This is a genomic window from Granulicella sp. L56 (assembly GCF_009765835.1).
Taxonomy (GTDB): domain Bacteria; phylum Acidobacteriota; class Terriglobia; order Terriglobales; family Acidobacteriaceae; genus Edaphobacter.
The window spans coordinates 2,033,210-2,088,537 of the sequence record NZ_LMUS01000006.1; the positions used below are offsets into that span (position 1 = coordinate 2,033,210).

A 55,328-nucleotide genomic window follows, 5' to 3' on the forward strand; every position below is an offset into this window, starting at 1 on the left:
TGCGCGGGTGTGAAACCAGAAGAGCGGGTCCTGCGAATCGCCGGAGATGGATTTGTACAGCTCCTTGTAATCCTCGTCGGTGAGTTCATTTTTGGGGCGACGCCAGAGGGCGCTGGCAGCGTTGACCTGTTCGGTGGTGCGGACTTTATCGGACTTCTTTTCGGCTTCGTTCCACTCGCTCTTGTCGTAGGTCAGGAAGATGGGGAAGGCGATGTGGTTGGAGTACTTCTTCACGATCTCCCGCAGGCGCCAGCTATTGGCGTACGGCTTGCCTTCTTCGTTGAAGTGAAGAAGGATGGTGGTGCCGGCAACTGAGCGCTCTGCGGGCTCGATCTCGAAGCCAGTCTTGCCGTCGCTCACCCAGTGCCATGCCTGCTCTTTCCCGGCCTTGCGGGAGACGACCTCGATGCGATCAGCCACCATGAAGGCGCTGTAGAAACCTACTCCGAACTGGCCGATGAGATTTGAATCTTTCTTCGCGTCGCCGGAGAGCTGCGCGAGGAAGTTTTTCGTTCCAGAGCGGGCGATGGTGCCGAGGTGAGAGATGAGGTCCTCTTCATTCATGCCGATGCCGGTGTCGGCGATGGTGAGAGTGCCTTTTTCCTCGTCGAGCTCGAGATCGATGCGAGGGTTGAAGGGGAGCGCCTTGTAGATATCGTCGGTAAGGGTCAGGTGGCGCAGCTTATCGAGCGCATCGGAGGAGTTGGAGATGAGCTCTCGCAGGAAGATCTCTGGATGCGAATAGAGAGAGTGGATGATGAGCTGGAGTAGCTGACTGACTTCGGTTTGAAATTCACGCTTCGACATGACTTCATTATAAAAAAACTGAAGCGAGGAGGACGTGCGTGGCTGCTTATTGGCCGAGATCAGCCCATGTGGCGGACGGTCATCTGAGGAATGCGGACGTTGGGAGGCTGGAGGCAGGCGAAGACGATGGCCTCGGCAACTTCCTGCGGCTCCATCATGTGGGAGTTGCGGACGTAGTCTTCGGTGCGGCCGTTTCCAACGGCGAACTCCGTCTTCATGCCTCCGGGACAGATGGCTCCGACCTTGATGCCGTGTTTGCGCAGCTCGGCGTCCAGCGATTGCGCGAAGCCTACCTGTGCGAATTTGCTGGCAGAGTAGACGGCTTCTCCGGCGACTCCCTGTAACCCGGCGACGGATGAGATAAAGACGATCGTGCCATGTTTTTGCTCGATCATGTGCGGAGCCGCGTGGCGGGAGAAGAGGAAGCCCGACTTCACATTGGCGTTCATCAGGGCGTCGTACTCCTCGGCTGAGGTATCGACGAGATTTTTGTAGTTCCCGGCACCGGCGTTGTTGATGAGGATGTCGAGGTGGCCAAAGGTAGCGATGGCGAGCGCGATGGCCTGCTGGGCTGTGGCTTCTTTGGCGGCGTCTCCAGTAAAGAAGACGGCCTTTGTGCCTAGAGCTTCGATCTCGGCGCAGAGCTGGCGAAGGCGCTCTTCGCGGCGGGCGGTGACGACAATATTTGCTCCCTGTTGGGCGAGGGCCACCGCAGTCGCACAGCCCAGCCCGGAACTGGCTCCCGTAACGAGGGCGGTTTTTCCGGCAAGAGAGAGGGGGGATATCGTCATTGCGCTGAGCAAGCTCCTGAATTTCGATGCTACCATCCGGCTATGTCGATGGATGCGGCGGTGCTGGTGGAGGCGCGAGGGCTGGTGAAGGAATATTCACGCGATGGCGGTGCGTCGCGCGTGGTGGATGATGTATCCTTTGCGATTCGCCGGGGCGAGACGATGGGGCTGGTGGGAGAGTCCGGCTCTGGCAAGAGCACGGTGGCGCGAATATTGCTGCGCCTGATTGAGCCGACGGCGGGCTTGGTCTTGTATGACGGGGTGGATTTGCTTGCAGCGTCTGCGCGGGAGATGCGAGGTCTGCGGCGCCGGATGCAGATCGTCTTTCAGGATCCCTATGCTGCACTGAATCCGCGTATGAAAGTCAGCCAGATTTTGGCCGAGCCATTTGCGATTCATGGCGAGCAAGGGATTGCTTCCAGAGAGCATCTGGAAGGGATGTTGCAGGAGGTCGGGCTGGATGTGTCCGCGCTGGAGCGTTATCCGCACGAGTTCAGCGGCGGTCAGCGGCAGCGCATCAATATTGCGCGTGCCCTGGCGCTGCGGCCGGAGTTTCTGGTGCTGGACGAGCCGGTCAGTGCGCTGGATGTCTCGGTCGGGGCGCAGGTGGTGAACCTGCTGCGCGAGTTACAGCGAAAGTACGGGCTCACCTATCTGTTCATCTCGCATTCGATGCCGCTGGTGCGCTATCTTTGCGATCGCGTCGCCGTGATGCAGCGCGGGCGGCTGGTGGAGTATGGAGACTGCGAGCAGGTTTGCGAGGCTCCGCGGCACGAGTACACCCGTGGGCTGATTGCGGCTACGCCGGAGATGCCCGTCTTCGCGGAGTGAAGACACGGTTAGCAAATACAATTGAAGATGGATGCTCTTCGGTTTTAGCTCGCATTGGCACTATCTTTGGCTGGTCACGGCCTCGTCGTTCGCTGGCGTGATGAATGCTATGGCGGGCGGCGGCTCGTTTTTGTCGTTTCCGGCGATGCTGTCGATGGGAGTGCTACCGGTTCAGGCGAATGCGACGAATACAGTGGCTCTGTGGCCGGGGCAGTTGACCTCGCTGGCTACGTTGAAGTCGGATGTTCGCAAAGACCTGCTGCCGGTTATCGTGCTCGCTTCGATCCTTGGAGGATTGACCGGAGCTGAAGTTCTGCTGCGGACGAACCAGGTCACGTTTCTGTATCTCATTCCGTGGCTGTTGTTGATGGGAGCGGTGATCTTCGGGATCAGCGGACCAGTATCGCGCTGGCTGCGGGCTCGCTCTGCGGAGCCTCATGCGGAACGTACTCCACGATATCTTCCGCTGTTTTGCTCATTGTTTCCTATCTGCTTCTATATCGGATACTTTGGCGCGGGTGGTGGTTTTCTTGTCATGACGGTGCTTGCCTTGTTCGGCGTGGAGGAGATGCACTCGCTGAACGCCATGAAGATTGTCGCCGCCTGCCTTTCGAACTTTGTGGCCATCATCACCTTTATCGTGCGCGGAGCGGTCTTGTGGCATTATTGCCTGATCTCAATGATGTTTGCTGCAGCGGGAGGGTATATCGGCGCACGCTATGCGCGGCGCATGAACCCAGAGGTTCTGCGTATGATCGTGGTAATCACGGGATGTGTTATTTCGGCCTATTTCTTCTGGAGACAGCGCTAATGCGACAGGACACAATCGATTTTATCGGCTACGTTGCGGCCACCTGCACTACGGTATCTTTTCTTCCGCAGTTGATCCGCGTGCTGCGGCTGCGCTCGGCGAGAGAGATTTCGTTGGGGATGTTTTTGATCTTCTCGGTTGGAACGGCGCTATGGCTGACCTACGGTGTGCTACTGCGCTCTAAGCCCATCATCGCGGCCAATGCGGTGACATTTGTGCTGGCGATGAGCATCCTGGTGTTGAAGCTGCGCTTCGATCGCGACGCGCTGAAAGAGGTAAAAGGAGTATGAGCCACGAAGGAATTCGGATAGTGAGCGCGGACGATGCTCAGCGCGAGGCCGCCGAAGAAAAGCAATTGCACGCGGACGCCGTGACTCCGAAGAAGGTGCGCGTCATGAAGACCGAGGGGACCGGCGTCGAGATCGACTGGAAGGATGGTCATCACAGCTCCTGGAATTTCGCGTGGCTTCGCAATGCCTGCCCCTGCGCGACCTGCCATGAAGAGCGCGAAAAGAGCGGGCGCAAGCCGGGTGCGGCAAAGCCCAAGCCACAGGCGCTGCTGGCGATGTATGAGGCGCCAGCGCGGCCGGTCGAAGTAACTCCGGTGGGCAAGTATGCGTTGAAATTTAAATGGAACGACGGGCACGAGTCCGGGATTTACTCGTGGGATTATCTGCGGCGCGTTTGCCAGTGCGCGGAGTGCGCGGCGAAGGGCTGACCTCTCCCGGCTTGAGATAGACCAGCTTCTGCAGGCGCGGTGTGCGTGCGACTGCGGCGAGCGAATATTCGTCGAGCTTGTCGAGGAAGGCGGCGTAGGCGCTATCGAGCGCGCCTTTGAGGATGCATGCCCCGGCAAGCGGGCAGAGTTGGGAGTAGCAGTCAATGACAGAGTCTCCAGGTTCGACTACCCGCAGAATCTCACCAACGGAGATCGACTCGGCAGCGCGCGCCAGCCGCAACCCTCCGCCTGCTCCTTTGCTGGTGATGAGAAATCCCTGCTGCCCTAATTGGTGCGCCACCTTAACCAGATGAGCATAGGGAACGTTGAACATGCCAGCGGCGGCACGGACAGTGACCGTGGCCTGCATGGGCTCGGGGCGGCTGCCGAGATACATCAGCAGCCGCAGGGCCAGGTCCGAAAAGCGGTTGATACGCATGAAAGAACGGCTCCGATAATTTAGGCGTTCGCCAGTTCCGTCACGAAGGACGGATCAGGAGCGAATGCTTCACTATAACGGTCGGCGAGGAGAACGTTCAGTTCATCGAGAATCCTCTCGACGGCTGCCATGAATCCCACCGGTCCGCAGTAATAGAAATCGGTAGCCTGTTCAAAGAGATAAGGACGCAGGGAGTCGACTGTAAGGCGGCCCTCCACATCGAAGTCGCAGCCTTGCACGTCGGCTGGCGATACCTTCTCGTAGTAAACAAGAGCGCGGGTATGCGGGTGGGCAGCGGCAAGCGCGCGAACCTCGTCGCGGAAGGCATGGTGTCTTCGCTGCGTTGTGGCATGAACAAACAGCACAGGGCGCGAGTTGGAGTTGCGTGCGAGGTGCTCGAACATGCAGATGGCCGGAGTGATGCCGACGCCTCCGCTCAGAAGCACCACGGGCTTGCTGTTGTCACGCAGAACGAAGTCGCCCTGTGGCACATGCGCCAGGATGGTGTCGCCCTCGTGCACCGACTCGTGAAGGTGATTGGAGATGAGGCCGTTTTCCGCTGCTGCGATGTGCGCTGGTGCAGTTTCACGTTTGACGCTGATACGGTAGGTGCGGCCATCGGCAATCTTCGAGAGGCTGTACTGGCGGATCTGCGTGAAGGCAGAGTCGGGAACGTGCGCTTTGACGCCGAGATACTGTCCCGGCTGGAACGGCGGCAACGATGCGCCCGTGGGAGATACGAGGTGGAACGATGTAATGGTCTCACTTTCCACCACCTTGCGCTCGACCTTGAGCGGAGCATAACCGGCCCATCCGCCGGGCTGCTGCTGACCTTCGGTGTAAAGTTTCTGTTCTTCTCCGATCATGATCTTCGCAAGCTGACCGTACGCTGCTCCCCAGGCATCGATCACCGCGGGTGTAGCGGCCTCGCCAAGCACGGTGCGAATGGCGCGCAGCAGATGATCGCCGACAATGGGATAGTGCTCGGGCTGAACTTCGAGGCTGGCGTGTTTGTGCGTGATGCGGTTGACCATGCCGCCAAGCTTGTCGAGCTTGTCGATGTGGGCCGCATAGGCAAGGATGGAGGCCGCGAGGCTGCGCGCCTGTCCACCGTTCTGCTGGTTTGCAGGATTGAAGATGTCGAACAGGGATGGATTTTCATCGAAGAGCGTGCGGTAGAACTCGGTCGTGATGGTTTCGCCGTGCTGCTGAAGAACGGGGACGGTAGCCTGAACGATTTCCTTTTGTTGTTGGAGCATAAATTTTCTCCCTTTTTAAATATGTATTTCGTATACATATTTATTTTCGAGATAGAGCTCATTAAACGCAAGGAATAGGCGATAACCGCGCGCATCGAGGAAATTGATAGGGTCTATTACCCGATGCTCAGGACAGCGAGTGCTTCTTCGACGCTGTTGGCGACGAGGAGGATCTCGCAGCTCTTCTGCTTCAGCATTCCCTCGGCCACAGCATGGTTGAGGAAGTTCAGCAGCTGGTTGTAGAAGCCGTTGATGTTCAAGAGCACGATTGGTTTGTTGTGCAGCTTGAGTGTCTGCCAGGCGAGCACTTCAAACATCTCTTCGAGCGTTCCAAAACCGCCGGGCATGATGATGAATGCATCGGACTTCTCGCCCATCAGGGCTTTGCGCGTGTGCATGGTGTCGACGACGTGCAGTTCGGTGATGCCGTGGTGTGCTACTTCAAGATCGACGAGGACCTCGGGAATGACGCCAACGACGCGCCCTCCGTGTGTCAATGCAGATTCCGCGACGGCGCACATGAGACCTACTTTGGCTCCGCCGTAGATAACGCCGATATCATGTGCGGCAAGAGCTTTGCCCAGATCGTCGGCAGCTTTTTGATAGGCAGGATCGGCGCCACTGGCGGATGCGCAAAAGACGGCAATATTGTGAATGGACATGCCTCTAGAATATCGTCCGCCCGTCGGTGGACGATAAATTACCACAGATATTTTGCGGGGTTTTATGGTGGAGCAGGGCAGGCATAGGATGCCTGCCCTGGGGATGCGAAGAGAATTAGTTGAGCGTAACCGTGGATCCGCTGAATCCGGCTGAGACTTCAAGAACAATCGTCCCCGCTGGGTGAGCGTCGGTGGCCGAGTTAGTGACGATGCGCGTGCCGGGGGCCAGTTCGAGGTGGATGGTCTCACCGGCCTTCAACGTTACGACTGTATCGCCGGCTTTGAGATCCATCGCTGCGGCAGAAGCATTATGGAGTTGGAACTTCACCGTCTTCGATCGAGCGAACATGGCGTTGGTGGGAGCGCCCATGTTAATGGGTGAAGCATACAGGGCCTGCGATGCAAACAAGCAGGCTACGGCAATCGGCGTGACAAAAAGAGAATGGCGAATCATAAGGACACTCCTGTCGATGCGGCAATGTTTTGGGGTACGGGGCCGCCCATCCACGCAAAGAGCGCGGTATGGCATAAGCCACGCATAGAATTTCTTGCAGGCCGGGTGTTTAAGGCAAAGTACGCGTAGCACCCATCTGGATTGGGTTTTTTAGGGACGCGGAGCTACGCGGAAAGATAGTTAGTCGACGTTGATGGTTTGGTTCGGTTTGCTCGCATCCACCACTACAAGAACGTCCCCGGGATTGTGTGTCTTCATGCTGCTGTAGACGGTGACGGAGGTTCCGGCAGGGATCGTGATGTGCGTGACCTTGTGCGAGGCCAATGTTTTGACCTTCGAACCAACTTTGATCTGGCGCGGATACTCGGCGGTGTTGTTGAAATCGACATTGACACCCGCAGAGCTGCTGCTGGTGGTTGCGGTGCTCTTGTCTTTGTGGAAGATGCTGGCGAATGGCGCAGCGTAAAGCATGGTCGAAGAGCAAGCGGCGGCGAGAACGAGGACAAGTGTTTTCTGGCGGAGCATGAGTTTCTCCCTTGATGCTGGATGACGACGGGATCTCTCTGCCATGGATCAGGAAGCTCGTCGTTGTGTATGGTTACGCAGTTTCGATGTGAGTTGTTCCGCATTCGATGAAAAATATTTGTGCGCTGTATCAGAAAAACTCGTCAGTATTTGCTGGAATTATTCCGATCAATAGATGCACATCATGTGTTGTCAATGATACCCATCACATGTCGTCAATCTCAATGTACAGACGGTTAAAAAACTGTTGCGGCGCCTACACGTAAAATTGAGATTGGAGCTTTAGCAATGCCATCGGAGTTAGTAGCAAATATGAACCCGCAGCAGCGGGAGGGCGTCGAAGCTGTCGATGGCCCGGTGCTGCTGCTGGCCGGAGCGGGCAGCGGCAAGACCCGCGTGATTACGCATCGCATCGCCTATCTTATTAAGGAGAGAGGCGTTCCGGCGGACTCGATTCTGGCGGTAACCTTCACGAACAAGGCTGCCAAAGAGATGGCCGAGCGAGTCGACAAGATTCTCGGGCATACTTCGCTGGCGAAGCCCATGCTGGCCACCTTCCACTCTTTCTGCGTGCGTGTCCTGCGCCGCGATATCGAAGCCATGCGTGTCAACGGCGTCGGGTTGACGCGAACCTTCGCCATCTACGACGAGACCGACCAGCAGGCAGTTGTTAAGCAAGCGTTAAAACGTTTGGCCATCGATGACAAATCATTGAAGCCGCGTGTCGCGCTGGGGCGCATCTCGTGGGCGAAGAACCACATGATCGACCCGCAGGAGTATTTCCTGGCGAGCGCCAACCCGATGGAGGAGAAGATCGCGCACATCTTCGAGATCTATCGCAAGGAATTGTTCAAGGCGAATGCGCTGGACTTTGACGATCTGCTGCTGGAGACGGTGCGCCTGCTGAAATCTTCAAGCGAGGTAAGAGAGAGGTACAATCGCCGTTATCGCTATCTGATGATCGACGAGTATCAGGACACGAACCGTCCGCAGTACGAGTTGATGAAGCTGTTGACCGGGCCGGAGGGAAATGTCTGCGTCGTCGGTGATGAGGACCAGTCTATCTATAGCTGGCGCGGCGCCGACATCCGCAACATTTTGGAATTCGAAAAAGATTTTCCCAAGGTTCGAACGATTCGGCTGGAGCAGAACTATCGCTCGACGCAGGTGATCCTCGAAGGAGCGTCGGCGGTCGTTGCGCAGAATACGCAGCGCAAGGGGAAGAACCTTTGGACCTCGCGTGAAGGCGGCTCCCTGATTGGCTTCTATGAAGCGCCGGACGGCGAGAATGAAGCGCTGTTCATTGCGGACCGCATCCAGAAGTATCTTCGTGCGGCGGGAGAGCAGGAAGACGCGCCGCGCTGCGCCGTACTGTACCGGACTAATTCGCAGTCGCGATTAGTGGAAGAGGCGTTGCGCCGATATCAGATTCAGTACCACATGGTCGGCGGATTCAGCTTCTACGACCGCGCCGAGGTGAAAGACATCATCAGCTATATGAAGCTGGTGCAGAATGTGCACGACTCCATCGCGCTGAGCCGCGTGGTCAATTCTCCTCCGCGAGGCATCGGCAAGACGACGATGGAGACGCTGGAGCGGATGGCGCTCTCTTCCGGCATGAGTACATGGGACGCTATCGGCATCGCGATCGAAGATAAGCTGCTGCCGCAGCGAGCGCTGATTGCGCTGAGTGGCTTTCGCCGTCTGATCGAAGATGCGCGCGCGATGCTCGGCCCCGGATTTGCCGAGAAGCTCACCGAAGATTTGGCAGGGGATGTGGATCAAGGAGCGGACAGCGAAGATGCCTCCTTTGATGTTGCAGAGCTGGAGGCCGCTCCTGCGGTGGACGACGAGGCCGATACTTCATTCGACACCAGCTTCAACTTCGGTTTTGACTTCGGCCCCAGTGAAGAGATTTCTACGATCGCCCCAGAGAACGCTGTCGATTCCGATGCCGCTCACGAGATTGGCGCTGTTTCGTTCAATCCTTTTGCGCCAGTGGTGTTGAAGAAATCGGCTGCGGGGTCTCGCGGCAGAACCGCTTCGGCGGCTAAGAGTGAAGATGTTGTATCCGGCGCGGCGCAGGAGAAGCCTGCTTTCCGCAAGCCCGGTGATGCGGCCACCTTGCCTGAGTTGATTAAATTTTTGAATGATCGCAGTGGTTACATCCGGGTGCTGGAAGATGAGGCCACACCGGAGTCATTTTCGCGGATCGAAAATCTTAAGGAACTCGCCAACGCTGCGCAGGACGCGCAGGAGCGCGGCGAGACGCTGCACGAGTTTCTCGATCACGCGGCGCTGGTGAGCGATGCTGACTCTTATTCCTCTGACGCTCGCGTAACGCTGATGACGCTGCATGCAGCAAAGGGGTTGGAGTTTCCGCTGGTCTTTCTGGCGGGTATGGAGGAGGGACTCTTTCCTCACTCGCGCACATTTACTGACCCCACGGGACTCGAAGAAGAGCGTCGCCTCTGCTATGTCGGCATGACCCGGGCGATGGATACGCTGGTGATGACGCGCGCCCGTTATCGTCGCCGCTACGGCAGCGACATGCCGGAGTCGAGCGTCCCTTCGCGCTTTCTTGAGGAGGTGCCATCGCGTCTGGTCGAAGACCTGGGCAGTCCACCGGCCCGGCCTCAGTTCTCAGGCTTGGATTATGGAAATTCCTACTCCACTCCATACCCCAAGGCGAACCGGTTTGGCGGCGGCAACGCCGAGGCAGGCGAGCGCCATTACAGCTACGAAGACGAAGACCAGAGCGCCTCAAGGTCGGGATCAGGCAGCTCGGCAACGAGCGCTGGCCGCTCGAAGTTCAGCAAAACTGCTGCTCCGGGGCAGTCTATCGACAACATTGCGAGCTTCTTTGCTGGCCGCGGACAGAAGATCTCGCGGCCAAAGCTGGGCATTCCCGAGGCCACCGGCAAGACCGGACTGCAGCAGGGAGCCCGCGTCCGCCACCCCAAGTATGGCGAAGGAACCGTCTTTCGCCGCGAAGGCGATGGGGATGACGCGAAGATTACAGTACAATTTCAACAGCACGGCGTGAAGAAGCTGGTGGAGAAGTTCGCCCAGCTGGAACGCCTCTAAAGTTCTGAAAAATCGCACTTATAGAAAGATTGGCACCGAATCATGGCAAATACCAAGAGCATCACCGATACCGAAGAGCGCAAGAAGGTAAAGCGCGCAGCACGCAAGAAGGCCGCCCCCAAGGCAAAGCGCACCGGCGCTCGCGGCGAGAACAAGGCCAAGATCAAGAAGGCTTCACGCGGTCAGAGCAAGCGGTAACGGCACGATGCTCTGAGCGGAACCGATAGCGCGGCCTTTGCCGCCGAGGGCTCCGCTCAGGGCAAGTTGCTTCGGACGAGTGTCAAAGCTGCTCCAGATAATTCTGTTTGAGGAGCAATCCCGCTGGCCAGACAGATATTTCGTACCAAATCGATCGACAAGCTGATCTCTGAATCGGAGAGGCCGGAGCACGCGTTGAAGAAGACGCTTGGCCCGGTCTCTTTGACTGCGCTCGGCATCGGCGCTGTGATCGGGTCGGGAATCTTCACTGTCATCGGCGTGGCGATTGGCGGCAACCCCGCTGCACTGGCCTCGTGGTCGGATTCGCCCGTCATCGATCTGCTGCTGCACCACGGAGCCATCGCCGGACGTCCCGGCGCTGGGCCAGCGCTGGCAATTTCGCTGGTGCTGGTGGCAATCGTCTGCGCGCTGACTGGCCTCTGTTACGCCGAACTCGCATCGATGATCCCCATTGCGGGCTCGGCCTACACCTATACCTATGCGACGCTCGGCGAATTGGTGGCGTGGATCATTGGCTGGGACCTGATCCTCGAATATGCCTTCAGCAATATGAGTGTCAGCGTCGGTTTCGCGGCGCATGTGGTCGCGCTGCTGGACTGGATGGGGCTGCGCATCTCGCCCAAATGGCTGTCTCCGGCTTATCTGCCGCTTGGCTTGCAAGATCTTCAGGGTCACGACATCTACACCCCAGGGTGGCATGCAGGCTTCAACATCCCCGCATTTTTGATCGTGCTGCTGCTGACCGTGGTGCTGGTGCGCGGCATCCGCGAGTCGGCCCGGACCAACAACATTATGGTGCTGGTTAAGATCGCGGCGATTCTGCTGTTCGTCTTCTTCGGTCTCAGCTTCATTCACCCGGCCAACTACACGCCGTTCTCGCCCAATGGCTGGAGCGGCATCCTCGCGGGCGGCTCGATCATCTTCTTCACCTATATCGGCTTCGATTCCATCTCCACGGCGAGCGAGGAGTGCAAGAATCCGCGCCGCGACGTTCCCATAGGAATCATCGCAACGCTGATTGTGTGCACCATCCTGTACATCGGCGTGGCCGTAGTGCTGACCGGCCTGGTTCCCTGGCAGTCTGTCGCCGGAGACGGTGCTCCAGTCGTCAACGCGCTGAAGCGGGTCGCCATGACCGCGCCCGGCGGCCACAGGTTGCACTGGGTACGGCTCGCCGTCCTGATTGGCGCACTGGTGGGAATGGTCTCATCCATTCTGGTCTTCCAACTGGGACAGGCTCGGGTCTGGTTTGCGATGTCGCGCGACCGCCTTCTGCCCGACGTCTTCAGCCGGGTTCATCCGAAGTTCCGCACGCCTGCCTTTGCTACCTGGGTCGCGGGAATTCTCGTGGCCATTCCGGCGGGTCTCTTCGACGTAGGCACCTTCGCCGAGATGTCGAACATCGGGACGCTCTTCGCCTTTGTGCTGGTCTCGATCGGCGTGATCGTGTTGCGCGTCCGGCAGCCGGAGCGGCCACGCGGATTTCGTGTGCCCTTTGGGCCGGTCATTCCGGTGTTGTCGGTGTTCTTTTGCATCTTGCTGATGGCGGGGCTGCCGGCGAAGACGTGGATTCGCTTCTTCGTCTGGCTGATTATTGGCTTGGTGGTCTATATCTTTTACAGCCGCAAGCGCAGCGAGTTTTACAAGGGTTAGCGCACGCTGGGCCTTTTCAAAAGCTGTCTTAAGACCGTCGAATCCAAATGTACCGTTGAGCTTTCAGAAAGAAAAGGCAAATACAGGGGTCTCTCCACTACGCTTCGCTTTGGTCGAGATGACGTGCTTTTTATGCACTCCGTAACCAAGGCGAACTTACGTCATCTCGACCGAAGGCGGCGTTTTTGCCGCCGTAGTGGAGAGACCCCTGTATTTCATTTGATCCATCAGGCAGCAGGGCACGCCATCTGTGCATCCGCTCTAAACTAATACGAATGGCTAAACGAACTACAAAGCGAGACGCGGAGATCGATGTGGTCGACTGGCTCCGCAAACTTCCCAAGGCAGAGCTGCATCTGCATCTCGAAGGCACCATCCTGCCGGAGACGCTGGTTGAGTTGAGCCGTCGTCATGACGCCGGGCCTCTCACTCTCGAATCCGCTCGTGAGCTTTATAAGTACGAGAACTTTCTTGGCTTCCTCATGTCCTTCAAGGCCGTCACCGAGCGCCTGCGCGGGCCAGAGGACTACGAACTGATCACCTACAACATGATTCGGGAGCTGGCGGCCCAGGGAGTCATGCACGCCGAGGTGTATATCTCCTTCGGAATCATCTTTTACTGGAAGAAGACCGAGGTCGAGCCTTTCGTCGAGGCCATCGAGCGGGGACGCATCCGCGGCGAGCAGGAGTTCGGCACGACCATTCTCTGGATCATCGACGCTGTTCGTCACTTCGGTGCGGACGAGGCAGCAAAGGTATTTCGCAAGGCGGCGGAGTTGCAGCCGAAGTATCCCAGCATCATCGGCATCGGCATCGGCGGTGATGAGGCCCGTGGCGGAGCCGATCTCTTCCGCGAACTATATGCGGAAGCAAAGCAGGCTGGCCTGCGCCTCACCGCTCATGCAGGAGAATCGGTGGGGCCGGAGAGCATCTGGGCGGCGATCAATATCGGTGCCGAACGCATAGGCCACGCCCTCTCGGCTCAGCACGATCCTGAATTAATGGAAGTGCTGGCGCACAAACAGATTCCGCTGGAGATCAACGTCACCAGCAACATCCGAACCGGCTGTTGTCCCAGCTTTGACGAGCATCCGCTGCGTCAATACTTCGACTCCGGCCTGATGGTCACGCTCAACTCGGACGATCCGCCAATGTTTGGCAGCAATTTATTGGAAGAGTACATTCTGGCCCAGGAGCGCTACGGCTTCACGCTGGAACAGATGCGCGAGCTTGCAGCGAATTCCGTTGAAGCGAGTTTCTTGCCTCCGGAACGAAAGCTGGCGCTTTTGCGGCAGGTTGAGCAGTACGGCTGGTAGAAGTTATCTTCCGTCAGGAGCAGGCACCATCACGGCGTTAGGGTCTACCTTCGGAATACCGAAGTGGCCACTGAGGTGGACGAGGTCGAGCGGGCGCAGATCGCAGGTGATCTGGATAATGCTCATATCGCGCGGAGAGCGCGTGAGCACGACCACGCCACTGATGTTCGGGCCAGAGTTATGCAGCCAGAGGTCGGTGATGGCGCCGCGGGGCTGTGCCGACGACTCTGGCGACTGATTAGCATTGACCAGGTGTTTCCAGCCTGCTGCGTGATAGCTGGCAATGATGCCGCTCATCACCTCGGGTGTGTAAAAGGCAGGCTCCGAGTAGTGGTAGTTGTCGACGGATATACCTGTCAGCGCAGTAGCGGCGCGCTCTGAGCTCATTCCGCCGGACTGCAGCAGTGCCTGCGCCACCTGCATCATGGTGCGGTCGAAGCTGAAAGCAGTGTGGCTGGCGGGCTGATTTGCGAGTTCTGTCCACGCGTTCTGGATTTCCGCAGGCTGCTGTGCCGACGCAGTGGAAGCACCGGTCAGTGACGCACAGGCCACAACAGCGAGCAAGGCAAAGGTGGGCAGCGCAAAGCGCAGACGCATATTCATGGGAGCTCTCCCTGTGTAGTTAGACACGGATGCAACCTTAGAGTTTCCTGCCTGCCGCATAATTTCGCAGCAGGCAAAGCCGAGAAGATGGGCCGTTCTACTCGACGACGACAGCCATGGCGAAGCCGTCATAGCCTTTGCTGCCAACTGTTTGCAGCGCAGTGGCTTGCAGTCGGGGTTCGGACTTCAGCACGTCGAAGAGTTGTCGCGCGCCCAGCACATTCGGGTCTTCACTGGATGCGTCGATGACCTCGCCGTCGCGGATGACGTTGTCGACAAGGATGAGCGTCCCTTTGCGGGAGAGCTTCAAGGACCATGCCAGATAATTCGGAATATTCTTCTTGTCGGCGTCGATGAAGATCAGGTCGAAGGGGCCTTCGCCTTCTTTCACAAGCAACGGCAGCGTATCGAGCGCAGCTCCCTGCCGCACTGTGACCAACTTGTCCAGCCCTGCCCGCGCAATGTTCCTGCGAGCGACCTCGGCATGCTTGGCATCGAATTCGAGCGTTATGAGTCGGCCATCTTCAGGAAGCGCTCTCGCGAGCCACATGGTGCTGTAGCCGCCCAGAGTCCCGATCTCGAGAATTTTGCGCGCTCCTGCGATGCGTGCCAACAGATGCAATAGCTTTCCCTGGTTAGGTGCAACATCGATGGCGGGCAAGCCAGCGGCTACATTGGCTGCCTGCGCCTCTTCAAGAACCGTATCAGCGGGAATCAGTTGATCGGTGATGTACCGGTCAACCTGTTTCCACAACTCTGCGCCTTCAGCCATAGCCTCTCTTCTCCTGGTTCCTGAGTTATTGTGGCGGCTTCGGAGCGAAGTAGCCCTTCTGTGCGCGGACGTGATATCGCGGATCAAGTGCCTGTAGGTAAATCGTCCGGAACGCGCCATCCTGCTTGAAGTCGGCGGGGCGATAGACCAGCGAGTACTGGCTGCGCAGTTCTTGCTCGATGTTGTGGAAGCCGACGGCGACATCCTCGATCTTTGTGGGATAGAAGGCTTGCCCGCCAGTTGCCTCCGAGATGGCCTTCAGCACGTCGTCGCCCTTGTCGCGGCTGGGGCTGACGTTGGTGCTGATGGCGTACACGATGGTATTGGCGCGCTGGCACATCTTGATGGCATCGCTCTCCTGCGCCCGGCTGTAGTTGTCGTCGCCGTCGGAGACAAGAATCAATGCACGTCGCACCGAACCCGGTTCAGGCAGGTTCAGCATCTGGTCGCGGCAGGTCTTGTACAGCGCATCGTAGAGGGCCGTACCGCCGCCGGGGCGCAGCTTGCGAATGCCTTGGTTCAGTTGATCGACGTTGTTGGTGAAGCCCTGCGCTACGTCGGTCGCGATATCGAAGCCCTCGACGAACGCCTTGTCGTTGAGGTGCAGTATCTGAAGCAGGAACTCGATCGCGGAGTCCTGCTCGAACTGGAAGCGCTGGCGGATCGAGCTGCTGGTGTCCAGCATAATGCCGACGCGAAGCGGCAGATTGGTCTGCTGCGTAAAGCCGAGGACCGCCTCCGGTGGACGTCCGTCGTCGAGCAGGCCGAAGTTCTGACGCTGCAGCCCGGTGATGAAGCGACCCTTCTTATCGGTGACGGTAAAGATCAGGTTAACTTCGTTGACCTGGACCTGAATGGTCGTAATCGGCTCTTCCTGCGACGAAGTCTGGCCCTGGGGGGTGGTATTGGGGGTAGACTGCGCTGCCGGTTGATTCGCGAGAGGAGTGGACAGAGGGCTGGGAGGAGTCGCTTTTGTCTGCGCGTGCAAAGGCGCAGCGGCAAATGCAACTGGGAGCAGCAAAGCAAAGGTCAACAGCCCGGGCCTACGATGGGTACGGTTAGATGCAGTCACAAGCATTGATTTTACTCAACTTCCCCAAAGCCCGTCCGAATCTTCTCCAGAAATGCCTGCAACTCCTGGGGCAGGGGAGCGTCTATGTCCATAACCTTCTTGCTTTGAGGGTGGGTAAAGGCCAGATGCGCCGCATGAAGAAAGTTTCGCTCGAGCTCCAGGGCGGTCTCGCCGTCGCCGATGCGGTGCGGCGCGCCATAGAGGTTGTCGCCAACCACGGGATGCCCCAGCGACTGCATATGCACGCGAATCTGGTGCGTCCGCCCGGTCTCGATGCGAACCTCGACCAGCGTAAACTGGCCATAGTCGGACTTGATGCGCTCCACAACCTTTACATGTGAGACAGCCGAGCGCCCATCTGGCCGTCGCGTCGTCATTCGTATGCGGCGAACTAAATCGCGCGCAATCGGCAGGTTGACGGTCGTCTCGTCCTTGGCGACGTGGCCGTGGACCAGCGCGATGTAGGTCTTGGCAATCTCGCGCTGCGAAAACATCTCCCCCAGCTTACGGTGGGTGCTGTCGTCCTTAGCCACCACGATGATGCCGCTGGTCTGCTTGTCCAGCCGGTGCACGATGCCGGGTCGAAGCTCGCCGCCCACGTCCGACAGCTTGGCAAAGTGAAAGAGGAGGGCATTGACCAGCGTCCCGCGATTCCGCGCATCCTCGCTCGCGCCCGAACCCGCATGGACCATCATGCCCGCCGGCTTGTTGATGACGGCAAGGTATTGGTCTTCGTAGAGCACGTCGAGCGGAATGTCCTCGGGAATCGCGTGAAGCGGCGGCGGATGCGGTGCGCCTTCGATCTCGATGGACTCGCCTCCGTGCAGCTTGTGCTTCGGCTTGGCGGTCTGGCCATCGACGCGTACCTGGCCGTTTTCAATCAGCATCTGCACCCGCGCCCGGCTGATGTCCGGGATCGCCTGCGCCAGATACTGGTCGAGCCGCAGTCCGGCAGCCGCTACGTCGGCAGCAAAGGTGCGAATTCCATCTTCCGTCTCATCTTCAATATCGAGCACTGGAACAGGTAGGGGTTCAGTCTCTTCGACGCCGCGCGTGGCGCGGTATTCCGCCATGACGGAGCGGCGGCGCTGGCCCTTGGGCAACATATTTTTAGACGGCATCGAACACCAGCTTTCGTGGTCGCAGCCAGATAATTCCAGCCGCAACGATCATTCCTATGGCAACCCACTGAATTGGATCGAGAAGATTGCCGAGTAGCTCGGCAGACGGGTCGGGCTGACGCAGAAAAGTCAGCAGAAACTGTGCAACCCCACCGGCAGCCAGCGCAAAAGCAGCCGTATCGCCGCGCCTTTGCCGCCGTCCGAGATGGAGCAAAAGCGCCACCGTCAGCAACACCGCCACAATCGCAGCATACAGGGCTACGGGATGGAGCGGAATTCCTCCCGCGATCATCGGCCTGCCCCATGGCAGCGCGGTTACCAGCCCCGGGTCGCTGCCTTCGGCAAAATGCCCCAGCGCAAGAAACGCCCAGATCAGTGTCGCGCAGGGGGACCACGCATCCAGCGTCGCCATCAGAGGAAGCCGCCGCACTCGCAGGTACAGCACTGTGACAATCCCCGTCAGCAGAAGCCCCAGAGGAGTCAGCGATGGGACCGCTAGCAGCAGGATGGGATAGGTCAAAAAAGCGTGCAGGTACATCACCACCAGAAGCACCCGCGAAAGCACGAACGCCGAAAGCAGCACAAACAGCCCCGCATTCCAGAGCCGGTCGGGACTAAGCCCTGCAATGGCTGCCGTGCGCAAGCTAAGCGCCAGTGCGGCCATAAGTCCCACGGCGGCAAGGACGCCGAAGGTAGGGAGAGTAATGTGGCCGAAGTGGAGAAGGGTGGGATGCACGTCTGAAATTCAGGCAAGGGAAGATTGCCAGTAATAATTAAAAGAAGACCGACCCGCTGGGCCGTGCGACGAAGCGCTGGTGAACCCGTCCTAAGACGGCGGGACCCTGCCGTGGCTCTTTAGGCATTCCGGACTGGCGGACGTTGCACACCGAGCCATGTATACGAGTCAAGACCCCTGTTCAATGAATGTTGGTTCAACCAGCGTAGATCGCGCACCTGCTTCGCAGGCCGGTTTCTAGGTTGGATGCTAAACGCGGCGGCGTGGATTAGCAAGTTGACAACACGGCGTAGCATAGATGCGCATTCCGCTGCGTCTCTTCTTCGCGGTGAGTTGTCGAAAAACTTTCATACAAATCAATCCCATTCATGAACCTTGATTGCCTATGATGGGTGTGCGTCAAGATGTGCGATTCGCCATGACCTCTAAAGCTTTATCCACGGCCATTTCGCTGGTTGCATTGATTGGGCTTTCGTCCGCGCTGTGTGCGCAGCAGCCGAAGGCGCCCACGCTGGAAGAGATTCTGCAACGGCTGGAAGCTAATCTGAACCACTACGACGCCGGTGTCCCGAGCTTCTTCTGCAATGAGCATGTCATCTCGGAGGTGAAACATGACCTACGGAACGAACATGACCCGCGGAACGAGGATACAGTCATCGACTCCGTCTTCCGCCTCAAGCGCACCCCCAGCCCCAACCATACAACAACTCTTGTAGAGTCACGCGAGATCAAGACCGTTGACGGCAAGCCAGCGACTTCACAGGATATGGACGGCCCCACCATGCTTCGTGGATGGTTCGAAGGAGGCCTCGCCCTCGTCTCGTCCAGCCAGACAGCCTGTATGAACTACACATTGCAGGGGACCAAGAAGAACCACCCGGCCGACCCTTATATTGTTCGCTTCGCCACCGTTCTCACTCCCCAGAACACCGCCGACTGTCTTTTACAGGAAGATAGTAAGGGCCGAGTCTTTATCGATCCTGCATCCATGCAGATCACGCACCTGGAACTCACCACACCGCATCACACCATCATCGAGGGAGACTCATACAGGTCACCCGTTATAGGTAAGCGGGAGCTCACCATAGACTATGCGCCTGTCCAACTCGACGGCCAGACCTTCTGGATGCCTTCCACGATCACCTTGCATGCCATCAGCGGCTCCGGATCCTTCCACATGATCGTCTGGTCGTTCCGGGCTACCTATCGCAACTACCACAAGCTTGAAGTCAAATCGCGTATTCTTCCCGGCTTCGAGAGACCTGCGCACTGACTTGGCGCCATCAATTCTAACGATGACACTGCATGTGCTTTGAGCAAGAACTAATCGTGATCGAACTGCCTGAAATGTTGGCTGTTCGGACATCACTTCCGTTTGGCGATAACAGAGCAATGCACGTTTCCAAGGATGGATTCTTCTCGAATCACGCATTGGCGATTTATCACTCGTCGTTCTTCACCGAAATACCTGCTGCCTCGTGTTGGACGGAGATCTTCTCCTAATCGCCAAAACCGTCCAAGCATTTTTGACCTGACTCGACGATCACATTCGATATAGACTCATTCCGACGAATTTTATGAGACATAGATTAATCGCAACAACTTGTATCTCGACTGGCGCTGTGCTGCTCGCATTCGGTATCACGGGCTTACGAGCGCAGGGACCGAGCGGTGGCCGAACAGCTCAGGCGCTATTTGCTGCCCTCGACACCCATCAGGATGGAACGCTGACACGGCCCGAACTGGAGTCTGGCTTCAGCTCCTGGTTTACAGCCTGGGACAACACAAAGAGCGGAACTCTCACCCAGTCTCAGATTTTGGCTGGAATCAGCAAGTTGCTGCCGGCGCCGCCCGCCGTGAAACCCGGGCAAGCCAACACTTTCAATCCGGCCGGTAACTCGACGCCGATCCCGGTATCGCAAGCTGCTGTGGACGCCATGATGGCAGCTTTACCGACTATCCCTGGTAGCAAGCCGATACACGAACGCAGAGTGCTGGTGCTGGCCCATACGGGCGCGGGAGGGTTCGTGCATGCCTCCATCCCGCTGGCTGCGAAGACGGTAGAAGCACTGGGGAACCAGGGCGGTTTATGGACCACAACCGTCACTTACGACGCTGCGGATATCAATACCGATAATCTCAAGAAATACGACGCCATTTTCCTGGACAGCACCACTGCGTGTTTTCTTGACGATCCGAATCCCACCGTGACGGCCGCGCGGCGAGCGGCATTCCTGGATTTCGTGAGAGGTGGAAAGGGCGTTGCCGGGATACACGCGGCGACAGACTCGTATCACACCGATTGCCTGGCAAGCGAGGCTGCTGCAAAGAATGACAGTCCCGGACGGAATCTAGGGGCGTTGGTTTTAGCATCCCGACTCGTCACAGCAGCCGACAAGGATAACGACGAAACCGTCAGCCGGCAGGAGTGGGCCGCACTTGCCGATAATTGGTTCCAGAAGTTGGATACCGGCAATACGGGTAAGATCACCCGCGCCGATTTCGTGGCGCATTTCAATTCATTGTTACCCCCACCGGACATGCGTAGTCTGCACCTGGAATCGAAGCCTGTACAGCAATGGCCGGAGTTCAACAAGCTGATTGGCGGCTACTTCAAATTTCACTGGCCCGATCCGCAACTGATTACTGTCAAGATCGATGACCCGAACAGTCCTTTGACAGCCATGTTCCATGGCAAGGAGTTCGAGATCCATGACGAGACATATACCTTCGAGCAGGATTCGTTCTCGCGGAAAAACGTCCATGTATTGACGAGTATTGACTACGGCAAGATGAGCGCTGCAGATAAAGCAAAGGAAGTGAATCCGCGAACCGATGGCGATTATGCCTTGAGCTATATTCGCCGCGAGGGCAAGGGACGAGTTTTCTACGAAGGGCACGGCCACAGTGATCGGGTGTACTCCATGACGCCGATGCTGGAACACATTCGAGCTGGGATTCAATACGCGCTTGGCGACCTAAAAGCAGATGACAGCCCCTCAATGAAATAAGCAGTCGGCTGAAAATAACCAGGCAAGAATGTACTGCACTTTACTCTGAAGTACGTTCGGAATTGTTATTTGCGGAAATTTCGCCAAATCTCGATTGACGAGAACAGGCCAATGTACTCCTCGAGCAAAGGTGAGATCTGGGTCGATTTCCATTGGGCTGGCGGGGCCGGTCAAATTATGGTTCAAATGACATAAATTTATTTTTGCTTGGTAGCCACGAGAGCTTTCATCGCGAGGCTCTCAGGCGTTTCCAGCTCCTCGAGTCCCTCGATAATCCCAGCGCGGTCGCGTTCCGACCGGTTCTGGCTGGCCTTCCATTTGCCCTCGATGCGCTCGATGGGCAGCTCCAGTCCGACGATCCCTTTCAACAACGACTCAACATAGTCAGCAGGCGCATCGCTGACCTGCCATGGAGTTGGGAATGTAGATTCATGGACCGTAGTTAGCGCGTTGAGATGCTCGAGGAGCCACGCAGGGTCTTCAATCACCTTTAGATGTCCATAAACATGGACGACGGCATAGTTCCACGTCGGCACAACTTTGCCAGTCTCTTCCTTCTCCGCGTACCACGATGGAGTGATGTAATGCTCCGGGCCGGAGAAGATGGCCAAAGCCTCGACCGCAGGCTGGAAGTCGCGCCACTGCTTGTTTGCGCGGGAGAGATGCCCCTTCAACAGTCCGTGCGTCCCCAATTTGCGTTCGAGCACCATCGGAAGATGCGACGCGAAGAGGCCGGAGGAAGTCATCGTGACCAGCGATGCCAGCGGATGCGACTCAATCAGATCGTGCAGCACTTCGAGCCGGTTCTCTTCGTTGGCCTTGGGGATATACACGCAGGCTCCTCTTTTGCCGAGGCAGTGGGCAGGAAACTAGCCGGCCTTGCGCTCTTCCAGAACTTCGTCCAGCAGCCCCGCCAGCGATCCCGCGCGCGAACGCATCGAGACCTGCGACTGCGACAGGCTTCCGGCGAGTACGTCCTGGCGCTGCCGCGCGGTGCACAGCTCGTCTGCGATGTTCAGCGCTGCCAGCACCGCGACGCGCAGGCTATCGACCGTGCCGCCATGCGCCGAGACCGCGCGCATCTTGGCATCGACCATATGAGCGAGCTGCTCGATATAGGCCGGGTCCGTCCCACGCAGGTTATAGATCTGGTCGTAGATCTCGACGGCGATGGACTGGCTTTCGGCCTGCTGTTCCGGGACTTCGACTGTCTGCTCCATCGCTGCTCCTTGTCAAATTCGGTTAGAGGAGTTCATCAAATTGAGTTAGAGGAGTTCGTCCATCTGTTGCAGCATCTTCTCGACCCGCTGGCGCACTGTATCGCGTTCCTTGGTCAGCGTGTTGAGCTGCGACTCGACGGCAATCTGGGCAGTGAGCTGGGATTCAAGCTGTTCATTCAGGGATGCAACCTGGGCTTCGGCAGCAGCGCGGGCCTCGCGCTCCCGCTTGACGATCTCGACGGCACGAAGGACTTTTTGCTCAAGCGCCTGAAACTCATCGACGCTGATAGTAGATGTACTCATATTCTTAAAGTATAGACGGCAGCAGCGTGGATTTTGTTGGGGAAATCCTGTGTGGAATCTATGTGGATGCCTGCCGCTTTCACTGCAAACACTTGCAGCAGACAATGGAAAATACTTCGACTCTAAAGCCCCGGAGCGCGAATCGTCCCGCCCAGCTTGGTCAGCGCTGCGATGATATCGCTCCACCACGTCGTCAACTCGTCCTCCCGCAGCGTGCGCTCGTTCGACTGAAACACGCACTTCAGCAGGATCGCGTAGTAATCCGGTGGCACTGACTTACCCTTCGCATCGCGAAAGATCTCGGTCGGAGCGAGTTTTTGCAACTCAGGAATCCCCAGCGCGCGAATCGCTGCGGCAATCGTCTGCCACTGCATCGAGTCAGGAAAGGTGAACGAAAAGTCGCGCTCGACCGCTTGAAACCGCGAGATCTCACGCGCCGTTACCTGGCGCAAGGGAATCGCATACAGCTTGTCGAGGTCAATCTGCGCCAGATAAACCGGCTGTCGCAGCTTGCGCCGGGCTGTCTCTGAAGCGGACAACTCACCAAACTGAGCGATGGGTTCGCCATTCAATAGGGCTGTGGCACTCCGTCCTGCCTGCAACCAAACCGGAGCATCGGCCGTAAAAGCAACCTCGCCACCGGCAAACAGCAAGAGCAGCGACTCGATCACGCCCTTCAGCTCAAACACCGGCGCATCCGCCGCTGCGTGCAGCGAAGTCGCCGCCACCGCTCCCGTCAGCCCCAGCGAAAGCGAAGCCGACTCTACGACCTCATCTGTTCCGCTAGTAAAGATCGCGCCCTGCTCAAACAACCTCACCGTTGGCACATCGCGGTTTAGATTGTGCGCCAGCATGGTCAACATCCCCGGCACCAGCGAAGGCCGCAGCAGCGCTGCCTCCTCCGACAAGGGATTTTCCATCGCGACCGTCCCCTTGCCTGGTGCGCCAAATAAATCGCTATCTGCCCGCGAGGCAAACGTGCTCGAGATTGATTCGCTGAATCCCAGCGCCAACAGCCGCTCGCTCACCGCAGCCTCAGCGGCGGCCACAGGATGAGCAATGACAATGCCCGGAGTCGGCAGCGTATTGGCAAATCCGTTATAGCCATAAACCCGCGCCACCTCTTCGATCAGGTCGATCTCGCGCTCCAGATCGAGCCGCCAGCTTGGCAGCTTCGCCGCGAACGCATCTTCAGAGGTCGCCGTCAGCTCACAGCCCAACGCCGCCAGATACCGTGCCACAATCTCCTTCGTGATTCCCTCAGGGGCAATCGTCGTTCCGAGATGCCGCTGCACCTGCTTCACCGAAAGCGCAATCGGCGCACGATCAGCCGTCTTCGCCGCAGCCGCCGGAATTACTACATCTACCAGCCCGCCCTCGACCTGGCCTCCGCTCTCGAGAATCAGCCGCGAGACCAGCGCATTCGCCACCGGAGCAGCGTTGAAGTCCGCGCCACGCTCAAAGCGGTGCGAGGCGTCCGTGTGCAGCATATGCCGCCGCGAGCTGCGCCGAATACTCGCCGGATCGAACCACGCCGCCTCCACCAGAATATTCTTCGTCTCGTGCGTAATCATGGAGTCCCAGCCGCCCATCACGCCTGCCAGTGCCAGCGCCTTCTTCTCATCGGCCACGACCAGATCGTCGGTCTCGAGCGTCCGCTCGGTCCCATCCAGCAGCCGCAGCTTCTCGCCCTTGCGCGCCAGCCGCACCACGATGCCGCCTTCGATCTTGTCCAGATCGAAAGCATGCGTGGGATGCCCCATCCCCATCAGTACAAAGTTGCTCGCGTCCACCGCATTCGAGATCTGCTTCTGCCCCAGCAGGCCAAAGTATTCGGCAATGCGCCCCGTACTTGGAGCAATCGTCACATTGCGCAACACCCGCGCCGTAAACCGCCCGCAGAACTCCGGCGCCTCAATCCGTACCGGAAAAGCCTTCGCTCCTGCCACCGTTGCAGGCAACGTCTCATCCAGCGAAGTCAGCGGCAGGTTATAGATCGTCGCCGCCTCCCGCGCAATGCCGTAGTGATTCATCGCATCGACGCGGTTGGTCGTAATGTCCATCTCGAACAGGTGGCCATTGCCTTCGCCAAGGTCGTGTACGCCTTCCACGGCGATGCCGCGAAGCGTCAAGTCATCGGCCAATTGCCGGTCAGAGACGGAAAGTGAGGGCAGGTAAGCGCGGAGCCAGCTTGTAAGAATCTTCATGGTGGACGCTCTCTAGTCTAAATGTTGAGCCGTCCCTGCCCTATCCGGACTACCGGGAAGGTGTCTCCTCAAACAGCCCGGTCGGAAACCCGTCAATGCTGCGCTCATTTTTCAGGTGCCGGTATTCCTCCAGCCCCTTTTCCCCTTTGGCCTCGGCCCAGCGAATGAGCTGGTCGCGCTCTCCCACGTAGTCGTACAGTGGCACTCCAAAGCCGCATGAGGTCTGCACCAGATCGACATCGAGGTGGACCATCTGCCGCGCCCCCGGCGGTTCCACGCCTCCAAACTCCGAGGCAAGCAGGTGAGCATATTCAGAGCCATGCTGCGGCAGAATGCGTCCCCGTCCATAGAGGCGAAGAATCAGCGGCGGCCCCTCAAACGCGCAGAACATCAGTGTCAGGCGGCCATCGGCGAGCAGGTGGGCGGCAGTCTCATTGCCGCTGCCGGTGCGGTCCAGATAGACCACCGTATTGGCCGTCAACACGCGAAAAGCCGCGCCATCCCGTGGCGAGACGTTGACATGGCCCTCGGCGGCAGCCGAGGCATTGAAGAAGATCCGCTGCTTTTCGATGAACTCGCGGTGGAGCGGTTCGATCCGCTCAAACTGTTTGCCCACAGTGGTAACCTCCGCAGAGTAATGTGCTGCCTAAAGTTTAGACATTCTGAGAAGTCAGCGCGACTCATCAAACCGCACATCGTTTAAAGAAGATAAGGTATGCTTTTTCTGTCTGCAGGCTCGACCGGAGAGTTGAGAACTCAACTCCAAGGCTGAAAAGAGGAAACCCGATTATGCTCCGACTGCTTCTGCACTGGATATTAAATGCTGTTGCTCTGCTGCTCGTCTCGCACTTCGTCGAGGGCTTTCATATCAGCGGCCTTATCTCTGCACTCATTGCGGTCGTCGTCATCGGCCTCTTCAACGCGACACTGGGACTTTTTCTCAAGATCATTACCCTGCCGCTGGGCATCCTCACCTTCGGCATCTTCTTCCTGGTCATCAACGCGGTGATTCTCTGGTTCTCCAGCAAATTTGTACCAGGCTTTGCCGTGACCACCTTCAGCGAGGCATTTTGGGGCGCGCTTGTGCTGGCCGTGCTGCACCTGCTCTTCGGCTTCATCGGCCTTTCAAAGAAGAAGCACTCGTAGCGTATAAAAAACGTCCGCCTCGAAGACTGAAGCATAACAAGCTAGTAGGTCTGCAAGCTGGGGAGAGATGCAATGTTCAAGAAGATTGCAGTTGCATTCGACGAATCGCCGGAAGCGGAACACGCCTTTCGTTCGGCACTCGATCTGGCCAAACTTGTCGCCGGAGAGATCTATCTCATCACTGTCATCGAGAACCAGCCCGCTTATATGAGTTATGTGTCTGCCGTCGCCCCCGAGGTTCCGCTACTGCTCAAGAATCAGAAGCGAGCCTTCTATGAGGACCTGCACAACAAAGCCCGAGCCACAGCAGAGCAGGATGGAATTAGCCTACGTTCCGAGCTGATTGAAGGAAACGAGATCGACGCTCTGCTTCAGGGGATCGATCGGCTATTGCCCGAGCTTCTGGTCGTCGGCCTTCGCCGCGAGCCGGGAGGATTCAGCCGCTATCTGGGCGGAACGGCCCACCAGTTAGCATTGCACGCAAAATGCGATGTGCTGGGAGTTCGCTAGAGGAGTTTCGGCTTATTTTTCTTTATGCGAACTGCTCGAGAAATCGCATATCGCCTGAATAAAACTGCCCGATATCCGAGATGCCATGTTGAATCATGGCGATCCGCTCAACGCCCATGCCAAAGGCAAAGCCGGTGATGCGGTCAGGATTATAGGCATCGTCGTCGAGGCCGAGCTTGCGGCGCTCATCGGTGACCGCGGAAAAAACAGCAGGGTCGACCATTCCGCAGCCCAGCAGCTCAATCCAGCCTGAGTGCTTGCACTTGCGGCAGCCCTTGCCTCCGCAGAAGATGCACGAGATCTGCACATCAGCCGATGGCTCCGTGAAAGGGAAGAAGCTGGGAAAGAACCGCGTCTTGACGTTCGAGCCGAAGAGCGCCTTCATCGCATGATCGAGCGTCCCCTTCAGGTCGGAGAAGGTGATGTTCGTATCCACGCAAAGCCCCTCTACCTGGTGGAAGATCGGCGAGTGCGTCGCGTCGGCGGCGTCGTTACGGTGTACCTTGCCCGGAATGACGATGCGGATTGGCGGGGCCTGCGCCACCATCGTCCGTATCTGCACGGGCGAGGTATGCGTGCGCATCAACAGACGGTCGCGGCTCGCCTTCGAGCCTTGGTTCGCAATCTGAAGCGTGTCCTGCGTATCGCGTGCCGGATGGTTCTGCGGAAAGTTCAGCGCTTCGAAGTTATAAAAATCGCTCTCCACCTGCGGCCCAAGATTGGTCGAGTAGCCAAGATGATGGAAGACACGAACAACCTCCTCCATCGTCTGCAACAGCGGATGAGCGATCCCCGGCTGCCGGACCGTTCCCGGCAGGGTAATGTCAATTCCGCGCACCGCCGCTGCACCAGTCGTAGCCGGAACCTCAAGCGCCACCTCGATCTTTTGTTTGAGCAGGTTGAACCGGATACCCAGCGGCTTGCGAGCCTCCGCCGGAGCGGACTTGAGCCACGCCTCGCTGATGAGTTTTAGCCGACCTTGCTTCCTGCCCAGCCAATGCAGCCGGAAGGCCTCCTGCGCTGCGGGGGTGTCAAGAGACGAGGCTCCACTGCGGATCTCTTCGGCAACGGTCATAAAAGCCTGGTCGAGCGCGGCCTCATCGTAAGTCGCTAGCTGGGGGATAGTTTCGTTCATATCTAATTTCTAAGCGGAGATGGGCATTCTTGTAACGCGGGTGGTCGGTTCAGGGATGGGATCGCCATCGGCTTTGAGCCCTTCGATATGAAAGACGATGCCTTCGCGGATCAGTTCCTCGGTAGCTTCGTACGTTGGGCCAGCGACGCCGAGGCCGGGCAGGTCGGGGACATAGGCGCTCCAGCCGGTAGATGTCTTCTCGAAGATAACGGCGTAATCTTTCATTTTTTGTAAACCTGCCTGCTTCAGAATGCTTTTGCATGTTCCCTCAGCCATTTCTTCTGAGGGATGACCTGCGATGGTGACCTTGCCCGGCTTCACGGGATGCATGAACTGACGATGGCTTCCTCGCTGTGCCGTCTGATACCAACCATCCTCATGGATGAGGCGTAGAACATCCCGTGTCTTCATCTTAGAAGAAAAATACCTCGTCTCATACTATCTTCGACTTCATCGACGTAACTCCAAAGCGCCAGCACAACAAAATGAGCACCCCGAAAGGTGCTCATTCTTATATCCTTGGTGCCGAAGGGGGGACTCGAACCCCCACACCCTTGCGAGTACATGGACCTGAACCATGCGCGTCTGCCAATTCCGCCACTACGGCCCGGTGTAAACGTTCCAGCCAGAACCGGAACTGCTAAACCGCGAGTATTCAGTTTTACAAACGTAAGCGCCGCTGTCAATTCCACGGGGGCGTGAGAGACCGATTCCGCTATCTGGCATCTCATTACCTACGAAGCGATACCCTACGAAACGGCGAAGCAGGACTCTTAATCATGACCGATCAAAGCTCGCGGCCCGACCCGCACTCCCAGGATGACAGCAGCGCGGCCCAGATCCCCGAAGATCTCGCCGTTGAGATGCGTAAGCTCGCCCACGACCTGAGCAACGCTCTTGAGATCATCGTGCAGACAAGCTACCTGCTCAGCACCACCGAGATGAAGGAGCCCGCCTCCGACTGGCTGCGCATGTTGGACGGCGGCGTCCAGAAGGCGCTCGACCTCAACATCGCCCTGCGCAATTACATCAAAACCCACAGCCCCAGCTAGGGCTTAGTTTTTCTTCGAGACCTTCTTGGCCGCTTTCTTTGCGGAAGTCTTCTTCGCAGCCACTTTTTTGGCTGGAGCCTTCTTTGCCGGGAGCTTCCTGGCAACTACAGCTTTCTTCACGGGAGCTTTCTTCGCAGCCACTTTGGCAGCACTTTTTGCCGGAGCCTTCTTCGCCGCAGCCTTCCGTCCATTTGTCTCTTTGGACAGCTTGGCTTCGTGCGAAATCAGCAGTTTTTCAAGCTGTTCCAGAAGAACGCGCGTATGCATTGGCTTTACCAGCATCTTGTCCGCGCCCATCTCCTGCCAGTCTTCGTCTGCTGCCGGAAACGCCGTCAGCAGCGCCACGGCTGGCTGATATACCGCCTCCCGCGCTGCTTTGATGACCTCTAATCCGGAAGCCTCGCTCTCCATCCGCATGTCTGTAATGACCATCTGGTACTCATGCGTATGCAGCTTCGATCGGCCTTCCTTCGCCGAAGCCGCCGTATCCACTTCAAATCCGCTGATCTCCAGCACCGCCTTCAAAGTCAGCAGCACAGCAACTTCATCATCGACCAGCAAAATGCGACGTTTCATCGGTTTCCTTTCAACATCGGAGCATACACACAGTATCCGTTATTTTGCCCTCAAAGCAAGCCAGCGCGACCCGTCTGGGGATACGGCCGAACCGTGGCAACAGAAGTGCTATACTTCACGTTGCGACGCAACCTTTAATACCTAAGGTGCGCCTAACCCTATACAAACGCATAGCGGGCCGCAAAGCACGCTGTGGAGGCGACTTATTCCACCGATTGATAAACGTTCCGCCAAGTCTTTCATCCGCACCAACGAACGTATCCGCGCACGCGAAATCCGCGTCATCGACGAGAACGGCGAACAACTCGGCGTCATGGCTCCCTTTGAAGCCCTCAAGATGGCCCGCGAACGCTCTCTCGACCTCGTAGAGATCTCCCCTAACGCCGTTCCCCCCGTCTGCAAGATCCAGGACTACGGCAAGTTCCTCTACGAGAAGGACAAGAGCGACCGCGCCGCCCGCAAGAAGCAGAAGATCATCGTCATTAAAGAGGTCAAGTTCTCCGTCACCGTCGACGAGCACGACTACCAGACCAAGAAAAATCAGGCAGTCCGCTTCCTCGGCGAAGGCGACAAGGTCAAGGCGTCACTCCGCTTCAAGGGCCGCCAGATGGCCCACCGCGACCTCGGTTACAAGATCATTAACCGCCTCATCCTCGACATTGGCGACGCTGGCCTGGTCGAATTCATGCCCCGCATGGAAGGAACCACGCTTCATGCCATCATCGCCCCTTCGAAGAAGGCGGAACCCGCACCCGTAAAGAAGCCCACGCCAGCCCCGGCGACCTCTGCAGAGCCCTCTTCGATCCAGGCATAAGTAAAGATACCCCCGGCTTTGATCCTCTGGTAGAGGTGATCAAAGTCGGGGGTTATCTTTTTCTAAACACCCCTTAAAATCCATCTTCTCTCGCAGCATCTTCGCTTGACGGCTGCGGCGCGCGTGGCAAAAGCCGGCAGATCTCTTATAGGGACCAGCCGCAGCTTTGTTCTGTGAGCTGGTCCGCTGTATTTCCCCCTGCCCAGGCTCCCCGCTCTAAAAAGAGAAATAAAAGCGAATATAACTGGTTGGACAGGACGCAAACTCGCCGCTGGCTCTGATCCGTCTAGGGTTCCCGATTTGGGTAATAACTTCTAGTTAAGGCCAATAGAAGAACTAATTTTCCACTTTATGCAAGTTAAAACTGCATACCTTTGCGCATGGCAAAAACTGATAGTTACGTCAGTCACTTTTGCAGTTTCATACTGTGTTATGTAATTGATTCTATTGGACTTACTCCCAAAACGATCCTACTCTCAGTCTATCGAATCTGTCCACCAAAATCGACAGTAGAGAAATACAACTTTTGGGGTACTCAGTCATGAAAAACATCGTCCGCGCTTTCGTCGTCGTCCTCGCCCTCACCGGTGCCGCTGCCACCACCCAGACCTCCTCCGCCTCCTCCAAGACCATCGTCATCGCGAAGGTCAGTGCCCTGCCGACGCCCACCTGCCCCCTGAACTCTCCCAATGCTTGCAATCTGCGTGGCGGCTGGTAATTTAGTTCGTCACGTTTATCTTGTCTGAACCGTGCAAAATAATGCATTGCTCGGCAATTAGATGTTGTGTGCCCCCTTGGAATAGGCTAGGCTTTTATCAGTCTCATGGGGACAGCAAGATGAACCAAGCGTGGCTAATATCGTTTTTCACTTATCTCGAACCGGTGCTCTGCGCAGCAGCTCTCTTCTTCCTGCTGCGAAGTAAAGCTTCTCGTAGTTTCGGATACCTTATCGCGCTGCTGGGCGTAAGGCTCGGATCTTACGTGATGGGCATGGGGTTAATTCACCTCAATGTAATTGAAGTGCATCTTGCCTATCGTCTTTATTTTTATGTTTACTGGGGATCCTATGCACTGGAAGCGGTTCTCTCGCTCCTAGTTGTCTACAGTATCTTCAAGTTATCCATGGCCCCGCTTAAGGGACTTCAAACGTTGGGCATGTTGATATTTCGGTGGGTAGCCGCAATATCCGTAGCAGTGTCTATCGGGATTGCCATTGCGCCACATCATTCAGGATTGGATTTTGTTATCGCATTAGTTACGCAGATTCAGCAGACATCGAGCATCCTTACTCTCTGCCTGCTTCTCTTCGTATGCTTTGCCATTCGTCCGATGGGGCTGTCATATCGCAGCCGCATCTTTGGAATTAGTTTAGGGCTAGGCATCTTGGCCACAACGGATCTGGTTCGGGCAGCTTGGCTCTCCCATTTTTCGACGAATATGTATTCTTCAGTGAACATGATCAGTGAGCTTGCAATGTGCGCCGCACTTTGCATCTGGGCGGTGTATTTTGCCTTTCCAGAGCCCAAGCGTCGCCTCATCGTGCTGCCCACTACATCGCCATTCCTTCGCTGGAATCAGATATCTCAAGCCCTCGGCGACGATCCGGGTTATGTCGCAGTTGGCGGCATCGCGCCGGAGCTCTTTGCTCCTGCTGAAATTGAGATCATGAAGCGAGCCTCTGCGATGATGCCTGCACAGTCGGTTGAGACTCAGTCCAATCTCCGCTCCATCTCTGCATAACCACGATTCAAACCGGACTGGATACTAACTAGAAGAACGGCAACAGCGAAAGCTGTTGCCGTTCTGCTTTGTTTACTGCTGGCAACAATTGGCTACAGCAATCCCTCAACCACCGAAGCAGCTTTTGCAAGGGCGCCATCCAATGCCGAGACATCGCTGCCTCCGGCCTCTGCCAGATCGGGCCGCCCTCCGCCTTTCCCGCCAACCATCCCTGCCAGCAATCCGACGATCTTTCCCGCCTGCACCTTCGAGGTAAGGTCCTTGGTCACGCCGACGATCAACGAAACCTTGCCGTCTGCGCCAGCGCCGAGAACCACAACGCCGCTTCCGAGCTTGGTACGCAGGCTATCCACCAGCGTCCGCATCTGGCCTTTATCTAACGAATCCACTCGCTGCGCCAGCACCTTGACACCCTTCACCTCTACCGCTGAAGAAGCAGCATCCGAGACGGAAGCCGAAGCCGACTTCATGCGAACTTGGTCCAGCTCGCGCCGCAACTTTTTCATCTCTTCTTCCTGCGTGGAGATCCTATGGCGCAGCGCGTCTGCGGGCGCGCCATCCGTCGAACCCACCATCTGTCCCACGACCCTGGCCACATCGAAGCCACGGCGAAATTCTGCCAAAGCTCCCGTTCCGCTCACAGCCTCCACACGGCGCACGCCCGACGAGACCGAACCCTCGCCAATCAGCTTGATCAGACCAATCTCACCTGTCGCTCCCGTATGCGTTCCGCCGCAAAGCTCAGTCGAGAAGTCTCCGATCTTGACGACGCGCACGCGATCGCCATACTTCTCGCCAAACAAGGCCATCGCGCCCAGCTCATTTACGGCAACATCGATGGGCACATCCACCAGCGTCTGCACGGAAGCATTCCCGAGGACCTGCCAGTTCACGATGTCCTCAATCTGCTGCAACTCCTCGTCGGCCACGCCGGTGAAGTGCGAAAAATCAAACCGCAAACGCGAAGCGTTCACCAGCGACCCCGCCTGCTTCACATGCTTGCCCAGAACCTCGCGCAGCGCCGCGTGTAGTAGATGCGTCCCGGTATGATTGCGCTCCGTAGCCCGGCGGTTCTCGGCATCGACGACGGCATCCACTACATCGCCGACAGCAAGTGTCTGCCGCGCCACCACCCTATGCGCGAACACTCCCTGCACCGGCTTGGTTGCTCCGCTGACGTCGGCAACCACCGTATTGTGATCGTCCGAATAGAGCCAACCCACATCGCCCACCTGCCCGCCCGAGTCCGCATAGAAGCTTGTCGCATCGAGCACCACGTCGCCCTGCTCCCCCGCCTTCAACTCCGGCACGCCCACGCCATCCTTCACCAGCGCAAGCACCCGAGTCCCATCCACCCGCAACGTCGAGTAGCCTTCAAACTCAGTCTTCGCCAACTCGCGATAGACCGGAGCCGCCGACTTCTGCGAGCCACCCTTCCACGAAGCACGCGCGCGTTGCTGTTCTTCCGCCTTCGCAACCTCAAAACCTTCCATATCAAAATCGAAACTACTATCCTTGGCTGCCTCAGTTAGGAAATCGAGTGGTAGACCGAAGGTTTCATAGAGGCGGAACGCTTCTCGTCCATTCAATATTAGCGGGCTGCCGGCTAAGCGCAGTACTTCGGCAGGTCTACGCATTCCCGAGCCGGTTTCTGTGTGGGGCTTGGCTAAGAATTCTTTAATTGCTTGGTTTGGCGGATTCCTTTCAATCTCTTTGAATAATGAATTCTTTGAGGAAACATCTAAAGCAAATGCCATTTCCAGCTCACGCCAACCAGTAGTCAAGACTCGAGCAAACTGCTGCTCCTCAGCCAGCACGACCTTCGCGACCCGCTCAGCCGACTCCTTCAGCTCCGGATACGCCGCGCCCATCTCATCGCGCACGGCAAACACCATCTCGTGCATAAACGGCTTCTCCTGCCCCAGCAGCCGTCCATGCCGAATCCCACGCCGCAGAATCTTCCGCAGCACATAGCCACGGCCTTCATTCTGAGGATGCACTCCATCCGAGATCAAAAATGTGGCTGCCCGTGCATGGTCGGCAATAATCCGCAGCGAGGCACGCGAGCGATCATCGACCTCGTGATCCGCCTCAACCTTATGTCCGGTCAACTGCTCCGCCCGCTTAATCAGCGGAGTAAACAAGTCCGTCTCGAAGTTCGACAGCACTCCCTGCAGCACCGCCGAAACCCGCTCCAACCCCATCCCCGTATCAATCGAGGGCTTCGGCAGCGGAGCCAGCACCGGTCCATTCGCCGTCATCGAGCGGTCGAACTGCATGAACACCAGGTTCCAGATCTCGACATACCGCTGCTCGTCCCTGGGAAACGGAACGTCCTCACCCGTTTCCGAAGCCGCGATGCCAAGGTCGTAATAGATCTCCGAGCAAGGCCCGCACGGCCCGGTATCGCCCATCGCCCAGAAGTTATCCGCTGCGCCCATCTCAAAGATTCGCTCCGCCGGAACGCCCACATCCAGCCAGAACTGATAAGCCTCCGCATCCCTCGGCACCGCATCATCGCCTTCAAAGATCGTCACATACAGCTTCGCCGCATCGATCCCAAACCACTCGGGCGACGTCAGCAGCTCCCACGCATAGGCGATGGCGTCCTTCTTGAAGTAGTCGCCAAAGCTGAAGTTGCCCAGCATCTCGAAGAAGGTATGGTGCCGTCGCGTGAAGCCGACGTTCTCCAGATCGTTGTGCTTGCCGCCCGCGCGCACGCACTTCTGCGAGCTTGCCGCCCGCGAGTACTCGCGCTTCTCCGCGCCCAGGAAGACGTCCTTAAACTGATTCATCCCCGCATTGGTAAACAGCAGCGTAGGATCGTTCGCCGGCACCAGCGAAGAAGAGTGCACGCGGCGGTGCCTCTTGGTCTCAAAAAACCGCAAAAAGTCTTCCCGAATCTGGCTTCCCGAACGATATTCCATATGGCTAAAAGTTTATCAGTGCGAGCCGCCTCTATTCAGCCAGCATGATCTTTCGCAAAGCCCACGCCTGTCCCAGAGTCTTCACATCATTCTTCCATCTAGGCAAAATCAGAGACATCGCTAGTCCCTCGAGATTCACTACGATTCCTAATACCAACGCCACCACAATCAAAGTAGGCTGCTTATCGAAGCTCAACACCGCAACTACGGCCACTACAATCACCAATCCCCAGCATTTTGCCAGGTAGGAGTGGTAGCTAGCTGTTTTTCGATACTTCCAGAAGTCAAACAGGCATCGGAATACTTCTAAGCTGAACAACGCGGCAAAGAGCCTCAAGTTACCCCATATCACCCCTGGTTCACGCATTAACAACGCTCCAACCACACCCAAATAGAAGATAGTGTCAGCGATCGAATCGGAGACGCGTAAAGAAGCTGTCTCAACTCCCCATCGGCGAGCCAGGATGCCATCGTAGATATCCGATAGCAATGCAACTATCACGATTCCCCCTAGCCAGCCATGTTCAGTCCCAATAAGAATCAACGGACCAAAAAGGGCTCGCATTCCCACCATTACCCACGGTACCCATCGCAGCAATGCATGCAGTCTCATTTCTCCTGCACCCCAGGCCGCCACGTAATCCCCTCTAGCTTCAATACCGCATCCTTTGTAGCCTTCAACCGCACAAACTCATCCTGCCAGCGCACCATCTCCATCGCGCACACCAGAGCATCGAACGCATCCTCACTACCCAGCGCCTTCGCCATAACCCCACGCGGCAACTTCACATAAGCCTCATCGGTCTTTTTCTTCGCTGCCAGGTAAGCCTTTCGCGCCACAGGATTACTCTTTGCCACCGCGCCCGTCAGCAGCCGCGTATACATCTCCACCAGCAGCGGTTGCGGCTTCTTCGCGCCAAGAGCTGCGCTCTCATCCGGCCAAACCCGAAACCCCGCCTCTCGCAGCTTCAACAGAAATGGCATCGCCCGCAGCGACCCCGTACCTACGCTGCCCGAGCCGCCAATCTGAAATGGAGACTTCGGTGTAATCCCCTTCACCTTCGCCGCCCGTTCCGGGTCCCTCGCCATCAGTTGCGGAGCGAACTTGTTATCCATATCCGTCCACCGCATCGACCGGTGCAGCCCCTCGCCGCAAAACTGCGCTGGCCGTTTATGCGGTTTCCCCCAGAACCGCTCATCGCGCTCCACATCCTCGCACTCCCGAGCCAGCCAACGCTCGCCATGCCCCGACGCAACATGCTGCCAAAAGTCGAAGACCGTAGCGCACCCATGCTCCTTGAGAAACCATGCCGGAAAGCTGAAGCAGCAATCGATCCCCACCACCATTCGTGGAGTCTCCCGCGCCATCTCCACTAGCCACTCCATCAACTCCTCGCGCGTGCGCCCTGCCTCCAGCGTCACTACTCCACGCGTCGATACCCCGGCCCAGATATGCCGCCGCTGCCCGGCTGCATCCACCCTGCCGCTCCAATCCACGGCAACGATGCGCTCAATTATCGTCATCGTTGTCATCGTTCTGCCGGGCATACGCATCTGAATCTGCCGCTGGCTCATGCCGCTCCGCGTACTCGTCGGCGCTATTCTCCTCAAGCCCCGCGAGCGAATCTTCCGGCACGTCCCACTCCCGCAGCACCTTGAAGATGGACGAGGAAGAAAACCCCGCCCGCATCAGCCTTCCCATCACCCGCGCCGTCTGCTTCTGCGCGTCCGGCCCGCTCGGCTGCTTCATCCTCTTCCGCGCAACATACGCCCGAGCCAGAGCCACCTCATCCACATCGTCATACGCCTTCGCCAGGGTAGCCGCGACCAGTTCTTTGTGAACGCCCTTCTGCATCAGGTCCTGCTGCACCCGCCGCCGCCCGTGCTTCTCGTTCTCCTTGCGCAGCCGCGTGTAGTCGGCGGCAAACCGCGTATCGCTCAGATACTTCAGCTCCGTCAGCCGAACGACCACGGCATCCATCGCCCGCTCCCCAGCCTCACCCTCCTCAGCGCGGTTCTTCATCAAGCGCCTCAGATCGCGCACCGTCCGCATCCTGCGCGCCAGCACGCCCACAGCATACTCAAACAGACCAGCCTCACCCACCGGTTCACGCTTCTTCGGTCTCGCAAACGCCATCTTTAGTCCTCTTCACCATCATGCATCACGACTATGCATTTCTATTCCTATAGACAAATTTCTCGATTAGACTTACGCTGTTTTGCAACATCATAGCCGTTGCTCCACTCCTCCCCATGGCGCTTCCCGCAGACTCTTGTTTGTTCGAGGAAAAACTATGCAAATCTTCAAGTGGTCCGCAAGTATCGCCATCGCAGTTGTTCTACTGGTTCTTTCTTCAACCGCATACGCCGATACCTATGAAATCTTCGATCTCGGCGGTGACAATGGCCAGCATATCCAAGGAATTGACGCCTCAGGGGCAGTCGTTCTCCTCGATATCTTCGATGGCTACTACAGCGTCTACAACGGCGTAGCAGGATCCCCCTCGACTACAGATCCAGGCTTGACCTACGACAATGGAACGCCGTGTTCCCCGGTCTTATCCGCAGGGATGTCGGTCCTTGGCCGGGCATCCTGCAACAATGGACATGAAGTGTTTGGCGGCTATTACCTGGATGTCAGCAAAGGATTGTATACCGGTCCTGACCCTGCCGACTTTCTGCAAAGTGGCTCCGTCGACGCGCTGGTCTTGAACTCCGCCGGTGACTTTGCCTGGTCCGATGGTGCGTTTGAGGAAAACTATCTGGCCATCGATCTCAGCTCGCAGGCCCCAGAACCGGACAGCATTCTGCTCCTTAGCACAGGCCTGCTCGCCGCAGTCGGAATGCGCCGACGCCTCTTCTCATAGAGGAGTGGCTTTTGCTGTTGTCTGCAACGCTGCCTTAAGCCGTCCTCCAGCCCTAAGCGAGAGCGAATGAGCAGCGGTTGCTGTGCCTCATGGTTGCCTTGAGCTACAGCGTGTTCGCAACTGAATAGGTCCCGCTATGCGTCCACTGATCGCACCAGTCATTCACGGTCTTATACCAAAGCTCTGAGTTCTGCGGCTTCAGCACCCAGTGTCCCTCATCGGGAAAGTAGAGCATCTTGCTCGGCACATGAAGCTGTTGCAATGCCGTGAACAGTTGGAACCCCTCCGACACGTCCAGCCGATAGTCCTTCTGCGAATGAATGATCAGCGTAGGCGTCTTCGCATTCTCGATCGACAGCATCGGCGACCATTTCCTGAACGGGTCTTCCGCCACCGGCCCCGCAGCATACTTCCACGGTTGCCCCGGCCCGGTCGTTCCCGGCCGCTTGAACTCCCACTCGTTGAACCAAAGCTCCTCAGTCGTTCCATACGCACTCTGCGGGTTGTACATGCCGTCATGGGTCACGATGCACTTGAAGCGGTCAGTGTGCGTTAGCACCCAGTCGGCCATGTATCCGCCATAGCTCGCGCCCAGCGCGCACTCCCGCGTCTTGTCGATAAAGGGATACTGTTTCTCCGCATAGTCCAATCCTTTCATCAGATCGACATAGGCCTTCCCGCCCCAGTCGCCGCTCACCTCGTCGACAAACTTCTGCCCATAGCCGGTTGAGCCGCGCCGATTGATCATCACAACGACGTACCCGTCCGCTGCGAAAAGCTCCGCATTCCAGCGATAGCTCCACGCATCGCCCCATGCCGTCTGCGGTCCGCCATGCATCAGGAACTTCAGCGGATACTTCTTCGCGGCGTCGAAGTTCGGTGGCCGAATAATGAATCCCTGCACCGACGTATTTCCCGCACCGGGGAAGATGAAGCTCTCCATCTTTGGCAGATCGAGTTGGCGCAGCAACGCATCGTTGAGGTGTGTCAGCCGTACTACCGGAGCGCCCCCGCCACCCGCAGCGTTCAGGGCAATCGAGGCAACCTCTGCAGGATGCCGCACCGTCTGCACCATCGCGATAAGCGCCCTCCCATTCGGCGAGATCTGCAGTCCGCCATACTCCGCCTTGTTCGCCACTGCCGTCGCCTCGGGAAGCCCCACCTGCGTCGACAAGATGTTCTCCTCGCCCATCTCGCCGCTGGCAAAGTAGATCGTCTTCGAGTTCGGAGCCCAGGTGAACTCGTCCACCCAGTTGTCGAGCTTCGGCAGCATCTCTGTAATCGCCTTGCTCTGCCGGTCGAACAGCATCAGCCGAAAGCGGTCGCTCTCGAATCCCGCCCGCGCCTGCGACCGGAACGCGATGTACTTTCCGTCCGGCGAATAGGCAGGAGCGTCATCGCTGCCCGGCGAGGTCGAAATCTTCACCGCTCGCGCGTCGGGATCGTCCAGCCGCAGCGTGATCACATCGTTGTTCGTGCTCGTCGCCGGAACCGGGTCAAGGTTCGTCACATACGCAATCTCCTTCGAGTCAGGAGCCCACGCATAGTCCACCGGGCCGCCCAGCGAAAACACCGGAGCCTCGGCATCGCCGATCTCCCGCCGCGGCGTCAGATCGCGCACCGTATTGCCGTCCGTCACACTCACCACCAGCACATGGCTGCGCTTATCGCCGATGTAATGGTCCCAGTGCCGATACAACAGATGCGTAAAGATCGTCGCCTTCACCGGGCTCGCTGCCGCCGCATCGTCCTTGCGCTTGTCGCAGGCATCTTCTTCCAGCCAGGACTCCTCATCGCTGCACTCCGGATAGACCCGCGACACAAACAAAATTCGTTGCGAGTCCGGCGACCACACTGGCCCGTCAGCCTCTGTACTCACATTGGTCAACCGCTTCGGCGTTCCCAGCGTCCCCGTCGCCTCGTCCCACGAAGCCACGAAGATCTGCGAGTGCCCGGTCGTGCCGTCCGTCGCCACAAACGCCACCTGTTTGCCGTCCCGCGAAAAGCGTCCCTCGGTCTCCCCCTCTTTCCAGAAGGTCACCTGCTTCTCTGAAGAGGGCGAAGCCGTAACGTGTCCGCCCTTCAGCGGCACCACCCAAAGATGGCTCACCTTGGTATTCGCCGCCAGATCGACATCGGTTGCCGCGAACATCACCCATTTGCCGCTCGGCGAGACCTGCGGATCGTCGATTCGCTTCATCCGCTGCAGATCGGCAAACGTCATTGGACGTTCGCTCAAAGCCGCTGCCAAATCCGTCACTGTGGCCTCGTTCGAAGCCACCCCGGTACTCTGTCCCAACGCCACCCCACCCAAAACCGTTCCCAGAATCAACCCTGCAAGCATCTTCATCGCGTCAGTCTACTCCCGTAACCCTCTCTCAAGCCTCAAAAAGTATCTTGCCAGACACTACAACAACCCCGCATCTTGCCGTGTCAGGATCAGCAAGAGCCCCGGTGTTTCTGAATTTGCTCTAAGCGACCTCACGCGTGGCTCCGGAAAAATTCTGCGCGGAGACCGCTCCCAAAGGCAGCTCCACCATCACCGCCGCCCCATACGGATGCAGGTTGAACGCGCTGATCTCCCCGCCATGCTCATGCACGATCCCATAGCAGATTCCAAGCCCCATCCCCACGCCCGGCCCCAACGGATCGAACACTCGCCCCGGCTCCTCGAAGCCCGGCCCGGTATCGCTCACAATCATCTGCACCGAGTTCGCGTCATGGCTCACCGAAACGCGTATCTCCCGCTCCCGTTCCGCCTCGTCCCCGATCGAATCGATGGCCTGCGCGGAGTTATTCAGCAAATGCTCCAATACCTGCCGCAACGCATCTCCATCCCCCCGCACCGCCCGCACATCGTCCTCCGCATCCACCACCAGCAGAACTCCGCGGCTCTCCAGCTTCTCCTCGCACTCGGCGGCCAGTTCCCGCAACAATCCAACAAGCTCCACCGGCTCATCGATGCGCGTCCGGGACTGTCCGAAGTTCACAAGCTCCTGCACCGTCTGCTGCATTCGCAAGGCTTCGTTCACAATCGTCTTTGCGTTCGCCTGTACCCGGCTCTCCTTCGCCGTCTCGGCAATCTGCTCTGCAAACTCCAGCACTGCCGTAAGTGGAGAGCTCAGCTCATGCGCCACCCCGTTCGCGAGCATCCCGAAGCCGGCCATCTTCTCCGCCTGTTGTAGTTGTTCCACCATCTCGGCGCTTTCGATGGCGCGCCCCAGCTTCACTGCCAGCGCTTCCAGCGGTGAAATCGTCTCTTCCACCGTCTGCCGCCGCAGGCTCATTAGACCGTCGGCACACACTGCCAAAGCGCCCCTCACCGCTCCGGTAGAAGTCTGCAGCGGAATCAGGATCGCACGTCCACATCCTGCTTCAATAGAGTTCTTTCCAAGCACCATGGCAAAGCTTCTCTTGCCCAGGCGCGTGCCTGCCTCGTCCGGCGTCGCCTCCCTCATGCGTCCGCCACAGACCTGAAGCTCCTGAAGGGTGATCTCGTCGACCCCCACGCTGCCCGCCACCTGCAACTCTCCTCCGCTATCCTGGGTCAGCATGGCAACTCGCAGAAACGCGCTCTTTTTGGATACCAGCTTGCACACGCGCTTTGCCAGTCCACTTAAATCTTCTCCATGCAGCGCGGCATCGAGTCCGGCATAAGCCTCAAACTCTTCACGAATCCTGCGGTCGCGCTGGCGCTCTTTTGCATGAAGGCGCTGTTCGTGCGCCATCAACGACACTGCGCCTGCCAGGCCCAGGACGCCAATCATGCACCCCCAATGAAGAGCCCACATATTACTCAGCCAGCCCAATATCACCAACCCTCACTTTTAGCGTCTATTCTTTAGATAGGGGAGGGGGAGGTACCGTTGCCCCACCTGTTTTATTGGAGCCCTCGCAAAATGAAGCTGTTTTCCCGCTTTCGCGCCCCAGCCGCCCTCTTGACTGCATCGCTCTTAGCAGCCTCCTGCCTTACCCTCGCCACCGTCGCTGCTCCCCGCGCAGCCATGGCGCAGGAGCCCGCAGGCTTCGGCCCGCTCGATTCCACCCCGCCTAAAGACCTGACCCCACAGCAGATCATCACCAAGTTCGCCGCCCGCGAGTCCGTCTTCAACGTCGCACGCCAGAACTACAGCTTTCGCCAGACCGTCAAAGTCGACACCCTCTCCGAAGACACCAACAAGGTTGACGGCGAATACATGCAGGTCACCGATATCCTCTTTGATTCCAGCGGCAAACGCGACGAGCACGTCGTTTTCGCCCCGCAAAACACCCTCGAGCGGGTCATGATGTCCCCCGCCGACTTTCAGGACATCGAGCATCGTCTCCCGTTCGTCCTCACCACCGAAGACCTGCCCCAGTACGACATTACCTATCTCGGCCGCCAGCACATCGACGAGATCGACACCTACGTCTTCGACGCCAAACCCAAGGTACTCGAAAAAGGGAAGCGCTACTTTCAGGGCAAGGTCTGGGTCGATCAACAGGACTTCCAGATCGTCCTTGTCAACGGCAGGTCCGTGCCCGACGACAAACGCAAGGGGCACGAAGACCTCTCCCCGCCCTACACCACCTACTATCAGCAGGTTGACGGAAAATACTGGTTCCCCACCTACACCAAGGCCGACGGCACGCTGCACTTCGACGCTCAGCAGGGTGCTTTAAGCGATGATGTCCACCTGCGTACCGTAGTCAAATACACCGACTACAAGCAGTTCCACGCCACCAGCCGCGTCATCTACGACGGTCAGGACATCACCGACAACAAATCCCCCGGAGACAACAAGCAGCAACCGCCGACGGCTACCAAGCCTTGATCTCTGATGGCTTTTTAAAAAACTAAGCCACGTCATCTCAACCGAAGCCGCGCGGCTCTATCGCGCGGCGCAGTGGAGAGACCCCTGTATTTTGTCGTTGCCTGTCACCCCGGCTCGCTAAGCGCATCAACGAATTGACGTAGTATTCGCTTGCCTGCTTCGCAACGCAGGGGTACTATTCCTGTGTTCCCAACACCACAGCTTCATGGGCCCCCTTACAGAACGACGTTGGAACAGCGTTGGTCACACAGGAGGGTAAGATGTCCGCCAAAAACATTCTCAATTTAACTATGGTTGCCGGCCTTGCTGTCGGTACTGCCTTTGCCCAGGCTCCACAGGTCCCTCAGGCCGCCCAGTCCGTCGTTCCGGCTGACGGCATCACCATGGACATGATGCCCATCACGCCGGACCAACTCACCGGCTGCCGCCAGCAGGCCTCCGGTCAACTCTCCGATGAGCAGAAGGCGCTCCACGACCGTGAGCACGGCCAGGACAAGGACAAGATGGCGCAGGGAGCCATCACCGGAACCACCGGCGCCGTCACCAGCGCGATCTCGCGCGGCCACGGCTGGGGCTACTGGGGGAACCATAGCAACAACGGCGCACAAACCGCTGCCGCTACGGGAGCCACCCAGCGCACCGATCGCAACAGCGATAACGTCGCCAGCACGACCGCCACCAGCCAGACGGTCGGCGTCGACGCCTACCAGCAGTGCGTGCTCGGCATCAAGGGCTCGGAGTACGTGACCTACCGCTCAGCCCATCCGCTCAACGGTGTTCCAGCCGCTACGCCTGTGGCCGAGCCTGCGATCGCCTCCGCTGCGGTGCCTCCACCACCCAACGCTTCGGCGTCGCCGGTACAGGACGAGGGCGACGGTAAGCACTTCGTCCTCACCGAGCCCGGCCAGACCAACTCGGTCGAAGTGACCCAGTCCGCCACCAACAAGAACGCCTATGTCGACGCATCCACCGGCAACAGATACATCGTCATGCCCGACGGCTCGGTCAAGAAGATCGTCCACCACAAATAGCTTCTCTCCAAAAGAAGAAAAGCGCACTGCTCATCGCGTCATCGCGGCAGTGCGCTTTTCCCTTGTCTTCTGTCTGCGCTAAACAGACTCGCAGTGCGCACTGGGGTCTTCATGCTGCGCCGTCATCCAGCGGTCGATCATGGTGCCTGCGCAACGTGCGCCGCACAGGTGCTTCACTCCTTCTTCGTGCGCCTGCCGCTGCTGCCATCGGGTCAGCTTGATCAGCGGCTGGTCGTCACCGGGGCTGATTCCCTCGAAGCAATCTGTCCATGCAAGCCACCACAACTCATTCTGGTTTTTCTGGTTGCCGCATACATCGCACTGAAAACTTTCGCTTCGCGCCATTCAGGACTCTCCTGCCGCTGAAATTATCACACTTGCAACACATCCCATGCGACAAGAATCCCAATGCTCTTCCGCCACCCAATCCACGTCGTCTCGACCGAAGCGCAGCACAGTGGAGCGACCCTCTATTCCGCCTGCACCACATTCGCACAAAAAAAGACTGACCGGCGATCTGATTTCCTCACCGGCCAGCCCATACGCTTTTCAATATCCAATCCCGTTCATCACCCCTCGATGTTGAAATTGATATTGATGGTCGTCTCTACTGCCACTGGCTCTCCATTCAGCAGATACGGCTTGTATTTCCAGGTCTTTACCGCGGTTAGAGCGCTCTGGTCATAGTCCTTGCGAAGGCTCTTGACGACACGCACGCGGGTTATGCGCCCATCTTTATTGATGATGGCTCGCAAAGTGCATGTGCCATCCACGGTGTTCTTGTCGGCCCTTGCTTTCGCGGGATAGACCGGGTTTTGGCCGCCGAGCCTGCTTCCAGCCATGATTGCACCTTGCACCTTCACGGGATGGTTAGGGGCGGCCGCCATCATCGCAGAAGCAGGCGGAGGCTCATTCACGTCCAGACGCAGCGCCAGCGCCGACCCGCAAGTCGCAACTCCTACCACAACGCACACCGCCGCAACCCCAATCCGCAGCAATCCTCTCGTCTCTTTTGGCTTCGTCATCAGGCTCATAACTCTCCTCTCCAGAATGTTGGCATCGAAGATTCCGATGGCGTGAATGTTCATGGTCTGCGTCTGGCTCGACATCAGCGACGCCAACCGCAGCAGCGATCGTGCATAGTGTTCTCTTGTGGTTACAAATTCAGCCGCCATCGCATCGCACACCAGCTCGCGGCTCTGCCGTATCTGCGCCTTCAGCCATCGCGTCATCGGGTGATAGCTCACCGGTAGTGAGACCAGCTCATACAGCACGTTCTTCGCATAGTCGCGCCTGCGCATATGCGCCAGTTCATGCCCCAGCACCGCCTCCACATCGCTTGCCTCCGCCTTCTCCATAAACTCCGGAGGCACCAGCAGCACTCTCCGCCGAAGGCCCAGCGTCAGCGGTCCCGCCACCATCGGCGTGCTTGCAATCTCTGCATCCGGCACATCGAAGCTGCGGCAATACCGCTTCCACACCGCGGCCAACTCTCCAGTCAGCGACAGCCGCCGCGACCCGCGCCGCAGCCCATTGCTCTGGATCAGTCCCCACGCCAGCCGCCCGCATAAGAACAGCGCAAAGCCGAGATACAACATCGTCGCTCCGTGTCGCAGCCAAAGCGGCAGGTACAGAGATGCTCCTCCCACCTGCGTAAATCTGCCCATCTCCACCTGTACCGCCGTCGCCCCGGCCCCCACTCCGGCACCGCCGAAGATACGCGGCATTCCGAAAACGGCCCCGACGCAGGCCGGTAGAATCGCCGCAATCATCAGCGCTGCCACCCAGACCCGATGCTCCGCCTGCGGCCCCATCCGCCGCACCAGCCGGGCGCAGCCATATCCTGCCAGGCACACCAGCGGGACCTGCCACAGCGAGTTCACCAGGTATCCCAGCACAAACGCTTCGAGTCCGCTCATCGCTCGCCTCCACCTTCTTCTATCTCTTCCAGCTTGCGGCTCAGTTTGGCGATCATCTTCGCATCGATCTGCTTGCTCTTGATCAGGCTCATCACCAGCTCTTCGCTCGACCCGCCGAACATGCGGTCGACCACGTCGCGGAGCGCATGGCTCAACGCCTTGGCCTCCGACACGGTAGCGCTGTACTCATACGCCCGCCCCTGCAGCTTCCGCTTCAGCTTGCCCTTGCGGTGCAGAATGTTCAGCATCGTCTGAACAGTCGTGTAAGCCAACTGCTGCTCCAGCCCCTCCTGCACCTCGCCCACATTGCTCGTGCCCCGCCGCCAGATCACCTGCATGATCTGCAACTCCAGCTTCGTCAAACCTTCTTTATCCTGCTCGCCCATGGCACATCTCCTAACAACTTAGGACATTACGCCGAGACTTCAACGCGTGTCAACTAAAAACTTAGGAGATAGCCCGGAGCTGGTTCTTCACCCGTCGCTGTTGTCGTTATTCCTGGCTTCTGGGTACGCCAAGGCTTCAGCCTTGGCCCTCTAAGAAGCGCCAGGAAGTCGGGCTTTAGCCCACGGGGTATGTCTTCCTTCCCCGGTCCCACACAAAGCGCCTTTTTTCGAAGACTTTAGTACTTAAATACGGGAGGCCCCTCTCAATAGAGAGAAAATTTCGCTAAGCCGCGTCACCCGCCTCAAAGTACAGGTACTTCCGCCACGCAGCATCGGCACTGCCGATCATCCGCATGATGTGCCGCGAGGTATGCAGGCTGAACGGCCGTGGCTCCCGTTGCAGCGTCATGTCGGTCAGCTCATGCAGCAACTGATTGCCCTTGCGCCGGTTGCAGTCATGGCAGCACGCCACTAAATTCTCCCAGGTCGAAAGCCCACCCCTTGACCGCGGAATCACATGGTCAAGCGTCAGCTCGCCCGCCGTCAGCACGATAGAGCAGTACTGGCAGCTATTTCTGTCCCGCAGCAAAATGTTCTTGCGCGAAAGCGCCCGTGTCTGATGCGGAATCCGTCGGTACTCCAGCAGCCGGATCACGCTTGGCATCGCCACAGTCACCCGCGCTGCATGAAGGATCGCGCCCTGCTCCTCCTCGGTGCGCGCCACACCCTTCAACACCAGCACCAGAGCCCGCCGCGCTCCGCAGATATTAATCGGTTCATAGCTGGCATTCAGCACCAGCACCGGCGTCTGCATCGCCGGTTGCCGGAACACACCAATCCGGACATCCACATCTGACACCAGCCTCCCGCTCGCATGGGAGCTGCCATGTCCCGAGTGTCGATTCCCAGTTAGCCTCTGCTTCCGCATCTTCCCCGATTGCATCGTCCTGCCCTCCGGTTCCAAATCATCGTTCGCAAGAAATCATTAAAAAATTTGTGCTCATGATGCATCCCAAAACTCAACCATCTCTCGCTGCGCCCGGGCCAGCGTAGCGACCCAAACCTTCGTCGCTCCAGCCCGCCGAAGAACTCGCGCACACTCCCGCGCGGTCGCTCCGGTCGTATAAATGTCATCCACCAGCAGAACCTCGCGCCCGGTCAACGCAGAGCCATCTCGCACCGCAAACGCGCCTTTCAGGTTCCGCCTGCGGCCATGCGAGGTCAGCGCAAACTGGCTCTCTGTATCCCGCACCCTCCGAATCACTCCATGCGCCGCGCGCAGCTTCCACTCCGGCCGCGTCTTCTCCAGCTCGGACAGCGCCGCATCCGCCAGCAAAACCGCCTGGTTATAACCCCGTTGTCTTTCCTTGGTCGGGAACAGCGGCACCGCGACCACCATTAACTCCGCGCCAGTCTGCCCCTCCAGCATCTCGACTGCCTGCGCCAGCATTCCACCCAGTGGACGCGCCACAGCGCTCATCCGCTCGTATTTGAGCAGATGCACCATCTCGCGCAGTCCATCCTGATAGACCCCATAGGCGACCGCCCGCTCAAACTCCGGCGCAACCATCCGGCAAGGCGAGCACAGCAATCCCTCGGCAGGGAACTGTCCTGCAAACCGAACCCCTTCCAGATCAAGAGCTTCCCCACACTGCCTGCACAACGTCGCCGTCTGCACCGCAACGGCACCTAAACAATCTTCGCAAACAGGAGAGAGTCCAGCCCGAAGCAGCGGTCCACCACAAACCCTGCAATCGGCGGGAAATAAAGTTGTTACCAAATCATCGACAACAGCCCGAACCACCCGTTCCGGCTTTTGCAGAAAGCGCGACATTGCGCTAACATCCGCCACCCTGTTGGCTTCCAAACCAGGCGGCGCGCTGTGACACGTACCGGGCGGCCCCCCGGCACTACTACCGAGCGCATTGTCATTCAAGCATTCGCTGAAGACGCACCTCACTCGCCGGCGCTCCAGGTCGGTCGGACCGCGCCATGCCCGCAGTATACGCCTAAACTGCAACTTTCTCGCAAATTGCTGCACCATGCTTGATGCACCTCTGCCCCGGCCTCATCCCCGCTGATACACTCCCATCCAGCCGGACACATCGCTTTACCGGCGGGAGAGAGTCACAGAATGGCAACGCCTACCATCACCAAAACCACTTACCAGCCCTTCGTAGGCGCAGGCGAATCCCGCCGCGAGCTCACACCCCGCGCCCTTATCCTCGGTGCCTTCTTCGGTGTGCTCTTCGGAGCGGTCACCGTCTACGTCGGCCTCCGCGCAGGTCTCACCGTAGCGGCATCGATTCCAATCTCGGTCCTCTCTATCAGCATCCTGCGCGCCTTCGGCCGGGCCAGCATCCTTGAGAACAACATCGTCCAGACCACCGGAAACGCTGGCCAATCCATCGCCTCGGGCGTCATCTTCACGCTTCCTGCGTTGATCTTTTTAGGCTTTGATCTGGAGAGCACAAGAATCTTCGCCCTTGCGCTCTTCGGAGGCTGGCTCGGCGTTCTCTTCATGATCCCGCTCCGCCGCCAGCTCATCGTCGAAGAGCATGGTTCGCTCACTTACCCCGAAGGCACTGCCTGTGCCGACGTCCTCGAAGCCGGAGAGCGCGGCGGAAGCTTTGCCAGCCGGGTCTTCCTCGGCCTCGGCCTCGGCGGCATCTACACCCTCTTCCAGAACGACAACCTCTTCTCCCTCTGGCCCTCGCAGCCCGACTACCAGCCCAACCTCGGCGCGCAGCATCTGCTCAAAGGCTCGGCCATTCGCGCCGACTGCACGTCAGAGTATCTCGGCGTCGGCTACATCATCGGCCTTCGCGTCTCCGCCGTCATGCTCGCCGGAGGAGTCTTCTCCTGGCTCGTCCTGATGCCCGCGATCTACTTCTTCGGCTCTCACCTAACCAGCCCCATCTATCCCGGCACGACGCTCATCAGCAACATGACGCCCTCCGATCTCTGGAGCACCTACGTCCGCCCCATGGGCGCGGGGGCCGTCGCCGCCTCCGGCCTCATCACTCTACTTCGCACCGCACCGACCATCATCTCGGCGCTCACTGAAGGCCTCGGCAGCATGGGAAAGAATCGCAAGGGCAGAGAGGGAAGCCAGGCCAAAACCATCCGCACCGAGCGCGACATCCCCATGTCGATCGTTCTCGGCGGAAGCATCCTGCTGGTCATCCTGATGTGGGCGTTTCTGCAGTTTCATCCCGTCCCGGGAGCGCAGGTCGGTGCGTTCGCCAACCTCTCCGCCGCTCTGCTCGTCATCGTCTTCGGATTTTTATTTGTCACTGTCTCCGCCCGCATCGTGGGCATCGTCGGCAGCAGCGCCTCGCCGGTCTCGGGCATGACCATCGCCACGCTGATGGCCACCGCCGCCATCTTTCTCGTCCGCGGTTGGACCGCGCCCGCCTTCGGAGCGCTCGCCATTACCATCGGTGGCATCGTCTGCATCGCCGCCGCCAACTCCGGCGATACCGCGCAGGACCTCAAGACCGGCTTCCTTATCGGAGCCACTCCGTGGAAGCAGCAGCTCGCCATCATGATCGGCGTCATCGTCTCGGTCTTCTCCATCGGCGTCACGCTCAACGCCATGAACACCGGTCTCGAGACCTTTCAGCGAATGCAGAAGCCCATCGTCTTCTCGCTGAACGCTCTCCCCGACGGCGTACAGAATGAAGGCAACTTCAAACGCGATCACCTCTCGCTGACCTCGCACAACACCGACAATCCCACGCGCGAAGAGGTCTCCAACACTCATCAGCTTATTCTGCTCAACTCCATCGGCTCCACCACCCTCGAAGACGGCAAATACCTCTACAACCCGCAGACAGGGCAGATCGAGATCCAGTGGATCCAGGGCATCGGCAGCGAAAAGGCCGCTGCTCCGCAAGGCCGCCTCATGGCCACCGTCATCAACGGAATCCTCACCCGCAAATTGCCCTGGGGATTAGTCCTGCTGGGAGTAGCGCTCGTCATCTGCATCGAAATGCTCGGCATTCGCAGCCTTACGTTTGCCGTAGGAGCCTACCTCTCCATCGCCACCACGCTCGCCATCTTTATCGGCGGCCTCATGCGCTGGATGGTCGATCGCACTCTCGAAAAACGCGTGGCCACCAACCCTGAAGAGATCGACCCGGATACGGGGCTGCCTGTTCCCACCAGCGTCACTCCTGCGCTCGACTCGGAATCGGAGATCAGCTCCGGCTCGCTCTACGCCTCCGGTCTTATTGCGGCAGGAGGCATCGTCGGTCTGATGGGTGTAGGTGTGCGACTCTACGAAGCTGCCACCGACAAGATGTTCCCACGCTTCAGCGACCACAACCCCTTCTATCACGACTGGGTCAGTGTCATCATGTTCGCGCTGCTGGCCTTCTCGCTCTACTACTTCGCCCGCAAGCCGCTGGAGAAAAAGTAGTAGAGCGATGACTCATAGCCCGGTTATTTCTTGAGCAGCTTCGTGAGATAGTCGAGCGCGCGCGGATCGGTGGACTGCCCCAGCCAGAAGACGGCCTGCTTGCGAACGGCAGCGTCTTTGCTGGTGTTGGCAATCTGTATAAGCTGCGTAGCCGCTTCGTCCCCCGGCAAGCGCGAGAGTGAGAAGACTGCGGATTTACGAAGTTGTGCATCGGGATCGTTTTCGCTGATCTCGCGAAGATCGCCCGCGACAACTTTGCCGCCCTTCATCGCCATCCAGAACTGAGCCTGCTTGCGGACCTGCGGAGAGGAATCTTCGTGCGCCATGCGAATCAGTTCTGCAACCGCACCGGGGTCTTTGGTGACGGTGAGGTCGAAGGTAAGCTTCTCGCGAAAGGCTGCGTCGGAGTCCTCGCGGGCAAAGTGCTGCAACGCAGCGAAGCCCTCGTGGCTATGCTGGCTGGCAAGCCAGAACGCGGCTTTCTCGCGGAGATCGAGATCGTTCCCAGCAGCCGCGAGGCTGATAAGCGTGGGCCAGTCGCTGGAGATTGATGGATGGAGATGGCGAAGACGGCAACGTCGCGAAGCTTCCTGCTGTCATTCTGAAGGGCGAGTGATTTCAGGTTAGCGATGCTCTCATCGGGTGTGACGTTGGTGAGCCACACAACGCGGAGATCGCCTGCATCGATCTGGCGGCCGGGATTGTCCACATGGATCTTCTCGATGCCGTGATTGACGATGCGAAAGAGGATGACGGCATGGTCGTAGGAATGATTGCCAGAGTCGCCTTCATCATCTTTCACGTTTGGATGATCGCCTTCAAGGTAGCTGATGCGCGGATACTGTCCAGAGAAGGATTTTTCGACTACGGGAACGCTATAGCCGACCCACAGCGGTGCAGCTTCGTCTTTGAGTGAATTGAGCTCGGCGTTCAGACCGTGGGCAGCAGTCGTGGTGAGACGCGCATGGAGGAATTGCGGCTGCTGCGCAAAGGCTGTGACAGCAGAGAAGACAGCGATAGTGGCGAGCGTGCGAGCGAGAGGACGCATGTTCTTTCTCCTGTAAGGGGAACGGGTGATAAGAAGTCGATTACTTGAGAAGCTCCATCATGTAGTCGGTGGCAACCTTGTCGTTCATGACGGAGAGTTGGGCGACGATCGTGCGCTTCAACTGGAGGTCTTTCTCGCTGCGGGCCAGCTCGACCAGATGGGGCGCGTCCTGGGTGAGGAAGAAGGCGGAGATGATGGACTTCTTGATCTGGCGATCAGAAGTGGTGCGGTAGACTTCGGCGAGCGTGTCGTCGTCGCGCTTGCCCTGGAAGAGCGCCATCATCGTGATGGCCTGGCGCTGAAGTTCAAGGTCCATCTTGCCGGTAACGGCGTCGTGCAGCATGGCCCGCGCCTCGGGAGATTTGCTCTGCGCGAGCACAAAGATGGCGTGTTTCTTCACCCCGATCGATTGATTTCCATTGAGGATGCCGCGCAGGATCGGGATGGCCTTGGCCGGGTCCTGATTGAGCATGGAGTTGAGCGCGAGGATCTTCATGTCGGGGTTGTTATTGATATCGACATTGATGTTGGGGATGACGATGGGATCGATATGAACATCGGGATTGACGTGAATGTTCATGCTCTGCGTAATCTTGTCGCTGAGATTGATGTTGATGTCGGGATTGCTGATCGAGAGAACATCGCAGTCCTTATTCCAGGGGCTATCGGCATACTGCGCATGGAGCGTGTTGCAGATTGCCGCAGCATCGGAGTGGCGGCGAAGCTTGTTGAGCGAGTAAGCCTTCCAATAAAGGGCAGCGTCGGAGCGCTTCTCTTTGGCCGCAATCACCTTGTCGAATGCGCGGATCGCATCCTGCCATCGCTGTTCGTTCATGGCGCGAGTTCCGGCAGCGTAGGGGCTGTTGTCGTTGGCGGCTGCCGCAGGCAGAGGCGCTGGATCGAAGACCATTCCGTAGAGCGGTTGTGCAACCGCAAAGACAAGCAGAAGTGCCGGGGAGAGAAGTCTGCTGCCGATTCGTTTTGTCGTAGTGATGGTCGTGGACATTGCTGTGGTCATGGCGGTTCCTTATTGGGCGTTCTGGTTCTGGCGAAGAATGCGAATGTCGAGCAGCAGGCCGGAGGTATTCATCTCCAGGCGAAGCTGCAAAGTGCTATGCGGCGAAGACGGCTCGTTGTCGAGCGTGGTCAGCACGCGGCCCAGATCGTCGAGCACCGCTGCCTGCGCCAGCTCGCCATGGTCGCGCGCAGTGCGAACATAGACGGCGTTGCTGAGCAGAAGATCGCGGGCCTGCGCACGCGTCGCCGGATCAAGCGAGCCGGAGGTGTGGTTGACCTCGGTGAGAAGACGCTCCGCTGCGTCAAGATGATTGGCGACGGTCGGGTCGGTCGGCTCGGTGGTAAGCGGGCCATGCCCGTTGATCGCGGTATTGGGGTGGGTGACGCGGTCGATGGCAGGCAGCAACGCGGCGATGTGGTCGCGGTCGCGGGTAACGTGAATGCTGACGAAGACGACGAGAAGCAACGCCACGGCGGCCAAACCTGCTCCTGCCCATAACGTAAAGCGCAAGAAGAATTTGCGACGTGGTTCAGGCGTAAGCACGGAGAGATTGCCGCGCAGACGCTGCCAGTTGCGGTCCAGATCAGGCTGTGGGACGGGATCGGAGGAGAAGACGCGCAGGGTCTCGGCAATCGAATCCGACAGCGCGGCGCACTCGGTGCATTGCTCGATATGGCGCTGGATAGCAGCTTCGTCAGAGCTTTCGTGAAGCTGATAGGCGATCAGGTCTTCTTCAGAAAAGTGGGTCATGACAAGCCTCCTGCGAGGGGAGCGAGGGAGCGCCGCAGCTTGCCGACAGCACGGAAGACAGCCTGCTTGGCCGAGTTGGCGGGCACATTCAGCGCAGCGGCGATCTCGGCGATGGGCAGGTCTTCCATGTGGCGAAGCGTGAAGGCGGTCCGCTCCATAGGGGTAAGGTGGGCGAGCGCTTCGTTGCGAAGCGAGGCAGCTTCAAGGTCGAGCAGTTGCCGTTCAGGGCCGGCGTGCGTGTCGGCCAATTGAACGGTCTGCTCGACCGGGGAGGGATTCTCGGTGATGCGTGGGCCGTATTGCGAGAGATCGCGGTTGCGGCGTTCGACGAGATTGATGGCGGTATTCATAGCGATTCGCGTGATCCAGGTGGAAAAAGAGGCGTCCTGCCGGAAGCCCGGAAGCTTGTTGTAGGCGCGAAGGAATGCCTCCTGCGCGGCCTCTTCCGCGTCGGCCTGATTGCCGGTGATGCGGAAGGCGATGCGATGCACGGTGCAGAAGTGGCGGTCCATCAGGACCCGGTAGGCATCCCGGTTTCCGGACAGTATCTGCTGAATCGCCTCTGCATCGACTTTGTTCATCCGCCCGATTAGACAACAACTTTGGGCTGCGGTTAGGTAGCAGGCAGCTTATTTTTTGGCGAAAGCCGGGTTTATTACTTAGGAGCGGGGCGGTCATCATTGACGCGCCGAAGTGAAGATATTTCCGCTACACTCTGCTTCAGTTGAATTTTTGTATGTGAATCGAGTTTTCTTTCCAATGACGAGACAGAGAGTCGTGGTTGCCGGTGCTGCAATAGCCGGTTTGGTGATGGTGGGGATGGCCCTGCCAGGGCGTGTGGTTGCGGCGGCGGAGGCCCATGCGGAAACGGGTCAGACTTCCAGCGTTCTGGTGGACACGATGGAGTCGGAACTGCATCGCGCGATGAACTCGCTGGGCAGTTCCAGCAGCGCGGCACAGCAACCGAAGCCGTATTTCCTGAGCTATTCGGTGGCCGACGGCGAAGAGGTCAGCATCGCCGCTCAATTTGGCGCGATCACGAACTCGAACCAAAGCCATCGCCGTTTTGCCGACGTACAGGTGCGCATCGGTTCGCCCGCCGAAGACAACACGCACGGCGACCATCGCAACAGCGCGCTCACGACCATCCCCATTCCGCTGACCAATGACAGCAACGCCATTGCGCGTAGTCTTTGGTTTGCGACGAATCGCGGCTACGGCAAGGCGCTCGACGGCTATCTGAAGGTGAAGGCAGACCAGGAGGTCCGCGCCAAGGAAGAGGACGGGTCGCCGGATTTTTCGACGGAAGAGGCAAAGGTAGCCTTGCTGCCGACCGCTCCGCCGCTCAAGGTCGACACTGCGGAGTGGGAGACGCGGCTGCGTGAGCTCTCCGGCCTGTTCAAGCAGTATCCGGACGTCTTCTACAACACGGTGGCGCTTGAGGCCAGCTCCGAGACGGACTACTTCGTCTCGTCGGAGGGCGCGAAGGTCGCCACGCCGAACCACGTTGCCCGCCTGGTGGTTCTGGGCCGAACGCGTGCAGCCGATGGCATGGACATGTTTCGCGCCGAGACCTTCGAGGCCGATGCGACCGGACATCTTCCCGATCAGAAGGTACTCGCCGCAAAGATCACCGAGATGGGCAAAAATCTCGAAGCCTTGCGCGTGGCCCCGATCACCGACCCCTATAACGGCCCCGCGATTCTGAGCGGACGAGCGGCGGCTGTCTTCTTTCACGAAGTTCTCGGCCATCGCCTGGAAGGCCAGAGGCAGCGTGGCGACGACGAGGGTCAGACCTTCACCAAGCTGATGGGCAAGCAGATCCTGCCCACCTTCATGAGCGTCTCCGACGACCCCACGCTCGAGAAGTTTGAGGGAACCTGGTTGAGCGGCCACTACGACTACGACGACGAGGGCGAGCAGGCGCGTCGCGTCGATCTGATCACGGACGGAATCCTCAAGACATTCCTGATGTCGCGTCAACCGGTCGCAGGCTTTGCTCATAGTAATGGCCACGGGCGCGCCGAGGTGGCCCACATGCCTAACGGACGGCAGGGAAATCTGATCGTCACCTCGTCGAAGACGGTAAGCGATGCCGAGCTGCGGAAGATGCTGATTGACGAGGCGAAGAAGCAGGGCAAAGCCTACGGGCTTTACTTCGAGGACATCTCCTCCGGATTCGCGGTGACGACGCGGCGCTCGCCACAAGCCTTCCAGGTCATCCCGCTGGTCGTCTATCGCGTGTATGTGGACGGACGGCCCGATGAGCTGGTGCGCGGCGTAAGCATCGTAGGCACACCGCAGGCGGCTCTGGCGCGAATCGTTGCCACCGACGACAAGCCGGAGGTCTTCAACGGAATCTGCGGCGCCGAATCAGGCAGCATCCCAGTCAGCGCGGTGGCACCGGCTATGCTGGTCAGCGAGATTGAGACGCAGAAGCAGGCACAGGGCACCGCCAGACCTCCCATCCTTCCTCCTCCTAACGCAGAGATCAGCGCAGATGCTTCCGGAAAGGGTGGCCAATGAACAATTCGTTCTCATCAAAGTTACATAAA

57 protein-coding genes, 1 tRNA gene and 1 other RNA gene (1 of these 59 cut by a window edge) are annotated in these 55,328 nt (G+C 58.3%); 21 read left to right on the top strand and 38 right to left on the bottom strand.

What is annotated here, in order from left to right:
- On the bottom strand, positions 1-807 hold the beginning of the coding sequence (gene htpG, locus GSQ81_RS16190) for a molecular chaperone HtpG (protein ID WP_158911691.1). Its footprint begins 1,065 nt before the window's first position; only the first 807 of its 1,872 coding nucleotides appear in the window; its start codon is at positions 805-807; its stop codon lies beyond the left edge, outside the window.
- A gap of 59 nt (positions 808-866) precedes the next feature.
- Entirely contained in the window at positions 867-1,598 is a 732-nt protein-coding gene (locus GSQ81_RS16195; protein WP_158911692.1) for an SDR family oxidoreductase, read from the bottom strand.
- A gap of 48 nt (positions 1,599-1,646) precedes the next feature.
- Between GSQ81_RS16195 and GSQ81_RS16200 the strand changes: the two genes are divergently transcribed.
- The 4 genes from GSQ81_RS16200 to GSQ81_RS16215 are packed head-to-tail and all read left to right on the top strand — an operon-like array spanning position 1,647 to position 3,958.
- Positions 1,647-2,429 carry an ATP-binding cassette domain-containing protein gene (locus tag GSQ81_RS16200; protein WP_158912289.1) on the top strand — a complete coding sequence of 261 codons (783 nt, stop codon included), beginning with the start codon at positions 1,647-1,649 and terminating at the stop codon, positions 2,427-2,429.
- A gap of 31 nt (positions 2,430-2,460) precedes the next feature.
- A complete protein-coding gene (locus GSQ81_RS16205) occupies positions 2,461-3,240 on the top strand; it encodes a sulfite exporter TauE/SafE family protein (protein WP_158911693.1) in 780 nt (259 codons plus the stop codon).
- On the top strand, positions 3,240-3,530 hold the full coding sequence (locus GSQ81_RS16210) for a SemiSWEET transporter (RefSeq protein WP_158911694.1): 291 nt from the start codon (positions 3,240-3,242) through the stop codon (positions 3,528-3,530). The genes GSQ81_RS16205 and GSQ81_RS16210 overlap by 1 nt, the downstream gene beginning before the upstream one ends.
- Positions 3,527-3,958 carry a DUF971 domain-containing protein gene (locus GSQ81_RS16215; RefSeq protein ID WP_158911695.1) on the top strand — a complete coding sequence of 144 codons (432 nt, stop codon included), beginning with the start codon at positions 3,527-3,529 and terminating at the stop codon, positions 3,956-3,958. The genes GSQ81_RS16210 and GSQ81_RS16215 overlap by 4 nt, the downstream gene beginning before the upstream one ends.
- Here the strand turns inward: GSQ81_RS16215 and GSQ81_RS16220 are convergent.
- The 5 genes from GSQ81_RS16220 to GSQ81_RS16240 all read right to left on the bottom strand — a co-directional run bounded on the left by GSQ81_RS16220 (position 3,867) and on the right by GSQ81_RS16240 (position 7,297).
- A complete protein-coding gene (locus GSQ81_RS16220; protein WP_158911696.1) occupies positions 3,867-4,397 on the bottom strand; it encodes an Rrf2 family transcriptional regulator in 531 nt (176 codons plus the stop codon). The two genes, GSQ81_RS16215 and GSQ81_RS16220, sit on opposite strands and share 92 nt — an antisense overlap.
- A gap of 20 nt (positions 4,398-4,417) precedes the next feature.
- Positions 4,418-5,656: an NO-inducible flavohemoprotein gene (hmpA, locus tag GSQ81_RS16225; RefSeq protein WP_158911697.1), complete on the bottom strand. Its 1,239-nt coding sequence runs from the start codon at positions 5,654-5,656 to the stop codon at positions 4,418-4,420.
- A gap of 116 nt (positions 5,657-5,772) precedes the next feature.
- Positions 5,773-6,318 carry a TIGR00730 family Rossman fold protein gene (locus tag GSQ81_RS16230; RefSeq protein WP_158911698.1) on the bottom strand — a complete coding sequence of 182 codons (546 nt, stop codon included), beginning with the start codon at positions 6,316-6,318 and terminating at the stop codon, positions 5,773-5,775.
- Between the two features lie 115 nt (positions 6,319-6,433).
- Positions 6,434-6,772 carry a hypothetical protein gene (locus GSQ81_RS16235; RefSeq protein WP_158911699.1) on the bottom strand — a complete coding sequence of 113 codons (339 nt, stop codon included), beginning with the start codon at positions 6,770-6,772 and terminating at the stop codon, positions 6,434-6,436.
- 180 nt (positions 6,773-6,952) lie between these two features.
- Complete coding sequence (locus tag GSQ81_RS16240) at positions 6,953-7,297, bottom strand: hypothetical protein (RefSeq protein WP_158911700.1); 345 nt, start codon at positions 7,295-7,297, stop codon at positions 6,953-6,955.
- A 288-nt stretch (positions 7,298-7,585) separates the two neighbouring features.
- On the opposite strand from GSQ81_RS16240, the gene GSQ81_RS16245 reads away from it, so the two are divergent.
- The 4 genes from GSQ81_RS16245 (at position 7,586) to add (ending at position 13,572) form a co-directional block, all read left to right on the top strand.
- Positions 7,586-10,384 carry an ATP-dependent helicase gene (locus tag GSQ81_RS16245; RefSeq protein ID WP_254060244.1) on the top strand — a complete coding sequence of 933 codons (2,799 nt, stop codon included), beginning with the start codon at positions 7,586-7,588 and terminating at the stop codon, positions 10,382-10,384.
- 42 nt (positions 10,385-10,426) lie between these two features.
- Positions 10,427-10,582 (top strand): hypothetical protein, encoded by a 156-nt coding sequence (locus GSQ81_RS19735; RefSeq protein WP_174237972.1) that lies wholly within the window; start codon positions 10,427-10,429, stop codon positions 10,580-10,582.
- A gap of 162 nt (positions 10,583-10,744) precedes the next feature.
- Entirely contained in the window at positions 10,745-12,256 is a 1,512-nt protein-coding gene (locus tag GSQ81_RS16250) for an amino acid permease (RefSeq protein WP_254060311.1), read from the top strand.
- Positions 12,257-12,531: 275 nt separating this feature from the next.
- Entirely contained in the window at positions 12,532-13,572 is a 1,041-nt protein-coding gene (gene add, locus GSQ81_RS16255; RefSeq protein WP_158911701.1) for an adenosine deaminase, read from the top strand.
- Positions 13,573-13,575: 3 nt separating this feature from the next.
- Here the strand turns inward: add and GSQ81_RS16260 are convergent, their stop codons facing one another.
- The 6 genes from GSQ81_RS16260 to ssrS all read right to left on the bottom strand — a co-directional run bounded on the left by GSQ81_RS16260 (position 13,576) and on the right by ssrS (position 18,111).
- Complete coding sequence (locus GSQ81_RS16260; protein WP_254060245.1) at positions 13,576-14,175, bottom strand: hypothetical protein; 600 nt, start codon at positions 14,173-14,175, stop codon at positions 13,576-13,578.
- Between the two features lie 97 nt (positions 14,176-14,272).
- A complete protein-coding gene (locus GSQ81_RS16265; protein WP_158911702.1) occupies positions 14,273-14,947 on the bottom strand; it encodes an O-methyltransferase in 675 nt (224 codons plus the stop codon).
- 25 nt (positions 14,948-14,972) lie between these two features.
- A complete protein-coding gene (locus GSQ81_RS16270) occupies positions 14,973-16,025 on the bottom strand; it encodes a VWA domain-containing protein (protein WP_174237973.1) in 1,053 nt (350 codons plus the stop codon).
- A 5-nt stretch (positions 16,026-16,030) separates the two neighbouring features.
- On the bottom strand, positions 16,031-17,140 hold the full coding sequence (locus GSQ81_RS16275) for an RluA family pseudouridine synthase (protein WP_158911703.1): 1,110 nt from the start codon (positions 17,138-17,140) through the stop codon (positions 16,031-16,033).
- Positions 17,130-17,876 carry a prolipoprotein diacylglyceryl transferase gene (locus tag GSQ81_RS16280; RefSeq protein ID WP_158911704.1) on the bottom strand — a complete coding sequence of 249 codons (747 nt, stop codon included), beginning with the start codon at positions 17,874-17,876 and terminating at the stop codon, positions 17,130-17,132. Before GSQ81_RS16280 ends, GSQ81_RS16275 begins: the two co-directional genes overlap by 11 nt.
- Before the next feature lie 46 nt (positions 17,877-17,922).
- A non-coding RNA gene (ssrS, locus tag GSQ81_RS16285) (6S RNA) lies at positions 17,923-18,111 on the bottom strand.
- A 183-nt stretch (positions 18,112-18,294) separates the two neighbouring features.
- On the opposite strand from ssrS, the gene GSQ81_RS16290 reads away from it, so the two are divergent.
- Complete coding sequence (locus GSQ81_RS16290) at positions 18,295-19,149, top strand: hypothetical protein (protein ID WP_158911705.1); 855 nt, start codon at positions 18,295-18,297, stop codon at positions 19,147-19,149.
- A gap of 349 nt (positions 19,150-19,498) precedes the next feature.
- Entirely contained in the window at positions 19,499-20,887 is a 1,389-nt protein-coding gene (locus GSQ81_RS20115; protein WP_254060246.1) for a ThuA domain-containing protein, read from the top strand.
- Positions 20,888-21,084: 197 nt separating this feature from the next.
- Here the strand turns inward: GSQ81_RS20115 and GSQ81_RS16305 are convergent, their stop codons facing one another.
- The 5 genes from GSQ81_RS16305 to GSQ81_RS16325 all read right to left on the bottom strand — a co-directional run bounded on the left by GSQ81_RS16305 (position 21,085) and on the right by GSQ81_RS16325 (position 25,233).
- On the bottom strand, positions 21,085-21,720 hold the full coding sequence (locus tag GSQ81_RS16305; RefSeq protein ID WP_158911706.1) for an FMN-binding negative transcriptional regulator: 636 nt from the start codon (positions 21,718-21,720) through the stop codon (positions 21,085-21,087).
- Between the two features lie 36 nt (positions 21,721-21,756).
- Positions 21,757-22,107, bottom strand: coding sequence for a cell division protein ZapA (locus tag GSQ81_RS16310; RefSeq protein WP_158911707.1), 351 nt, complete (start codon positions 22,105-22,107; stop codon positions 21,757-21,759).
- 45 nt (positions 22,108-22,152) lie between these two features.
- Complete coding sequence (locus GSQ81_RS16315; RefSeq protein ID WP_158911708.1) at positions 22,153-22,410, bottom strand: hypothetical protein; 258 nt, start codon at positions 22,408-22,410, stop codon at positions 22,153-22,155.
- Between the two features lie 122 nt (positions 22,411-22,532).
- Positions 22,533-24,617, bottom strand: coding sequence for a phenylalanine--tRNA ligase subunit beta (gene pheT / locus GSQ81_RS16320; RefSeq protein WP_158911709.1), 2,085 nt, complete (start codon positions 24,615-24,617; stop codon positions 22,533-22,535).
- A gap of 49 nt (positions 24,618-24,666) precedes the next feature.
- Positions 24,667-25,233 (bottom strand): pyridoxamine 5'-phosphate oxidase family protein, encoded by a 567-nt coding sequence (locus tag GSQ81_RS16325; RefSeq protein WP_158911710.1) that lies wholly within the window; start codon positions 25,231-25,233, stop codon positions 24,667-24,669.
- Positions 25,234-25,406: 173 nt separating this feature from the next.
- Here GSQ81_RS16325 and GSQ81_RS16330 point away from each other — a divergent pair, with 173 nt between their 5' ends.
- Together GSQ81_RS16330 and GSQ81_RS16335 are read left to right on the top strand one after the other, a co-directional pair.
- On the top strand, positions 25,407-25,763 hold the full coding sequence (locus tag GSQ81_RS16330) for a phage holin family protein (RefSeq protein WP_158911711.1): 357 nt from the start codon (positions 25,407-25,409) through the stop codon (positions 25,761-25,763).
- A 72-nt stretch (positions 25,764-25,835) separates the two neighbouring features.
- Entirely contained in the window at positions 25,836-26,273 is a 438-nt protein-coding gene (locus GSQ81_RS16335) for a universal stress protein (RefSeq protein WP_158911712.1), read from the top strand.
- A 22-nt stretch (positions 26,274-26,295) separates the two neighbouring features.
- On the opposite strand, the gene pheS is transcribed toward GSQ81_RS16335, so the two are convergent.
- The 3 genes from pheS to GSQ81_RS16350 form a co-directional block, all read right to left on the bottom strand.
- Entirely contained in the window at positions 26,296-27,408 is a 1,113-nt protein-coding gene (gene pheS, locus GSQ81_RS16340) for a phenylalanine--tRNA ligase subunit alpha (protein ID WP_158911713.1), read from the bottom strand.
- Positions 27,409-27,417: 9 nt separating this feature from the next.
- Positions 27,418-27,819 carry a type II toxin-antitoxin system HicA family toxin gene (locus tag GSQ81_RS20120; RefSeq protein ID WP_158911714.1) on the bottom strand — a complete coding sequence of 134 codons (402 nt, stop codon included), beginning with the start codon at positions 27,817-27,819 and terminating at the stop codon, positions 27,418-27,420.
- A gap of 109 nt (positions 27,820-27,928) precedes the next feature.
- Positions 27,929-28,015: transfer RNA gene (locus tag GSQ81_RS16350), tRNA-Leu, on the bottom strand.
- A 172-nt stretch (positions 28,016-28,187) separates the two neighbouring features.
- On the opposite strand from GSQ81_RS16350, the gene GSQ81_RS16355 reads away from it, so the two are divergent.
- A complete protein-coding gene (locus GSQ81_RS16355; RefSeq protein WP_158911715.1) occupies positions 28,188-28,460 on the top strand; it encodes a hypothetical protein in 273 nt (90 codons plus the stop codon).
- A 3-nt stretch (positions 28,461-28,463) separates the two neighbouring features.
- Here the strand turns inward: GSQ81_RS16355 and GSQ81_RS16360 are convergent, their stop codons facing one another.
- Positions 28,464-29,036, bottom strand: a complete 573-nt coding sequence (locus GSQ81_RS16360; protein ID WP_158911716.1) for a response regulator — start codon at positions 29,034-29,036, stop codon at positions 28,464-28,466.
- 205 nt (positions 29,037-29,241) lie between these two features.
- Between GSQ81_RS16360 and infC the strand changes: the two genes are divergently transcribed.
- The 3 genes from infC to GSQ81_RS16370 all read left to right on the top strand — a co-directional run bounded on the left by infC (position 29,242) and on the right by GSQ81_RS16370 (position 31,590).
- Positions 29,242-29,850: a translation initiation factor IF-3 gene (gene infC / locus GSQ81_RS16365; protein ID WP_158912295.1), complete on the top strand. Its 609-nt coding sequence runs from the start codon at positions 29,242-29,244 to the stop codon at positions 29,848-29,850.
- Between the two features lie 541 nt (positions 29,851-30,391).
- Entirely contained in the window at positions 30,392-30,568 is a 177-nt protein-coding gene (locus GSQ81_RS19740) for a hypothetical protein (RefSeq protein ID WP_174237974.1), read from the top strand.
- Between the two features lie 119 nt (positions 30,569-30,687).
- Positions 30,688-31,590 carry a hypothetical protein gene (locus GSQ81_RS16370; protein ID WP_158911717.1) on the top strand — a complete coding sequence of 301 codons (903 nt, stop codon included), beginning with the start codon at positions 30,688-30,690 and terminating at the stop codon, positions 31,588-31,590.
- A 92-nt stretch (positions 31,591-31,682) separates the two neighbouring features.
- Here the strand turns inward: GSQ81_RS16370 and alaS are convergent, their stop codons facing one another.
- The 4 genes from alaS to GSQ81_RS16390 are packed head-to-tail and all read right to left on the bottom strand — an operon-like array spanning position 31,683 to position 36,654.
- Positions 31,683-34,517, bottom strand: coding sequence for an alanine--tRNA ligase (gene alaS / locus GSQ81_RS16375; RefSeq protein ID WP_158911718.1), 2,835 nt, complete (start codon positions 34,515-34,517; stop codon positions 31,683-31,685).
- A gap of 31 nt (positions 34,518-34,548) precedes the next feature.
- Positions 34,549-35,130 (bottom strand): CDP-alcohol phosphatidyltransferase family protein, encoded by a 582-nt coding sequence (locus GSQ81_RS16380; protein ID WP_158911719.1) that lies wholly within the window; start codon positions 35,128-35,130, stop codon positions 34,549-34,551.
- The gene (locus GSQ81_RS16385; RefSeq protein ID WP_254060247.1) at positions 35,127-36,092 is read right to left on the bottom strand and encodes a DUF429 domain-containing protein; all 966 of its coding nucleotides are present in this window, start codon (positions 36,090-36,092) and stop codon (positions 35,127-35,129) included. The genes GSQ81_RS16380 and GSQ81_RS16385 overlap by 4 nt, the downstream gene beginning before the upstream one ends.
- The gene (locus GSQ81_RS16390) at positions 36,028-36,654 is read right to left on the bottom strand and encodes a regulatory protein RecX (protein WP_158911720.1); all 627 of its coding nucleotides are present in this window, start codon (positions 36,652-36,654) and stop codon (positions 36,028-36,030) included. The genes GSQ81_RS16385 and GSQ81_RS16390 overlap by 65 nt, the downstream gene beginning before the upstream one ends.
- Positions 36,655-36,811: 157 nt before the next feature.
- Between GSQ81_RS16390 and GSQ81_RS16395 the strand changes: the two genes are divergently transcribed.
- Positions 36,812-37,384: a PEP-CTERM sorting domain-containing protein gene (locus GSQ81_RS16395; protein WP_158911721.1), complete on the top strand. Its 573-nt coding sequence runs from the start codon at positions 36,812-36,814 to the stop codon at positions 37,382-37,384.
- Between the two features lie 103 nt (positions 37,385-37,487).
- Here the strand turns inward: GSQ81_RS16395 and GSQ81_RS16400 are convergent, their stop codons facing one another.
- Positions 37,488-39,734 (bottom strand): S9 family peptidase, encoded by a 2,247-nt coding sequence (locus GSQ81_RS16400; protein WP_158911722.1) that lies wholly within the window; start codon positions 39,732-39,734, stop codon positions 37,488-37,490.
- Between the two features lie 121 nt (positions 39,735-39,855).
- Positions 39,856-41,175, bottom strand: coding sequence for a sensor histidine kinase (locus GSQ81_RS16405; protein ID WP_158911723.1), 1,320 nt, complete (start codon positions 41,173-41,175; stop codon positions 39,856-39,858).
- A 108-nt stretch (positions 41,176-41,283) separates the two neighbouring features.
- Here GSQ81_RS16405 and GSQ81_RS16410 point away from each other — a divergent pair, with 108 nt between their 5' ends.
- Positions 41,284-42,198: a hypothetical protein gene (locus tag GSQ81_RS16410; RefSeq protein ID WP_158911724.1), complete on the top strand. Its 915-nt coding sequence runs from the start codon at positions 41,284-41,286 to the stop codon at positions 42,196-42,198.
- A gap of 260 nt (positions 42,199-42,458) precedes the next feature.
- Positions 42,459-43,229 (top strand): hypothetical protein, encoded by a 771-nt coding sequence (locus GSQ81_RS16415; protein ID WP_158911725.1) that lies wholly within the window; start codon positions 42,459-42,461, stop codon positions 43,227-43,229.
- A 78-nt stretch (positions 43,230-43,307) separates the two neighbouring features.
- Here GSQ81_RS16415 and GSQ81_RS16420 read toward each other — a convergent pair whose 3' ends face one another.
- The 5 genes from GSQ81_RS16420 to GSQ81_RS16440 form a co-directional block, all read right to left on the bottom strand.
- Positions 43,308-43,574, bottom strand: a complete 267-nt coding sequence (locus tag GSQ81_RS16420) for a hypothetical protein (RefSeq protein WP_158911726.1) — start codon at positions 43,572-43,574, stop codon at positions 43,308-43,310.
- 224 nt (positions 43,575-43,798) lie between these two features.
- Positions 43,799-45,148, bottom strand: coding sequence for a M56 family metallopeptidase (locus GSQ81_RS16425; protein WP_158911727.1), 1,350 nt, complete (start codon positions 45,146-45,148; stop codon positions 43,799-43,801).
- Entirely contained in the window at positions 45,145-45,534 is a 390-nt protein-coding gene (locus GSQ81_RS16430) for a BlaI/MecI/CopY family transcriptional regulator (RefSeq protein WP_158911728.1), read from the bottom strand. Before GSQ81_RS16430 ends, GSQ81_RS16425 begins: the two co-directional genes overlap by 4 nt.
- Before the next feature lie 283 nt (positions 45,535-45,817).
- Positions 45,818-46,477 carry an HNH endonuclease gene (locus tag GSQ81_RS16435; RefSeq protein ID WP_158911729.1) on the bottom strand — a complete coding sequence of 220 codons (660 nt, stop codon included), beginning with the start codon at positions 46,475-46,477 and terminating at the stop codon, positions 45,818-45,820.
- Between the two features lie 57 nt (positions 46,478-46,534).
- The gene (locus GSQ81_RS16440; protein ID WP_158911730.1) at positions 46,535-47,368 is read right to left on the bottom strand and encodes a ComF family protein; all 834 of its coding nucleotides are present in this window, start codon (positions 47,366-47,368) and stop codon (positions 46,535-46,537) included.
- Between the two features lie 300 nt (positions 47,369-47,668).
- Here GSQ81_RS16440 and GSQ81_RS16445 point away from each other — a divergent pair, with 300 nt between their 5' ends.
- A complete protein-coding gene (locus tag GSQ81_RS16445; RefSeq protein ID WP_158911731.1) occupies positions 47,669-49,957 on the top strand; it encodes an OPT family oligopeptide transporter in 2,289 nt (762 codons plus the stop codon).
- A gap of 23 nt (positions 49,958-49,980) precedes the next feature.
- Here GSQ81_RS16445 and GSQ81_RS16450 read toward each other — a convergent pair whose 3' ends face one another.
- Genes GSQ81_RS16450 through GSQ81_RS16470 form a run of 5 tightly spaced genes read right to left on the bottom strand, consistent with a single transcriptional unit; the run spans position 49,981 to position 53,354 of the window.
- Positions 49,981-50,388 (bottom strand): HEAT repeat domain-containing protein, encoded by a 408-nt coding sequence (locus tag GSQ81_RS16450; RefSeq protein WP_158911732.1) that lies wholly within the window; start codon positions 50,386-50,388, stop codon positions 49,981-49,983.
- Positions 50,289-51,005 carry a hypothetical protein gene (locus GSQ81_RS16455; protein WP_158911733.1) on the bottom strand — a complete coding sequence of 239 codons (717 nt, stop codon included), beginning with the start codon at positions 51,003-51,005 and terminating at the stop codon, positions 50,289-50,291. The genes GSQ81_RS16450 and GSQ81_RS16455 overlap by 100 nt, the downstream gene beginning before the upstream one ends.
- A 40-nt stretch (positions 51,006-51,045) precedes the next feature.
- The gene (locus tag GSQ81_RS16460) at positions 51,046-52,023 is read right to left on the bottom strand and encodes a HEAT repeat domain-containing protein (protein WP_254060248.1); all 978 of its coding nucleotides are present in this window, start codon (positions 52,021-52,023) and stop codon (positions 51,046-51,048) included.
- 9 nt (positions 52,024-52,032) lie between these two features.
- Positions 52,033-52,773 (bottom strand): hypothetical protein, encoded by a 741-nt coding sequence (locus GSQ81_RS16465; RefSeq protein WP_158911734.1) that lies wholly within the window; start codon positions 52,771-52,773, stop codon positions 52,033-52,035.
- On the bottom strand, positions 52,770-53,354 hold the full coding sequence (locus GSQ81_RS16470) for an RNA polymerase sigma factor (RefSeq protein WP_158911735.1): 585 nt from the start codon (positions 53,352-53,354) through the stop codon (positions 52,770-52,772). The genes GSQ81_RS16465 and GSQ81_RS16470 overlap by 4 nt, the downstream gene beginning before the upstream one ends.
- A 178-nt stretch (positions 53,355-53,532) precedes the next feature.
- Between GSQ81_RS16470 and GSQ81_RS16475 the strand changes: the two genes are divergently transcribed.
- Positions 53,533-55,299: a metallopeptidase TldD-related protein gene (locus tag GSQ81_RS16475; RefSeq protein ID WP_254060249.1), complete on the top strand. Its 1,767-nt coding sequence runs from the start codon at positions 53,533-53,535 to the stop codon at positions 55,297-55,299.
- The last annotated feature ends 29 nt before the right edge of the window (positions 55,300-55,328 follow it).

Excerpts from the sequence above, each read along its gene's own strand:
- GSQ81_RS16195 (WP_158911692.1), bottom strand. The coding sequence starts at position 1,598 with ATGACGATATCCCCCCTCTCTCTTGCCGGAAAAACCGCCCTCGTTACG.
- GSQ81_RS16200 (WP_158912289.1), top strand. The coding sequence starts at position 1,647 with ATGGATGCGGCGGTGCTGGTGGAGGCGCGAGGGCTGGTGAAGGAATAT.
- GSQ81_RS16205 (WP_158911693.1), top strand. The coding sequence starts at position 2,461 with ATGCTCTTCGGTTTTAGCTCGCATTGGCACTATCTTTGGCTGGTCACG.
- GSQ81_RS16210 (WP_158911694.1), top strand. The coding sequence starts at position 3,240 with ATGCGACAGGACACAATCGATTTTATCGGCTACGTTGCGGCCACCTGC.
- GSQ81_RS16215 (WP_158911695.1), top strand. The coding sequence starts at position 3,527 with ATGAGCCACGAAGGAATTCGGATAGTGAGCGCGGACGATGCTCAGCGC.
- GSQ81_RS16220 (WP_158911696.1), bottom strand. The coding sequence starts at position 4,397 with ATGCGTATCAACCGCTTTTCGGACCTGGCCCTGCGGCTGCTGATGTAT.
- hmpA (WP_158911697.1), bottom strand. The coding sequence starts at position 5,656 with ATGCTCCAACAACAAAAGGAAATCGTTCAGGCTACCGTCCCCGTTCTT.
- GSQ81_RS16230 (WP_158911698.1), bottom strand. The coding sequence starts at position 6,318 with ATGTCCATTCACAATATTGCCGTCTTTTGCGCATCCGCCAGTGGCGCC.
- GSQ81_RS16235 (WP_158911699.1), bottom strand. The coding sequence starts at position 6,772 with ATGATTCGCCATTCTCTTTTTGTCACGCCGATTGCCGTAGCCTGCTTG.
- GSQ81_RS16240 (WP_158911700.1), bottom strand. The coding sequence starts at position 7,297 with ATGCTCCGCCAGAAAACACTTGTCCTCGTTCTCGCCGCCGCTTGCTCT.
- GSQ81_RS16245 (WP_254060244.1), top strand. The coding sequence starts at position 7,586 with ATGCCATCGGAGTTAGTAGCAAATATGAACCCGCAGCAGCGGGAGGGC.
- GSQ81_RS19735 (WP_174237972.1), top strand. The coding sequence starts at position 10,427 with ATGGCAAATACCAAGAGCATCACCGATACCGAAGAGCGCAAGAAGGTA.
- add (WP_158911701.1), top strand. The coding sequence starts at position 12,532 with ATGGCTAAACGAACTACAAAGCGAGACGCGGAGATCGATGTGGTCGAC.
- GSQ81_RS16260 (WP_254060245.1), bottom strand. The coding sequence starts at position 14,175 with ATGAATATGCGTCTGCGCTTTGCGCTGCCCACCTTTGCCTTGCTCGCT.
- GSQ81_RS16265 (WP_158911702.1), bottom strand. The coding sequence starts at position 14,947 with ATGGCTGAAGGCGCAGAGTTGTGGAAACAGGTTGACCGGTACATCACC.
- GSQ81_RS16270 (WP_174237973.1), bottom strand. The coding sequence starts at position 16,025 with ATGCTTGTGACTGCATCTAACCGTACCCATCGTAGGCCCGGGCTGTTG.
- GSQ81_RS16275 (WP_158911703.1), bottom strand. The coding sequence starts at position 17,140 with ATGCCGTCTAAAAATATGTTGCCCAAGGGCCAGCGCCGCCGCTCCGTC.
- GSQ81_RS16290 (WP_158911705.1), top strand. The coding sequence starts at position 18,295 with ATGACCTCTAAAGCTTTATCCACGGCCATTTCGCTGGTTGCATTGATT.
- GSQ81_RS16310 (WP_158911707.1), bottom strand. The coding sequence starts at position 22,107 with ATGGAGCAGACAGTCGAAGTCCCGGAACAGCAGGCCGAAAGCCAGTCC.
- GSQ81_RS16315 (WP_158911708.1), bottom strand. The coding sequence starts at position 22,410 with ATGAGTACATCTACTATCAGCGTCGATGAGTTTCAGGCGCTTGAGCAA.
- pheT (WP_158911709.1), bottom strand. The coding sequence starts at position 24,617 with ATGAAGATTCTTACAAGCTGGCTCCGCGCTTACCTGCCCTCACTTTCC.
- GSQ81_RS16330 (WP_158911711.1), top strand. The coding sequence starts at position 25,407 with ATGCTCCGACTGCTTCTGCACTGGATATTAAATGCTGTTGCTCTGCTG.
- GSQ81_RS16335 (WP_158911712.1), top strand. The coding sequence starts at position 25,836 with ATGTTCAAGAAGATTGCAGTTGCATTCGACGAATCGCCGGAAGCGGAA.
- pheS (WP_158911713.1), bottom strand. The coding sequence starts at position 27,408 with ATGAACGAAACTATCCCCCAGCTAGCGACTTACGATGAGGCCGCGCTC.
- GSQ81_RS20120 (WP_158911714.1), bottom strand. The coding sequence starts at position 27,819 with ATGAAGACACGGGATGTTCTACGCCTCATCCATGAGGATGGTTGGTAT.
- GSQ81_RS16355 (WP_158911715.1), top strand. The coding sequence starts at position 28,188 with ATGACCGATCAAAGCTCGCGGCCCGACCCGCACTCCCAGGATGACAGC.
- GSQ81_RS16360 (WP_158911716.1), bottom strand. The coding sequence starts at position 29,036 with ATGAAACGTCGCATTTTGCTGGTCGATGATGAAGTTGCTGTGCTGCTG.
- GSQ81_RS19740 (WP_174237974.1), top strand. The coding sequence starts at position 30,392 with ATGAAAAACATCGTCCGCGCTTTCGTCGTCGTCCTCGCCCTCACCGGT.
- GSQ81_RS16370 (WP_158911717.1), top strand. The coding sequence starts at position 30,688 with ATGAACCAAGCGTGGCTAATATCGTTTTTCACTTATCTCGAACCGGTG.
- alaS (WP_158911718.1), bottom strand. The coding sequence starts at position 34,517 with ATGGAATATCGTTCGGGAAGCCAGATTCGGGAAGACTTTTTGCGGTTT.
- GSQ81_RS16380 (WP_158911719.1), bottom strand. The coding sequence starts at position 35,130 with ATGAGACTGCATGCATTGCTGCGATGGGTACCGTGGGTAATGGTGGGA.
- GSQ81_RS16385 (WP_254060247.1), bottom strand. The coding sequence starts at position 36,092 with ATGAGCCAGCGGCAGATTCAGATGCGTATGCCCGGCAGAACGATGACA.
- GSQ81_RS16390 (WP_158911720.1), bottom strand. The coding sequence starts at position 36,654 with ATGGCGTTTGCGAGACCGAAGAAGCGTGAACCGGTGGGTGAGGCTGGT.
- GSQ81_RS16395 (WP_158911721.1), top strand. The coding sequence starts at position 36,812 with ATGCAAATCTTCAAGTGGTCCGCAAGTATCGCCATCGCAGTTGTTCTA.
- GSQ81_RS16400 (WP_158911722.1), bottom strand. The coding sequence starts at position 39,734 with ATGAAGATGCTTGCAGGGTTGATTCTGGGAACGGTTTTGGGTGGGGTG.
- GSQ81_RS16405 (WP_158911723.1), bottom strand. The coding sequence starts at position 41,175 with ATGTGGGCTCTTCATTGGGGGTGCATGATTGGCGTCCTGGGCCTGGCA.
- GSQ81_RS16410 (WP_158911724.1), top strand. The coding sequence starts at position 41,284 with ATGAAGCTGTTTTCCCGCTTTCGCGCCCCAGCCGCCCTCTTGACTGCA.
- GSQ81_RS16415 (WP_158911725.1), top strand. The coding sequence starts at position 42,459 with ATGTCCGCCAAAAACATTCTCAATTTAACTATGGTTGCCGGCCTTGCT.
- GSQ81_RS16420 (WP_158911726.1), bottom strand. The coding sequence starts at position 43,574 with ATGGCGCGAAGCGAAAGTTTTCAGTGCGATGTATGCGGCAACCAGAAA.
- GSQ81_RS16425 (WP_158911727.1), bottom strand. The coding sequence starts at position 45,148 with ATGAGCGGACTCGAAGCGTTTGTGCTGGGATACCTGGTGAACTCGCTG.
- GSQ81_RS16430 (WP_158911728.1), bottom strand. The coding sequence starts at position 45,534 with ATGGGCGAGCAGGATAAAGAAGGTTTGACGAAGCTGGAGTTGCAGATC.
- GSQ81_RS16435 (WP_158911729.1), bottom strand. The coding sequence starts at position 46,477 with ATGCAATCGGGGAAGATGCGGAAGCAGAGGCTAACTGGGAATCGACAC.
- GSQ81_RS16440 (WP_158911730.1), bottom strand. The coding sequence starts at position 47,368 with ATGTCGCGCTTTCTGCAAAAGCCGGAACGGGTGGTTCGGGCTGTTGTC.
- GSQ81_RS16445 (WP_158911731.1), top strand. The coding sequence starts at position 47,669 with ATGGCAACGCCTACCATCACCAAAACCACTTACCAGCCCTTCGTAGGC.
- GSQ81_RS16455 (WP_158911733.1), bottom strand. The coding sequence starts at position 51,005 with ATGCGTCCTCTCGCTCGCACGCTCGCCACTATCGCTGTCTTCTCTGCT.
- GSQ81_RS16460 (WP_254060248.1), bottom strand. The coding sequence starts at position 52,023 with ATGACCACAGCAATGTCCACGACCATCACTACGACAAAACGAATCGGC.
- GSQ81_RS16465 (WP_158911734.1), bottom strand. The coding sequence starts at position 52,773 with ATGACCCACTTTTCTGAAGAAGACCTGATCGCCTATCAGCTTCACGAA.
- GSQ81_RS16470 (WP_158911735.1), bottom strand. The coding sequence starts at position 53,354 with ATGAACAAAGTCGATGCAGAGGCGATTCAGCAGATACTGTCCGGAAAC.
- GSQ81_RS16475 (WP_254060249.1), top strand. The coding sequence starts at position 53,533 with ATGACGAGACAGAGAGTCGTGGTTGCCGGTGCTGCAATAGCCGGTTTG.